The 57,671-nt window shown below is 56.1% G+C and carries 54 protein-coding genes (2 of these 54 running past the window's edge); 21 read left to right on the top strand and 33 right to left on the bottom strand.

The features are described from left to right. Positions 1-46 carry the 3' portion of a hypothetical protein gene (locus FCN51_RS15320; RefSeq protein ID WP_160256283.1) on the top strand. Its footprint begins 389 nt before the window's first position, so 46 of the gene's 435 nt are visible here — the last part of the coding sequence; its start codon lies off the left edge, out of view; its stop codon occupies positions 44-46. 195 nt (positions 47-241) lie between these two features. On the opposite strand, the gene FCN51_RS15325 is transcribed toward FCN51_RS15320, so the two are convergent. Continuing rightward, on the bottom strand, positions 242-781 hold the full coding sequence (locus FCN51_RS15325) for a cupin domain-containing protein (protein ID WP_160256284.1): 540 nt from the start codon (positions 779-781) through the stop codon (positions 242-244). Positions 782-972: 191 nt separating this feature from the next. Continuing rightward, positions 973-1,599: a TetR/AcrR family transcriptional regulator gene (locus tag FCN51_RS15330; protein WP_160256285.1), complete on the bottom strand. Its 627-nt coding sequence runs from the start codon at positions 1,597-1,599 to the stop codon at positions 973-975. A gap of 88 nt (positions 1,600-1,687) precedes the next feature. Between FCN51_RS15330 and FCN51_RS15335 the strand changes: the two genes are divergently transcribed. The 4 genes from FCN51_RS15335 to FCN51_RS15350 all read left to right on the top strand — a co-directional run bounded on the left by FCN51_RS15335 (position 1,688) and on the right by FCN51_RS15350 (position 5,529). After that, positions 1,688-3,106 carry a coniferyl aldehyde dehydrogenase gene (locus FCN51_RS15335; RefSeq protein ID WP_201762615.1) on the top strand — a complete coding sequence of 473 codons (1,419 nt, stop codon included), beginning with the start codon at positions 1,688-1,690 and terminating at the stop codon, positions 3,104-3,106. 160 nt (positions 3,107-3,266) lie between these two features. After that, positions 3,267-4,166 (top strand): delta(1)-pyrroline-2-carboxylate reductase family protein, encoded by a 900-nt coding sequence (locus tag FCN51_RS15340; protein WP_160256286.1) that lies wholly within the window; start codon positions 3,267-3,269, stop codon positions 4,164-4,166. 116 nt (positions 4,167-4,282) lie between these two features. Then, on the top strand, positions 4,283-4,933 hold the full coding sequence (nfsB, locus tag FCN51_RS15345) for an oxygen-insensitive NAD(P)H nitroreductase (RefSeq protein ID WP_160256287.1): 651 nt from the start codon (positions 4,283-4,285) through the stop codon (positions 4,931-4,933). A gap of 242 nt (positions 4,934-5,175) precedes the next feature. Continuing rightward, the gene (locus tag FCN51_RS15350) at positions 5,176-5,529 is read left to right on the top strand and encodes a hypothetical protein (protein ID WP_124305815.1); all 354 of its coding nucleotides are present in this window, start codon (positions 5,176-5,178) and stop codon (positions 5,527-5,529) included. A 10-nt stretch (positions 5,530-5,539) separates the two neighbouring features. Here FCN51_RS15350 and FCN51_RS15355 read toward each other — a convergent pair whose 3' ends face one another. From FCN51_RS15355 to FCN51_RS15375, 5 genes are all read right to left on the bottom strand, one after another. Then, positions 5,540-6,175 carry a LysE family translocator gene (locus tag FCN51_RS15355; protein WP_160256288.1) on the bottom strand — a complete coding sequence of 212 codons (636 nt, stop codon included), beginning with the start codon at positions 6,173-6,175 and terminating at the stop codon, positions 5,540-5,542. 142 nt (positions 6,176-6,317) lie between these two features. Next, positions 6,318-6,899: a DUF4232 domain-containing protein gene (locus FCN51_RS15360; protein WP_160256289.1), complete on the bottom strand. Its 582-nt coding sequence runs from the start codon at positions 6,897-6,899 to the stop codon at positions 6,318-6,320. A 42-nt stretch (positions 6,900-6,941) separates the two neighbouring features. After that, a complete protein-coding gene (locus FCN51_RS15365; protein WP_003628301.1) occupies positions 6,942-7,826 on the bottom strand; it encodes an S-methyl-5'-thioadenosine phosphorylase in 885 nt (294 codons plus the stop codon). Then, complete coding sequence (locus FCN51_RS15370) at positions 7,813-8,604, bottom strand: cytochrome c1 (protein ID WP_160256290.1); 792 nt, start codon at positions 8,602-8,604, stop codon at positions 7,813-7,815. The genes FCN51_RS15365 and FCN51_RS15370 overlap by 14 nt, the downstream gene beginning before the upstream one ends. Further along, complete coding sequence (locus FCN51_RS15375; protein WP_160256291.1) at positions 8,601-9,824, bottom strand: cytochrome b; 1,224 nt, start codon at positions 9,822-9,824, stop codon at positions 8,601-8,603. The genes FCN51_RS15370 and FCN51_RS15375 overlap by 4 nt, the downstream gene beginning before the upstream one ends. A 139-nt stretch (positions 9,825-9,963) precedes the next feature. On the opposite strand from FCN51_RS15375, the gene hemF reads away from it, so the two are divergent. Together hemF and FCN51_RS15385 are read left to right on the top strand one after the other, a co-directional pair. Further along, a complete protein-coding gene (gene hemF / locus FCN51_RS15380) occupies positions 9,964-10,878 on the top strand; it encodes an oxygen-dependent coproporphyrinogen oxidase (RefSeq protein WP_004449018.1) in 915 nt (304 codons plus the stop codon). Positions 10,879-10,888: 10 nt separating this feature from the next. Beyond that, positions 10,889-12,103, top strand: a complete 1,215-nt coding sequence (locus FCN51_RS15385; protein WP_160256292.1) for a hypothetical protein — start codon at positions 10,889-10,891, stop codon at positions 12,101-12,103. Here FCN51_RS15385 and FCN51_RS15390 read toward each other — a convergent pair. From FCN51_RS15390 to FCN51_RS15405, 4 genes are all read right to left on the bottom strand, one after another. Beyond that, a complete protein-coding gene (locus tag FCN51_RS15390) occupies positions 12,083-12,715 on the bottom strand; it encodes a Smr/MutS family protein (RefSeq protein WP_012812692.1) in 633 nt (210 codons plus the stop codon). The two genes, FCN51_RS15385 and FCN51_RS15390, sit on opposite strands and share 21 nt — an antisense overlap. Before the next feature lie 135 nt (positions 12,716-12,850). Continuing rightward, entirely contained in the window at positions 12,851-14,278 is a 1,428-nt protein-coding gene (locus FCN51_RS15395; RefSeq protein ID WP_124295198.1) for a cytochrome-c peroxidase, read from the bottom strand. A gap of 134 nt (positions 14,279-14,412) precedes the next feature. Next, positions 14,413-15,270: a DNA-methyltransferase gene (locus FCN51_RS15400; RefSeq protein WP_012812690.1), complete on the bottom strand. Its 858-nt coding sequence runs from the start codon at positions 15,268-15,270 to the stop codon at positions 14,413-14,415. After that, a complete protein-coding gene (locus FCN51_RS15405) occupies positions 15,267-15,947 on the bottom strand; it encodes a Tim44/TimA family putative adaptor protein (protein ID WP_124295197.1) in 681 nt (226 codons plus the stop codon). The genes FCN51_RS15400 and FCN51_RS15405 overlap by 4 nt, the downstream gene beginning before the upstream one ends. A 46-nt stretch (positions 15,948-15,993) precedes the next feature. Here FCN51_RS15405 and FCN51_RS15410 point away from each other — a divergent pair, with 46 nt between their 5' ends. Together FCN51_RS15410 and secB are read left to right on the top strand one after the other, a co-directional pair. Continuing rightward, a complete protein-coding gene (locus FCN51_RS15410) occupies positions 15,994-16,626 on the top strand; it encodes a histidine phosphatase family protein (protein WP_080587180.1) in 633 nt (210 codons plus the stop codon). Positions 16,627-16,752: 126 nt separating this feature from the next. Next, positions 16,753-17,250: a protein-export chaperone SecB gene (secB, locus tag FCN51_RS15415; protein ID WP_003628317.1), complete on the top strand. Its 498-nt coding sequence runs from the start codon at positions 16,753-16,755 to the stop codon at positions 17,248-17,250. 62 nt (positions 17,251-17,312) lie between these two features. Here secB and FCN51_RS15420 read toward each other — a convergent pair whose 3' ends face one another. Next, positions 17,313-18,041 carry a uroporphyrinogen-III synthase gene (locus tag FCN51_RS15420; RefSeq protein WP_160256293.1) on the bottom strand — a complete coding sequence of 243 codons (729 nt, stop codon included), beginning with the start codon at positions 18,039-18,041 and terminating at the stop codon, positions 17,313-17,315. Positions 18,042-18,050: 9 nt separating this feature from the next. Then, positions 18,051-19,124: a hydroxymethylbilane synthase gene (gene hemC / locus FCN51_RS15425; protein WP_003628319.1), complete on the bottom strand. Its 1,074-nt coding sequence runs from the start codon at positions 19,122-19,124 to the stop codon at positions 18,051-18,053. Between the two features lie 145 nt (positions 19,125-19,269). On the opposite strand from hemC, the gene tsaD reads away from it, so the two are divergent. Together tsaD and FCN51_RS15435 are read left to right on the top strand one after the other, a co-directional pair. Further along, positions 19,270-20,376: a tRNA (adenosine(37)-N6)-threonylcarbamoyltransferase complex transferase subunit TsaD gene (gene tsaD, locus FCN51_RS15430; protein ID WP_160256294.1), complete on the top strand. Its 1,107-nt coding sequence runs from the start codon at positions 19,270-19,272 to the stop codon at positions 20,374-20,376. Next, positions 20,373-21,194 carry a 23S rRNA (adenine(2030)-N(6))-methyltransferase RlmJ gene (locus tag FCN51_RS15435; protein WP_160256295.1) on the top strand — a complete coding sequence of 274 codons (822 nt, stop codon included), beginning with the start codon at positions 20,373-20,375 and terminating at the stop codon, positions 21,192-21,194. Before tsaD ends, FCN51_RS15435 begins: the two co-directional genes overlap by 4 nt. Positions 21,195-21,208: 14 nt before the next feature. Here FCN51_RS15435 and FCN51_RS15440 read toward each other — a convergent pair whose 3' ends face one another. Genes FCN51_RS15440 through FCN51_RS15450 form a run of 3 tightly spaced genes read right to left on the bottom strand, consistent with a single transcriptional unit; the run spans position 21,209 to position 25,737 of the window. Then, on the bottom strand, positions 21,209-21,946 hold the full coding sequence (locus FCN51_RS15440; protein WP_003628324.1) for a MarC family protein: 738 nt from the start codon (positions 21,944-21,946) through the stop codon (positions 21,209-21,211). A gap of 57 nt (positions 21,947-22,003) precedes the next feature. Beyond that, positions 22,004-24,091, bottom strand: coding sequence for a lysylphosphatidylglycerol synthase domain-containing protein (locus tag FCN51_RS15445; RefSeq protein WP_003628326.1), 2,088 nt, complete (start codon positions 24,089-24,091; stop codon positions 22,004-22,006). 20 nt (positions 24,092-24,111) lie between these two features. Then, a complete protein-coding gene (locus FCN51_RS15450; RefSeq protein ID WP_124295192.1) occupies positions 24,112-25,737 on the bottom strand; it encodes a lysine--tRNA ligase in 1,626 nt (541 codons plus the stop codon). A gap of 157 nt (positions 25,738-25,894) precedes the next feature. Here FCN51_RS15450 and FCN51_RS15455 point away from each other — a divergent pair, with 157 nt between their 5' ends. Continuing rightward, positions 25,895-26,650 (top strand): competence/damage-inducible protein A, encoded by a 756-nt coding sequence (locus FCN51_RS15455; protein WP_003628330.1) that lies wholly within the window; start codon positions 25,895-25,897, stop codon positions 26,648-26,650. Positions 26,651-26,706: 56 nt separating this feature from the next. On the opposite strand, the gene FCN51_RS15460 is transcribed toward FCN51_RS15455, so the two are convergent. The 3 genes from FCN51_RS15460 to FCN51_RS15470 all read right to left on the bottom strand — a co-directional run bounded on the left by FCN51_RS15460 (position 26,707) and on the right by FCN51_RS15470 (position 29,000). Continuing rightward, complete coding sequence (locus FCN51_RS15460) at positions 26,707-27,663, bottom strand: acetyl-CoA carboxylase carboxyltransferase subunit alpha (RefSeq protein ID WP_003628331.1); 957 nt, start codon at positions 27,661-27,663, stop codon at positions 26,707-26,709. A gap of 74 nt (positions 27,664-27,737) precedes the next feature. Then, entirely contained in the window at positions 27,738-28,658 is a 921-nt protein-coding gene (locus tag FCN51_RS15465) for a site-specific tyrosine recombinase XerD (protein ID WP_160256296.1), read from the bottom strand. A 3-nt stretch (positions 28,659-28,661) separates the two neighbouring features. Then, positions 28,662-29,000: a hypothetical protein gene (locus FCN51_RS15470; RefSeq protein ID WP_004448996.1), complete on the bottom strand. Its 339-nt coding sequence runs from the start codon at positions 28,998-29,000 to the stop codon at positions 28,662-28,664. 62 nt (positions 29,001-29,062) lie between these two features. Between FCN51_RS15470 and aroB the strand changes: the two genes are divergently transcribed. From aroB to FCN51_RS15500, 6 genes are all read left to right on the top strand, one after another. Beyond that, complete coding sequence (gene aroB, locus FCN51_RS15475) at positions 29,063-30,796, top strand: 3-dehydroquinate synthase (protein WP_012812685.1); 1,734 nt, start codon at positions 29,063-29,065, stop codon at positions 30,794-30,796. 344 nt (positions 30,797-31,140) lie between these two features. After that, positions 31,141-32,268: an OmpA family protein gene (locus tag FCN51_RS15480; protein ID WP_012812684.1), complete on the top strand. Its 1,128-nt coding sequence runs from the start codon at positions 31,141-31,143 to the stop codon at positions 32,266-32,268. Positions 32,269-32,367: 99 nt separating this feature from the next. Then, positions 32,368-32,871, top strand: a complete 504-nt coding sequence (locus tag FCN51_RS15485; protein ID WP_124305800.1) for a GtrA family protein — start codon at positions 32,368-32,370, stop codon at positions 32,869-32,871. A gap of 172 nt (positions 32,872-33,043) precedes the next feature. Then, on the top strand, positions 33,044-35,689 hold the full coding sequence (alaS, locus tag FCN51_RS15490) for an alanine--tRNA ligase (protein ID WP_160257141.1): 2,646 nt from the start codon (positions 33,044-33,046) through the stop codon (positions 35,687-35,689). An 82-nt stretch (positions 35,690-35,771) separates the two neighbouring features. Continuing rightward, complete coding sequence (locus FCN51_RS15495; RefSeq protein WP_003628347.1) at positions 35,772-36,461, top strand: phosphatidylserine decarboxylase; 690 nt, start codon at positions 35,772-35,774, stop codon at positions 36,459-36,461. Positions 36,462-36,473: 12 nt separating this feature from the next. Further along, entirely contained in the window at positions 36,474-37,379 is a 906-nt protein-coding gene (locus FCN51_RS15500) for a CDP-alcohol phosphatidyltransferase family protein (RefSeq protein WP_003628349.1), read from the top strand. Here FCN51_RS15500 and FCN51_RS15505 read toward each other — a convergent pair. Genes FCN51_RS15505 through FCN51_RS15535 form a run of 7 tightly spaced genes read right to left on the bottom strand, consistent with a single transcriptional unit; the run spans position 37,368 to position 44,660 of the window. Then, positions 37,368-37,865 carry an NADH-quinone oxidoreductase subunit B family protein gene (locus tag FCN51_RS15505; RefSeq protein WP_160256297.1) on the bottom strand — a complete coding sequence of 166 codons (498 nt, stop codon included), beginning with the start codon at positions 37,863-37,865 and terminating at the stop codon, positions 37,368-37,370. The two genes, FCN51_RS15500 and FCN51_RS15505, sit on opposite strands and share 12 nt — an antisense overlap. A 35-nt stretch (positions 37,866-37,900) precedes the next feature. Further along, positions 37,901-39,397 (bottom strand): hydrogenase large subunit, encoded by a 1,497-nt coding sequence (locus tag FCN51_RS15510; RefSeq protein ID WP_160256298.1) that lies wholly within the window; start codon positions 39,395-39,397, stop codon positions 37,901-37,903. Position 39,398: 1 nt separating this feature from the next. Then, positions 39,399-40,532, bottom strand: a complete 1,134-nt coding sequence (locus FCN51_RS15515; protein ID WP_003628353.1) for a hypothetical protein — start codon at positions 40,530-40,532, stop codon at positions 39,399-39,401. Further along, complete coding sequence (locus FCN51_RS15520; RefSeq protein ID WP_160256299.1) at positions 40,529-41,119, bottom strand: hypothetical protein; 591 nt, start codon at positions 41,117-41,119, stop codon at positions 40,529-40,531. Before FCN51_RS15520 ends, FCN51_RS15515 begins: the two co-directional genes overlap by 4 nt. Then, the gene (locus FCN51_RS15525; protein ID WP_310257781.1) at positions 41,116-42,132 is read right to left on the bottom strand and encodes a hypothetical protein; all 1,017 of its coding nucleotides are present in this window, start codon (positions 42,130-42,132) and stop codon (positions 41,116-41,118) included. The genes FCN51_RS15520 and FCN51_RS15525 overlap by 4 nt, the downstream gene beginning before the upstream one ends. Continuing rightward, positions 42,129-43,862 (bottom strand): hypothetical protein, encoded by a 1,734-nt coding sequence (locus tag FCN51_RS15530; RefSeq protein ID WP_160256300.1) that lies wholly within the window; start codon positions 43,860-43,862, stop codon positions 42,129-42,131. The genes FCN51_RS15525 and FCN51_RS15530 overlap by 4 nt, the downstream gene beginning before the upstream one ends. Before the next feature lie 24 nt (positions 43,863-43,886). Next, on the bottom strand, positions 43,887-44,660 hold the full coding sequence (locus FCN51_RS15535; protein WP_160256301.1) for a methyltransferase domain-containing protein: 774 nt from the start codon (positions 44,658-44,660) through the stop codon (positions 43,887-43,889). Between the two features lie 82 nt (positions 44,661-44,742). Here FCN51_RS15535 and gloB point away from each other — a divergent pair, with 82 nt between their 5' ends. Next, positions 44,743-45,468 carry a hydroxyacylglutathione hydrolase gene (gene gloB / locus FCN51_RS15540; RefSeq protein ID WP_160256302.1) on the top strand — a complete coding sequence of 242 codons (726 nt, stop codon included), beginning with the start codon at positions 44,743-44,745 and terminating at the stop codon, positions 45,466-45,468. Positions 45,469-45,473: 5 nt separating this feature from the next. Here gloB and FCN51_RS15545 read toward each other — a convergent pair whose 3' ends face one another. Next, positions 45,474-46,556 (bottom strand): DUF2125 domain-containing protein, encoded by a 1,083-nt coding sequence (locus FCN51_RS15545; RefSeq protein WP_160256303.1) that lies wholly within the window; start codon positions 46,554-46,556, stop codon positions 45,474-45,476. A 338-nt stretch (positions 46,557-46,894) separates the two neighbouring features. After that, a complete protein-coding gene (locus FCN51_RS15550; RefSeq protein WP_124295182.1) occupies positions 46,895-47,605 on the bottom strand; it encodes a lysophospholipid acyltransferase family protein in 711 nt (236 codons plus the stop codon). A gap of 181 nt (positions 47,606-47,786) precedes the next feature. Here FCN51_RS15550 and ahcY point away from each other — a divergent pair, with 181 nt between their 5' ends. Further along, positions 47,787-49,076, top strand: a complete 1,290-nt coding sequence (gene ahcY / locus FCN51_RS15555; RefSeq protein WP_003628366.1) for an adenosylhomocysteinase — start codon at positions 47,787-47,789, stop codon at positions 49,074-49,076. Positions 49,077-49,252: 176 nt separating this feature from the next. Next, positions 49,253-49,738, top strand: coding sequence for a DUF3597 domain-containing protein (locus FCN51_RS15560; protein WP_003628367.1), 486 nt, complete (start codon positions 49,253-49,255; stop codon positions 49,736-49,738). A 143-nt stretch (positions 49,739-49,881) separates the two neighbouring features. On the opposite strand, the gene FCN51_RS15565 is transcribed toward FCN51_RS15560, so the two are convergent. The 5 genes from FCN51_RS15565 to zapE form a co-directional block, all read right to left on the bottom strand. Further along, on the bottom strand, positions 49,882-50,916 hold the full coding sequence (locus FCN51_RS15565) for a L,D-transpeptidase (RefSeq protein WP_020944630.1): 1,035 nt from the start codon (positions 50,914-50,916) through the stop codon (positions 49,882-49,884). A 65-nt stretch (positions 50,917-50,981) separates the two neighbouring features. After that, positions 50,982-52,706, bottom strand: a complete 1,725-nt coding sequence (gene lpdA / locus FCN51_RS15570) for a dihydrolipoyl dehydrogenase (protein WP_004448962.1) — start codon at positions 52,704-52,706, stop codon at positions 50,982-50,984. Positions 52,707-52,786: 80 nt separating this feature from the next. Further along, complete coding sequence (odhB, locus tag FCN51_RS15575) at positions 52,787-54,028, bottom strand: 2-oxoglutarate dehydrogenase complex dihydrolipoyllysine-residue succinyltransferase (RefSeq protein ID WP_160256304.1); 1,242 nt, start codon at positions 54,026-54,028, stop codon at positions 52,787-52,789. A gap of 109 nt (positions 54,029-54,137) precedes the next feature. Beyond that, positions 54,138-57,011, bottom strand: coding sequence for a 2-oxoglutarate dehydrogenase E1 component (locus FCN51_RS15580; RefSeq protein WP_003628374.1), 2,874 nt, complete (start codon positions 57,009-57,011; stop codon positions 54,138-54,140). A gap of 209 nt (positions 57,012-57,220) precedes the next feature. After that, positions 57,221-57,671: the 3' end of a cell division protein ZapE gene (gene zapE / locus FCN51_RS15585; protein WP_012812673.1), read on the bottom strand. It continues 899 nt past the right edge of the window; the window shows 451 of its 1,350 coding nt (coding positions 900-1,350); the start codon falls outside the window, past its right edge; it ends in the stop codon at positions 57,221-57,223.

The following is a 57,671-nucleotide window of genomic DNA, read 5'->3' on the forward strand; positions in this document are numbered from 1 at the left end:
TGTCACCCTCCTATCGTGCGAACCGAAGCGGCATCATCGCAAGTGACGATCTTTGCGCCGGGCGATCCGGCCGGAAACATAACGCTCGGCAGGTCTTAATGTGCGGTAACACCGATAACACCAGTAACACCGCAAAAACGATATACTGAATGGTGCTGACGATCATTCACGACACTCCGCTGCCCATGCCTCCATCAGCGGACGTCGCAAATCCAAAATGTGTTCTATACGCCGTGATGTTTTATTTGAAGCGACATGCCTCATCCACTGTAGGCGCTTCTGCCAATTGAATCACCATCAGCGTTACCGGGCCAGCCGTTACATTCCCGCCCAAGTGTCCTTTATGCTTCTGCGCATCAGGAAGTGTTCTTTGATCTTCGCCTAAAGATATATCTCCGGGCCCCATTTCAACACGTGTGCCATCCATTGCCTGAACAAACCATGTGCCTTTCAGTGGAATAATCCACTGCACCTTAGGATCGGTATGCCATGCGCCGTTCCAATGGTCCGGCTGCACTGTTGAAATAATTTGCACCTCTCCTTTGGAAAGCACGTCTGACCACTGAGGAGCCGCAGGCTTGTTCATTGTCTTGAGGCTGTAATGATGAAGTGGGCACTTCGTCATATGGCTTACACCATTATGATCCGCCCAGTTGTGCCAGTAATAGGTGGTGGGCGGTTTTTCTGGCTGATTCTGGTCCGTATCCTGAGCACATACGGTATTTGTACCCATAGACAGAAGGCCAATAAGCACCACTCCGGCAATTACGCGCTGCACCATACTCTTCCTTTGCCTGTGAACGTATAAACACCTTATCCGCCCAATAAGTTTCTTTCGATACAACACGCAAGGTTCCAGACAAGGCAAGACAACCCTACTGGTTCCTAAAGAAAACATCACGATGCAGACTGCAAATTTTTGGAAACTTGCAGCATGTAACGATGCGGCCTCATAAAAACGGCGTAAGGGGACTATGGCTTCTGCTGGTTGCTTACTCCGCAGCACATACCATCCAGCAACACCTCCAGCGCGGCAGGAATTGGGGCTACCCCCACCTTTTCTTCAAGTAATTGATGATTGATTGCCAGCATGGCCAGACCATGCACCTGTGCCCAACTTGCTGCTGCCTGCGCACTCATGGCAATGGGTCGGAAACTGCCATCCCGCTGTCCTTCTTCCAAAAGCCGTAGAAGAAGCCCGAAGGTGTTCATAGCGGCATCATGCAATTGGGAATCTATCGTTTTATCCGCATCGGAACTGAACATCAGGCGGTAAAGACCGGGGTTGTGGATGGCAAAATCAATACAAGCCTGTGCGGCGGCAACGAATTTCTCTCTTACAGAAAACGTATCTGCTGACATGGCCTGCGCCATGCTCTGCCCAAGCTGAACAAAGCCGATGCGCGCCAGTTCACGCAAAAGCGCCTCCTTATCCCGGAAATGCTTGTAGGGGGCCGCGTGGCTAACACCTGTGCGCCGTGCCACTTCCCGCAAAGTGAAGGTCCAGTTCTGGTCTGCTGCCAGCATGGCAAGTGCTGTGTCGATCAGGGCATGGCGTAAATCACCATGATGATAAGGGCGGTTTGCGGTTTCACTCATTCGTGAGGCTCATGTTTACAGAAGAAACTTTCGTTGACACAGGAATGTTATGGTTCATACCATGCCCGCACAAGTTTCTCCTGTAAACATGGAGCGCACAATGCCTGATGTTACTTCTGCCAATCTGCGTGACATTCTCGATCACCAACGCGCCACGTTCCTACGCGCCGGGCCCCCCAGTTTAAAACAGCGGCGTGCTGATCTGCGCCGCCTTAAAGCTGAAATCCTCAAGAGACGCATTGACATCGTGCGTGCTCTGAAAACCGATTTTGGCCAGCGCTCGGAACGGGAAAGCGCCATTGTGGAACTCATCCCGCTTGTGCAGTCGATCAATTATATGATCCGGCATGTCGGGCACTGGATGAAACCGGAATGTCGGCATGTAGCGGCCTATTTCCAGTGCGGAAAGGCATGGGTGGTGCGCCAACCTATCGGGGTTGTAGGCATTATCGCACCGTGGAACTACCCTGTTTCCCTCGCTCTTACGCCACTGGCTACAGCCATTGCGGCGGGCAACCGCGCCATGCTGAAACCATCGGAATTCACACCGGCTACATCGGCAGTGATTGGCGAAATTGTGCAGGCTGTCTTTCCGCCTGATCAGGTATCTGTTGTGACGGGAGATGGCGAAGTGGGTGCCGCATTCTCGGCCCTGCCCTTTGATCATATCCTGTTCACCGGCAGCACGGCAGTTGGAAAGAAAGTGGCTGAAGCCGCAGCGCGCAATCTCACCCCCGTCACCCTCGAACTCGGCGGCAAATCTCCCGTCGTGATCGAGCCCGGTTTTTCCATGCAGCGGGTGGCAGGCCGCGTGGCATTTGGCAAACTCACCAATGCTGGGCAAACCTGCATCGCTCCAGATTATGTGCTGGTGCATGAAAGCCAACAGCAGGCTTTTGCCAAAGCCTATCAGGCAGCCGTAAAAAAGCTGCATCCCGGCGGTTATGTCGGCTCTCCCGATTATACAGCCATCCTTAACCAGCATCATTATACACGGCTCAGCGGTCTGATCCGTGATGCGGAAGAACAAGGCGCGCGGGTTATCCGAATGGGAAGCGATTCCGCAACCGACCATGTGCTTGCGCCTGTTCTGATACTCAACGCTAAACCTGAAATGGCGGTCATGCAGGAAGAAATTTTCGGACCCGTGTTACCTGTGCTGACCTACAAAAATCTTGATGAAGCCATTGCTTTTATCAATGCACGCCCCAGACCTTTGGCTTTGTATTACTTTGGAGAAAAACACGCTGAACAAAACAGGCTTCTGCAACGCACAGTTTCAGGAAACGTAACCATAAACGGCACATTGCTGCATTACGTGCAAGATGCCCTGCCATTTGGCGGCGTGGGAGAAAGTGGCATTGGAGCCTATCATGGAAAAGAAGGCTTTATGGCCCTTACACATGCCCGCGGCATTTACAAACAGGGGCGCTTTAATGCCGCAACGCTGCTTCAGCCTCCATTCAACAAACTGACTGATACCATCACCAATCTGCTTTTGCGATAAGAATACCACGCACAACAAGACCGGGTATTATTCAGCAATTTTCTAAAGTGTTTGCCTTACACTACAATGAAAATCGGCGGTTCCAGCCCTTGACGCTTATTGTACTTCGCAGTGCAATAAGCGCCACGCCCACTAAACTGAACTATGGAACACGCCTTACATGCAATATTACGGTGCGCCAGAAACGCAGGCACTTTTACCATTTCCTGCATTGGTGAACATGCTGGCCCGCACGGTGCGTGATTACGCAAATGGTGGCATTACATGCCCGCCGCGCACGGTTGTTCCCACGCAGGATGGCAATGGCACGCTGATGTGCATGCCAACCGTGGCGGACGATTTGATTGCCACAAAGATACTCACAATTTTTGGCAAAAATGCTGCGCTGCATCTTCCCACCATACAGGGTATGATTACATGCGCCGATGCGCATAATGGGCGCTTCCTTTTCAATCTTGATGGTCCCACCGTAACAATGCGCCGCACATCCGCCATGAGCATGCTGGGTATGCGCACATTTGCACGTGGCGCTGTAAAAAGGGTGTTGATTGTTGGCACAGGCACCCAAGCCCTTGCCCATGTAGAGGCGCTCTCAGCCCTATATCCGGGCATTGAGGTTGCAATCCGTGGCCGCACCCCAGAACGGGCGGAATATTTTTGTAAGCAGCATGCAACAAACCTTCTGACACTGCGCCCGGAAGCCCTCAAAGAAACACCGTTTAACGTTGTTATCACCACCACAGCCAGCACTACGCCCATTTATGATGGCAAAGCCGACCCGCACTGCCTTGTTATTGGCGTAGGCGCTTACCGCCCCGATATGGCAGAAATTGCGCCACAGATTGTACGCGCCAGCCAGCTTTATGTAGATGACCCGATTGGCGCCCCAACCAAAGCCGGTGATATTCTGCAAGCAGGTGTAAACTGGAGCACTGTGCACGCTCTGGCAGAAGCGCTGGAGACACCCGCAGACTCAACGCGCCCCGTGTTCTTTAAATCCGTTGGGTGCGCGGTGTGGGATCTGGCCGCCTGCCGCGTTGCACGCGCCATGCTGCCATAACTGCCTGTGTCTCATATATCTTGGCATAGCATCCATTAACGTAATGCACCGTGACCTTTTGAGGGTACGAAGTTACGCTTGCCATCACCCATTGTATAAAGCTGAGGAGAACAGCCGTGACGCTTCTTGAAACTCTTACCCACCGGCACACGACCAAAGCTTACGATAAAACCCGTAAAATTCCGGCAGATATTTTTGCTCAGTTACGAGAAGCACTGCGCTACAGCCCATCTTCCGTAAACTCTCAGCCGTGGCACTTTTTTGTTGCTGACAATGATGAAGGCAAAGCCCGCATTGCCAAGGCCACCAGCGGCACGTTTGCGTTTAACGCGCCCCGCGTTATGGATGCATCGCATGTTATTGTGCTGAGCTCGCGCACAAGCCTGCCGCCTGCATATCTGGAAAGCATTACCGAACAAGAACAGAAAGACGGCCGCTTTGCGGATGAAGCCACCAAAGTTTCCATTACCAAGGGACGCAATGGTTTTGTGGGGCTGCATGAACAAATGGGCGATGTGACAACCTGGGCACAAAAGCAGACATATATTGCACAAGGTTTTCTGCTGCTTTCAGCCGCACTTCTTGGGGTGGATGCAACCCCCATGGAAGGGTTTGATGCTGCCATTCTGGATAAGGAACTGGGCCTGAAAGAAAAAGGGCTTGCCCCGGCTGTTATTGTCTCGCTCGGCTATCATTCCGATGCAGATTTCAACGCCAAACTGCCCAAGTCTCGTCTGCCAGAAAAAAGCCTGTTCACGCAGCTCTAAAAACCACGGCGGACGGTCTGCTGCATGCAGGCCATCCGCCATTTGTATTTTAGTTTTCTAAGTTAGCCGCACTGCAAACAGAAATTTTTCAAGTATTTTCCAGTAGATATTCAGAAAATACGCCTTTCTAACAGAAACCCGAAACCTCCCTTCCCCTCCGTAGCACGCAACTTCAAGCAGAGCTGTAGCGTTACTTATGCACAATTGCATGATCTCAAGAACATGTAAGGGGAAAACAAGAAATGTGCACAGAGGAACGAAGATACATTTTGATATGGGCATCTGGTGCATTTTTAATGGCACTTTCATTACCCGTAACCTTAATGGTGATTATTAAAGATGCCATGCTGCGTGCCAACATACCGGTGCATGATCCGCACAGTATAAGCTGGTTGAAACCGGTATGGGATGCCCTGCCCGATACCCGATCATGGGCTGTGTACAGCACATCTGCCTTGGTTATGTTCACCCTTGTGGGGTTTGTTATTGGGTGTGCCCTTATGTCTTTTGCGTTCCGGCATTTAATTGCCATGCAGCAGAAAAATAAGGAATCCCGCTTTCAGAAAAACATGCAGAAGCTCCGCAAGTTTTCCTAACTGCACCTCTTCAGCCGCTTATAACAAGCCGAATGGCAAAGATAACAAAAACCAAAGCTGTTAATCCATCCAGAACACGAATAACAACCGGGTTGGCAAGAAAGCGGCTGAAGAAAAGCGCTGTAAAAGCCAGTGTAAAATACCATGTCAGAGTTAATGTAGCCTGCACTACGGTTAACAGCAGTGCATACGTTACGGCATTTACTTCTGGGGGAATAAATTGTGGAAAGGCTGTAAGATCAAACACCCCAACAAGTGGGTTTAGAATTGTGGTGAACATCCCACGCTGAAAGCCCGACCAAAATACCTTGGGAGCCTGATTTTCGGAATCCGTTTCCGTCTCTGGTGTGGAGCGCAGAACATTGACCGCCAACCGAAAAGCCAGAGAGAGCAGATAGCCAGCGCAGGCCCATTCCAGCACCAGATACAATGTGTGAGATGCCGCAATAAGCGCGCTTAACCCAAATGCCGTGCCAATGCCCCACAGGGTCAGGCCCGCAGCAATGCCCAATACCGCACCAATGGCGGTTGTGCGCCCTACACTGATGCTCAGCCGGATAATAAGGGCCGTTTCTGTGCCCGGTGTTAAAACAAGAACACCCCATGCAGCAGCAAACGCCAGCACAGGAAGGAAAACATGCGGCATAACGATCCGGCTCTCCGGTTAAAGGTTTGGAAGCGTCCTAAAGGAGAAAACGGAAAAGGTGAACAGGCTGTAATAAAAAACAGTACACCCCTGATGCCACTGCATTACTCACAGCATTTGGTTTTAAATACGCTTTACCTTGTTAACGCGGTACCGGCTGTAATTGCCCCTGCTCAAACGTAAGCGGTGTTTGGGCTGGCCCGCATAAAGTGCGTGCAGGAAAATCAACGCGCACATCACCCAAAGGAAACGTCAATACAGCACGATTGGGGGAAACACATTGCCCCCCATCATACACATTGCCAGAAACCCAATACATGCTGGCCCGCCACAGTGCATGGGGCTTGAGTATTTTCTGGCTTGGCTGTTGGTGGGGGGAAAGGGGCACTGGCTTGCCTATTGCCAGAACATGATCCTGTGCATCTTCAAGCTGCACATCCGGCAATGCAGGAACAGCACAGCGCGTGGCACTGCGGTTGGCAAGAACAACCCACGCCCCGCTATGGGACATGCCATCAAAAGCACCCTGCCCGTCCTCAAAATGCACAGATAAATCAGCCGGTTTGCAAGACCTTACAGCCCGATGCGCCTGCGCTGCATGCACACCACCCACAAGCAGACACATGATAAGCAAAGGGGCAGACGTGCGGGCTGATTTTACCATGTATCGTATTCTTTCTGTTTTTAAGGCCGGTTTTGCTAACACCCTAAAAACCCAAGGCATGAAGCACTAAAAACCAATACTCCATGCCCTGTTTTTACATTTTTACAGAACGCGGCCTGCAATGCTTTTCAGCTTTGCTACCAGTTCCGGGTCACGCACAGAAGGTGCTGTCATAATAGCGTGTTCCAGTGCATGGTCGCAGCCTGCGCTACAGCTATGGCGCTTGCCACCCAAAGCAGGAATAACAGCTTTAATCAGCGCCTTGGCATTGGCTGAGTTCGCCTGCATGGTTTTTACAACGCTATCTACGGTCACATTGTCATGCTCCGTGTGCCAGCAGTCATAATCTGTCACCATAGCCACCGTGGCGTAACAAATTTCAGCTTCACGCGCCAAGCTGGCTTCTGGCATGTTGGTCATACCAATAACGGAGCAACCCCAGCTCCGGTACAACTCGCTTTCTGCGCGGGTTGAAAACTGCGGGCCTTCCATAACCAGATAGGTGCCGCCACGCACAGCGGTAATACCCAGCTTGTCTGCCTGCGCCTTCAGCACATCGCCCACGCGGTTGCACAGCGGATCTGCCATGGAAATATGCGCAACACAGCCTGTATCAAAAAAGCTTTTGGTGCGTGCAATGGTGCGATCAATAAATTGATCGATCACCACAAAATGCCCCGGTGGCAGTTCTTCTTTCAAAGACCCAACAGCAGAAAGCGAGACAATATCTGTTACGCCAGAAATCTTCATGGCGGCAATATTGGCCCGATAGTTCAGGCGTGAAGGCGGAATAGGGTGCCCGCGGCCGTGGCGCGGCAGAAACACGCAGCGCACGCCATCCAGCCGCCCGAAAAGAAGCTGGTCAGAAGGCAGGCCCCAAGGCGTTTCTACCGTGCGCCATTCCTTTTCTTCCAACCCGTCAATATCATACAGGCCAGACCCGCCTATCAGGCCAATAACGGGTTCCACAGTTTCATTTTCTGACATGCGACCAGAGTCTCCGGTTTAAAATCACAAACAACACGGCAAGAAAGCACAGATACAAGCCTGCACCTATGCCAACACGGCGGCGGGTATCCTGATGCGGTGCAGAAACCCACGCAAGAAAAGTGGTAACATCCCGCGCTTGCTGCGTAACGGTTGCGGGGATGTTATCTGCATATTTTACCGCGCCCTCACGCAAAGGCGGCGGCATGGCGGTGTAATGGCCAATAGCGAAGGAATTGGCAAACCCTTTACCCGGCACACGCACTGCATCGGGCCTATAGCCGGTGAGCAGCGCAAACAGCCTGTCTGCTCCACCAGGGTAAACCTGCACAATGCGCGAAAGATCGGGCGGCACCACCCCCCCATTGGCCGCACGCGCAGCCTCCGGCCCGGAATAGGAGGAAGAAAGTGCATCATCTGGCCGAGCATTACGGTGCTTCAGCCGCCCTTCGGCATCCAGCCCGTCTGCCACCTGCCATGTGGCGGCCACGGCCCCCACTTCTTCCAGCGTCAGCCCCATATCTGTGAGATCGGAAAAACGCACCTCCGACAAACTGTGACAGGAGGCACATATTCCCGCAAACACAGCGTATCCACGCTGAACAGATGGCAAATCAAAATGCCCCAACGGCCCTTTGAAAGACCAGTTCTGCTCTGGCGCTTTAACGGGCTGTGCTTGTGCGGGCTGCGCAATATCTGGCCCTAGCACCATAGCGCCCAAAAGCAGCATCCCTCCGCCGCGTAGCCAAAATGTGGGGCGTATTTTCTGCACTATCATGCCCCCTTCCCCTCAAAACGGGTGCGCAAGGGCAGAAAAATCAGAAAATACAGGTAATAAACCAAACAGGCAGCCTGCCCTGCCATAAGCCACCCACCTTGGGCATGATGCACGCCTGCTGCTGCGGCAGTAACCGCAGCCCCTACGCAGGCCAACAGCGCCCCGGCATCTGCCAGCCGTGCCAAGCCACTATTTGCTATGCGCCTACCTTTATCCAGCCACGGCACAGCAAACAGCACAGCCACTGCACCGCCGGAAACAAGCAGCCCCCAGAATTTGGAAGGCACAACCTGCAACATTCCGTAAAACGGCAGAAAATACCATTCAGGTTCAATATCCGCAGGTGTGTGCAATGGGTTGGCTGGGCGATAATTGGCTGGCTCTGTTATCAGCCCCGGCCAAAAGCACATCACGGCCACAAAACCCAAGGACATAACCAATACGGCCAAAATATCCCGCGTGGTAAAATACGGGTAAAAGGGCAGATATTTCCGGCGTATTTCGAGTTGTACAGAAGGGCTGGAACTGCCCTTTGCATGCACAACAGCAACATGCACCAAAACCAGCCCGATAATCACAAACGCCAGCAGAAAATGCAGAGTGAGCATACGGTGCAATGTAGGTGTGCCCGGGCTTTCACCGCCCAGAAAAACCTGTTCCAGCCCCTGCCCCACAAATGGCACAGCCCCTACAGCCTTGGCGGCCACATCTGCGCCCCAGTAAGACATCTGCCCCCAAGGCAGCACGTATCCTGCAAAGGCTGTAACCATCACCAACACCAGCAAGCCACACCCGCTTAACCACACTCCGCGCCGAGGTGGCAGATAGGTGCGGTAATACAGCCCACGCAATAAATGCGCATACAGGGCCGCCATAAAAAACGAGGCCCCTGTCATATGCATGGCGCGTAGCAGCCAGCCAGAGGGCATACGCCGCTCAATAGCCTCGACTGACCCGAACGCAAGCGAGGCATCTGGTGTGTAAGCCAGTGTAAGGGTTAGCCCCGATAATAGCATGAGCACCAGAACAGCCACCAGCATGGCGCCAATGGTCCACCACCAGTTCAGATCTGCGGGCAAAGGCAGGCGGCCATAATGCCGTGCATACGCCCCCGCCTGCTGTAAAAAGGAATGTGCTTCCTTTTCTGCCTGCTCCGTATGGCGGGCCGGTGTTGCTGCCATCTTGCCCTTTTCTCCCCTTACGCCACTTATAAGGTACATGCTTCTGCCCTGCGCAGAGCTGCTGTTGGTTTAACGATGTTCGGGTTCATCTTGCAATGACGCGCCTAAAAGCGCACCCCTTGAAAGCCTGTAAGCAGATGGCAGCTTCAGGCAAGGACGATGAGGAAAAGACAGTTCAATGACGCCCACCGACACCGCTGATGTTTCTGCCCACCAAGCCCTTAGAGAACCAGCCCGCCAATGGTTTGAAAGCCTGCGTGACAAAATTTGCGCTGCTTTTGAAGCCATTGAGGATGACGCCGTAAAACAGAACAGCCCTGTTCTGCCCGGCCATGAAGCCGCAGGCCGTTTTGAGCGCAAAAGCTGGAACCGCCTGAACGAAGATGGCAGCCCCGGCGGCGGCGGTGTGATGAGCGTGATGCATGGCCGTGTTTTTGAAAAAGTGGGTGTAAACGTTTCCACCGTGCAGGGCACTTTTACACCGGAATTTGCCGCCACCATTCCCGGTGCGGCAGAAGACCCGCATTTTTTTGCCACGGGTATTAGTCTGGTGGCGCATATGTGCAGCCCGTTAGTACCTGCCGCGCATTTCAACACCCGCATGATTATTACCACCAAAGGCTGGTTTGGCGGCGGTGGGGATATTACCCCCATGTTCCCCGAAAGTGCAGAAGCGCAGGATGATGCCGCACGCTTTCATGCCGCCTTTGCGCAGGCCTGCAATGCGCATGATCCGGAATATTATCCACGCTTCAAAGCATGGTGTGACAAGTATTTCTACCTTCCCCACCGTAACGAACCCCGTGGCCTGGGCGGTATTTTTTACGATCGGCTGAACAGTGGTGATGTGCAGGAAGACTTTGCCTTTACAAAAGATGTCGGGCTGGCTTTTCTAAAATCCTACCCCGAAATTATCCGCAGCCGCATGATGGAACCGTGGACGCCAGAGCAGCGCGAAGCCCAGCTTATCCGCCGTGGCCGTTATGTGGAATTTAATCTGCTGCACGACAGAGGCACATTGTTTGGCCTAAAAACCGGTGGCCATACCGAAGCCATTCTGATGAGCATGCCACCCGAAGTAAAATGGCCGTAATAAAACACGCGTGATTCTTGCCTCATATGCGCTTAATATGGGGCGGAAACAGAAAGAGGATCTCCCGCGCTTGCCCCACGCTGATAAGCCCCGGCTTTTTGTGATGCCTGAACGGCAGCTTTCGCGTCGTGTGTTCCTGAACACTCTGCTTGGTGGTGCTGCTGCCATTATGGCAGGTGCGCATACAGCACGTGCGGAGGATTCTCTTGCCACCAGTGCAGATGGCGGATCCGCACTTATTATTGGGGGCACGTCTTCTTCCGAATGTGGGCGCTGGGCCAGCCTGCTGGCACCAGCACTTGAAGAAGAACTGCACCTTAGCCCCCCTTTGCAACTTACCCCTACAACCGGGTGGGATGGCATAACCGGGGCCAATCTGTTTGATACCCAGCAGCAATCTGCTCCCGGCCCTGTTGGCTTAATAGTGCCCGGCACGGCTATTCTTTCCGCCATGCTGGGTGGGCCGCGTATTCATTTTGATTACCGGCGTTGGGCGCCTGTATTTCTGGTGGCACAGCCTAGCGTTGCCGTGGGGCGCGTCAGCCTGCATCAGTCTTTCCGCGCACGTCTGAGCGGGCAGCTTACGCGTGTTGCTGTTTCCAAACTCACCGGACCGGAACTCACCACCGTTCTGGCGCTGGATATGCTGGGCCTGCGCCCACAACCCGTAGCCGGACATGCCTCACCAGAAGCCGCAATGGCTACTTTGCAGGCAGGCCAGACCGATGTGATTCAACTGCCGCTGGATGCCAGCTACCCCAGCCGCATTGCCACATTACAGGCTGCGGGTTTTGCACCCTTGTTTGTCAATAATGCGCGGCCGGATATGCAGGTTCATCAACCCAACTTGCCGCCCGATCTGCTGGCTGTACTACAGCAGGAACACAAATATTCCCAACCTGCGTTTCTGCTACCAGCTTGGGGCGCCATTGCCGCAGCGTGCAGCTTGCATGCAGGGCTTGTGCTGCCTGCCCTTACGCAGCCCGATAGCATTGCCCGCTGGCGCCATGCGGCTGAAGTATGCGCAAACCGTCCGGCCATTCAACAAGCTGCTGCGGCAGAAAATCAGACCATTCTGGCAGGCACGGCAGGCACTCCGTTTTATGAAACGCTCATGCCCGAACCGCATGTGCTAATGGCACTGCGCCGCTGGTTTGCCCAAAGCCTGCCCCGCTGGCGCGATGCCACGCCCCCGGCTCTGCTTTCAACGCCGCCGACGGAGTAATACGCGAACGGACCCTCTGTTCCCTGCATGAGGGTACGTAAGCCCCAGAATACGCCGGCGGATTTCTGGCCTTTCCAGCCAATGGGGCAGTTCGCGCCGCAAAATGCCGCCTTCCTCCCCTGTGCCCAGGCCGGTAATAATTTCCACACAGCGTAGGCCCCGATGGGTAGCCACATCCATAAACTCCATCAGCCGATGGAAGGCTTCCTGCGCCACCATACCGTGCAGATCCAACCGCCGCTCTACCTTAAAGCTGCCTTGGGTAAAGCGCCGCCAACTGTAATCATCCACACCGGGTTGGCGCTTGCCTATAGTTTCTATCGGGCGCGGTGCCTGCTGCACACGCAGGCCCGCAGCAGGGGCACGCGGGGCCATAAAACCATAATTGGCTGCGGCCATACCGCTTTCACCACCGGATGAAGACGCCATAAGCCCACTGGCCTGAGACTTTTTGCCTGCCTTGGCCTGCGCGCGTGGAATAGCCTGTGGCTCTGGCTCATTCTGCGCTGCGGGGGGCACCAGTTCGGCCACATGCAGGGGGGCAACATCCCGCACAACCAGCGCCCATAGCGCCTTTTCCCCCTCCTGCAAGTGCCGCCGACGCCTGTTCACATCACCCTCTACGTTTCATGCCCTAAAACCAAAAATGGCCCGTCAGGCTTGGTTATCACCTGCCTGCGGGCCATCTTTCAAGAAAAGAAAAAAGCAGCCCCCATTTGGAAGGCTGCTTTTCTCACACCAGATTTACTATTTGGCGGCCGGATTGCTGTTGGTCAGCAACTTGCCATCGTAACGCCCTGTCAGCGTTTTCAGGAAGGCCACAATGTCCGCCACATCCTGATCAGAGATGTTCTGATCCGGGGTTTGGTAACGGGCCATTTTGCGCACAGCCTCATCCAGCGTTTTTACGCTGCCATCGTGGAAGTATGGGCCTGTCAGCTCAATATTACGCAGGTTGGGCACCACAAAGCGGTTCATGTCACTCGCTTCATGCGTTACCGCATAACGGCCTTGATCAGCGTCCGTCAGCTTGCCACCACGGTCTTTAAAGTAATCGCCTTCAAGACCCATGATTTCCATGCCGCGTCCACCCACACCAATGCCGGTATGGCAACCTGAGCAACCAATGGCCTTAAAGCGTTCATACCCGCGTTTGGCCTGCTCACTAATGGCATCCGGCTTGCCTTTGAGGTATTCATCAAAAGCGCCATTTGGCGTAGCCAGCGTTTTTTCAAACTCGCCAATAGCCGTGGTGATGGTTTTTTCATCAACCTTGGCATCTGGGCCAAATGCAGCCTGGAACAGCGGTGCGTATTCCGGGTTGGCATTCAGCTTGTTGGCCACTTCCTCCCAGTTATGAGAACCCATTTCCACCGGGTTCATCACAGGGCCAGCGGCCTGTTCTGCCAGCGTGGTGGCGCGGGCGTTCCAGAACTGCGCCATCTTGAAGTAGGCATCATACACTGTAGGCGTGTTGATGGGGCCTTTCTGTCCACCAATACCGGTGGCTGTAACCAGATTATCCACCCCGCCGGTATCCAACCCGTGACAGCTTGCGCAGTTAAGCGTGTTATCGCCCGACAGGCTCTTATCAAAGAACAGCTTGCGCCCTAACGTCCATTTAGCCGGGTCTGCTTCCACGCTTTCTGGCACAGGGCGAATAGGCTCTGCTGCAAACTGCTCTGCCGCACCGGTGTTATTGTAGTTTTTGCGGCGCGTATCCTGCACCCACTTCAACACGGCTTCACGCTCTGCGTTAGACAGATGGGCGTGCCAGTGCATCATCAGGTACAGGTTTGGCGGCATACGGTTTTGCGTAATCACTTCCTCAATGCGGGAAAGCTGCTCTTCCGTAGGGGCTGTACCCTGTTCAAACGCATCCAGCACCGGCTCTACACGGAAATGACGCAGCCCGTTGGCACGGTCTTTTTCCATAAGCGTTTTGGCAACCGGCACGCGGAAGTAAAACGGCAGATCACGCTGTTCGGCATGGCAGTAATCGCACCGTGCCTCACGCAGGGCGTTAAACGCTGCCAACGCCACAGGATCTTTCAGCGTGGGGGAAGATGCTGGTAATTCTGGTGCTGTAATATGGTCAAAATGCTGCAGGTAAGCGACTGTTCCACCATAAGCCAGCAGAGCTGCACCCACTGCTGACACGATTAATCGTTTCAAAACCCGGTCTCCTGATTTCTACGCCTTGATTGAATAGCTTTTATGCGCTGTTACCTGCATTGTGTTTGATACATATCAATATGTCCAAACGATTGTTTTTATTTTAATAATTGAAATTTTCGATGATCAGGCGTTCAGGACGCCAGATCATCTTTCAAACGGGCACGGGCAATGGCCACGTATTCGGGATCCAGTTCCATCCCCAGCCCGTAACAGCCAAGCCTTTGGGCAGCCAACAGCGTGGTGCCCGTACCCATAAATGGGTCAAGCACACGCGCACCCTCACGCCCATGCAGCAGAATGCACTGTTCAGGCAGCGCTACGGGAAATGTGCCGGGATGATCAAACTTTTCTGCCCGCCCCCGCACGGTTTCATACGGAATAAACCATGTATCACCCCGGCAGCGCCTATCCTGCCTGTGGCCACGGCGGGCGATATTAGATTTATCCTTATACGGTACCCCGGCGCGCAGCCGATCAAGCCGCACATCTCCATGCAGTGTGAAGTGAAAAACATGCTCGTGCCCGCGATGCAAAAACCGCTGGCTGTTCATGGGTTTGAAGTGCCCGAAGCTGTCTTCCCCCACGGAAATGGATTTTACCCACGAGATATGGTTTTGCAGCACAAACAGATCACGCAGCCGCACCGCCAGTTCAAACGGTAGCCAAGGCTGTGCGGATGAGCCGGAAATATTCAGGAAGAACGAACCATCATCCTTAAGGATACGCTGCAACTGCTGCGCAACCTCCAGCATCCAGTCCAGATAATCTTCTTCCTCCCGCCTGTCTGGATAACTGCGGTAAGACAGGCCGATATTATAGGGGGGAGACGTAACAACCACATCAACCGATTCTGCCGGCACGCGCTTAAGCGCACGCAGGCAGTCACCCATCACAATTTCCTGCTGCCCAATTTTATAACGGCGGGCGCGAGGCGCTTTGGTGGATGTGGTGTTGGCGCGGGATGCCCCGTTACCTTTGGCAGCTTTCACGCACTACGCGCCGCCGCAAGGCGCCATGTGCTGCCGTTAACATCCAGCAGGCGCTCAAAAGTCCACAGATCAGAAAACTCGGTTACGGCATCCGTGCCTGTTACCGGCTGACCTTCCTTGTTCAGCACAAGGCTGATCTGGTCAGAAACAATGCGCACATCAATGGCTGCTGCCGTGCCTGCTTCCATAGGGGAAATGCGCACGTCCTCAATGGCCAGAGACCGAATGGCTTTTACATCTGTGCGCTGTGTTTCTTCCGCATTGGTGCGGGCTGTAATACCGGCCTCAAACGCAGCCAGCACTGCGGGGGTCAGATACGTTTTCAGCACATCCACATTGCCTTGCGCATAGGCACCCACCACCTGCGCGAATGCAATTTGCGCGCCATTCAAAAACTGCTGGGGTGTGAAGGAAGGATCTTTCTGCCGAATATCTGCCAGCAATGTACCCACACGCGTGCCCGGAGCAGGAATATCAAATTCCGCCGCGGTTTCAGCCTGCTCTGGCTTGCCTTCCACTACTCTGGGCGCTGCATCCGGCCGAACCTGAAGCTTTACCTGTACCGGCTGAATACCCACGCGCTTGCCCAGCACGCTACGCAACCGCAGCACCAGAAATGCTGCAACCAGAGCCAGAAGCACCAGATCGACCGGGAAATGGCCGAGAGAAAAATCCATCTGTCTTACGTCCACCAAAAACCTTGCGCCTGTTCTGCCACAGCACATGAAACAGAACCGGAGAATCGCGTGTTACTTATCACATAGTCACGCGCATGGGGGGATACAATCACCTGCCCTCTTGCTAAAGGGGCATTATGCTTCCTACCTTGCGGGTATCATGATCATCCTGCGACACTGCGAAAGCGAATTCAACCGCCATTACAACCTTCATGGAGGAGACCCCGGGTTGGAAGACCCGCATCTTTCTGCTGAGGGCAAGGCCCACGCGCAGGATCTGGCCCTGAAACTGGCAGATAGGGGAATCCGGCGCATACTGGTTTCTCCGTTCACCCGTGCGCTCCAAACCGCCACACCTCTGGCGCAACGCTTGGGCATTACCCCGCAAATTATGCCGCTTGTGCGCGAACGCGGCATGTATTCATGCGATAAAGGTACACCTGCCTCTGTTCTGGCTTCTGCATGGCCGCATCTGGATTTTGCCCACATAGATGAGCACTGGTGGTCTCCGTTGCCAGAAAGCAGTGCAAGCCTGGAAAGCCGGGCACAACAGTTCCGCCAGATCATGGCGCAGGATGCCAGAGCATCCGAAACGCTTGTGGTTTCCCACTGGTGGTTTTTGCTGAGCCTGACCGGAGAGAGTTTTGAAAATGGAGACTGGCAGCACTTTTCACCCTGAGCACGCATAAAAAGGCGTGCGCACAGCCCAGATACCCTACCAAACGTGCCGCTTGCGGTTGGCGGATGCCTGCGGGCATGCTACCGCGAAGGGTATCCAAAGTTGAAGCTGACGAAAGCAGAACCGATGTCTGAAACAGAACAGAGTGCCCCACCCGCACTGCCGCTTGCCGTTAACCTGCAGTACACCCGCGATCTGTCGTTTGAAGTGCCGGTTGGTGCAGAAATTTTTGCCACCCTGCGCAGCCAGCCCCAGATTGGCGTGAACATTGATGTGCAGGCCAATCGCCTGCAGGACGACCAGATGGTTTACGAGGTTGTTCTGTCCATTAAGGCAGAAGCCAAGGAAGCCCCGGAAAAGGAAGGTGGCCCCGCTGGCCGCACCGTGTTCCTGACCGAGCTGGTTTACGCCGCTGTAGTCACCCTGACCAACCCGCCGCAGGAACTGATCGAACCGATCCTGCTGGTTGAAGTGCCGCGTCTGATCTTCCCCTACGCACGTAACATCATCAGCGATGTGACACGTGATGGTGGCTTCCCGCCCATCGTGCTGCAGCCGATCGACTTTGTGGCTCTGTGGCAGGCACGCCGCGCAGAATTCCCCGAAGCAGCAGGCCACGCATAATCGCGTTGTCCTTGTTGTAAGGGTTATAAAAAGCCTTCGCACTTACGGGTGCGGAGGTTTTTTTATGCGGGATACGTCCCCAAAGCATCCATAACCGCTGCGGCGGATACATGGTCTGCAACGCGTATATTCTGCCAACCGGTCGCACGCAGCACACCGGCCACACGGCCAGATATCACTACCGCACTTGCCTGCGCAGCTAACAGCTTCTGTTCTGCCTCAGGCAAAGCGGCCAACCAGCCTGCCGCACTCTCTGCTGAAAAAAACAGAACCACCGCCACCTTGGCAGCCTGAATGGCTGTGCATGTTTGAGGGTTTATGTGTTGGATCGGTTTGGCTGCATAAACAACCCGGCGCACAACCTTAAACCCCGCCTGCCTGCACCAAGCCGCAAGCTCTACGCCTTGCCCTGCCCCAGAGCATAACAACAGGCTGCCACATTCTGGCTGTTGGTGAGTTTGTAAAAGCGCAACAAGAGCTCGGGCATCACCATCCGCGCTTTTAACGTGCGTAAACCCGGCATCTCGCGCCCGTTGAGCTGTGCGATCCCCTACCGCATAAACCGGTATATCCAGCGATTTGACCTGCTGTGCCGCTGCAACCGCAGCAGAAACAGCCTGCCCACTGGTAAGTAGTATAGCTGCGGGTAATTTTTGCGGCATGCGCAACGTATGCCGCTGCACAACCAGTGCGGGTGAGGCCAATGGCAGCCAGCCTGCATCTGCAACGGCTGCCATTGTTTCACTCAGCCCCGGTTCCGGGCGCGTGACAATCACGCCGCGCGGATGCATGGCCTTACCTCAGTTTTCCTCAAAAATATCAGACGGGCTGTCTTTACGCAGGCTTTCACCCAGTTCCTTACCCAGCCTTGCTGCATCTTCTGGCAAGCCAGTGATGCTACGCTTTAACAGGAAGGATCCATCTTCACGCGCAACAAGGCCCGTAAGGTGCAATTTGGGGTCTTCCCCCGCCACAATGGGAATAAGCTGTGCGTAGCCACCAATAGGCGTGCGGCAGGAGCCATCCAGCTCTGCCAACAGCGAGCGTTCTGCCGTGGCGACGGCACGGGCCTCGTAATCTTCAATCGCAGAGAGCAGTTCGCGCAGTTCAATATCATCTTCGCGCACGGTTACGCCCACAATGCCCTGCCCTGCGGCTGGCACCATAACTGTGGGGTCCAGCACAATGCTGGCACGTTCTGCCATGCCAAGGCGCTTAAGCCCGGCAAGAGCCAACAACGTGGCCTGACACTGATGGGCCGCGAGTTTATCGAGTCGGGTCTGCACGTTGCCGCGCAGCAGGCCAAATTTCAGGTCTGGGCGCACATGCAGCATCTGCGCCTGACGACGCACAGATGCGCAGCCAATAAGCGCACCTTCTGGCAGGGCAGAATACGGATCATCCGGGTCGGACTGCGCAAGGCCGGGGCTGAGGATCAGGGCATCACGCGCATCTTCCCGCTTAAGCGTGCAGGCCAGCACAAGGCCGGGGGGCAGCGTGGTTTCCAGATCCTTGAGGCTGTGCACGGCAAAATCAATCCGCCCATCGGCAAGGGCTTCATGAATTTCCTTTGCAAACAGGCCTTTACCACCAATTTCGGCCAGACGCCGATTTTGCACCTGATCACCCGTGGTGTTAATCTGGTGTTCCTGAAACGCGCCCATATCCCGCAAAACGGGGCAGAAGCGTGTCAGTGTGGTAAGGAAGGCGCGCGTCTGCACCAGCGCGAGGGGCGAACCCCGCGTGCCAACACGCAAAGGCAGGGTGCGGCGCCCAGAATGGCCACTTGCCTTTTTCTGGCGGGCCGCCGCTTCCGCCGCAAGTTCCTGCAACGCAGGAGAAGGGGCGGATGAGGAAGGGTAGGCTGAATCCATAAGAGTGTCTATTACCGGGAGTAGAGAAAGGACAAGAAGTGATGATGCCCGGCTGGTCTGAAAAACTTGCGCGACCGAAAAAACATTCCGCCCCCGTCCATCTATTGCGTTGCCGTAAGGATACGCCGTTTTGCATGATGCGTCCATGAACGAAACCGCACAAAACCGCAGGCCAGATGGCCCAATACTGGCCATTGAATCTTCCTGCGATGAAACCGCATGCGCCATTCTGGCCCCCAATGGCACCGTGCTGGCACAGCGTGTTATTTCTCAGGACGGGCATGCAGATTTTGGCGGTGTGGTGCCCGAAATTGCTGCCCGTGCTCATTTGGCCCTGTTGCCGAATCTGGTTCGGGCCACTTTGCAGGATGCCAACATCGCCCCGGCGACTCTGTCTTTCATTGCCGCCAGCACCGGGCCAGGGCTTATTGGTGGGCTGATTGTGGGCAGCGGTTTTGCCAAAGGGTTGGCATTGGCGCTGGGCATTCCGTTTGTGGCGGTCAACCACGTAGAGGCCCATGCCCTTACGGCGCGCCTGCCCGGCATTGTGCCCGATGGCGCGCCCTTCCCCTATCTGCTGCTGCTGGTTTCTGGCGGCCATTGCCAGTGCATTGCCGTAGAAGGCGTAGGCCATTACCGCAAACTGGGCGGCACAATTGATGATGCCGCAGGTGAAGCCTTTGATAAGGTTGCCAAAATGCTGGGCCTTGGCTGGCCCGGTGGCCCGGAGCTGGAAAAACTGGCGCGTGAGGGCAACCCCAAGGCCATCTCTCTGCCCCGCCCACTTTGGCGACGTGAAGGCTGCGATTTTTCGTTTTCCGGCCTAAAAACCGCCATTTCCCAAAAGCTTGCACCTTTTGGCAAAGACCCCCTGCCCCGCCAATTTGCGGCAGATCTGGCTGCCTCCTTCCAACAGGCTGTGGCCGATGTGGTCACCAACCGTATTGAACACGCACTGGATATGATGCCCGAAGCCAAACTTCTGGTGGCCGCTGGTGGCGTGGCTGCAAATACGGTTTTGCGCACCGCGTTAGAAAAAACAGCCGCACAACGTGGCCTGCGCTTTGCAGCTCCCCCTTTGCGCCTGTGCACGGATAACGCCGTTATGGTGGGGTGGGCAGCCTTGGAAACATGGCGGGAAGCCGCAGAGCGCAATCTGCCCCCCATAAACGATAACGCCTTACGCCCTCGCCCACGCTGGCCACTGGAAGATATGGCCAGCCGCTTTGAAGCAGAAACACCCTCCGCATGAACTATCGCCACGCCTACCACGCCGGCAACTTTGCCGACTGCATGAAGCACGCCCTGCTTGTTACCCTGCTGCAAAGTTTTTTGCGCAAACCCGCACCTTTTATGGTGCTGGACACGCATGCCGGTATCGGCCGGTATGATCTGCACAGCCCTGAAGCCGAAAAAACACAGGAATGGCGGGATGGCATTGGCAAACTGTGGAATGAAGATGCCTCCAGCCCGCTGGCCGATTGGCTGGAACAAGTCAAAAAAGCAGGCGGGCCGGAGTTTTACCCCGGTTCTCCACTGATTATTGCGCAGATGCTGCGGGCGCAGGATGCGTTAACTTGCTGCGAAAAACACCCCGAAGATAAGCGCAGCCTCTACCGGCTTTTTACCAACACTCCCAATGTCACGGTGCATGAGCGCGATGCTTACGAGGCCCTGCGTGCCCTGCTGCCCCCCAAAACCGCCAAGCGCGGGCTAATTCTGATTGATCCGCCATTTGAGGAACCGGGAGAATTCGACCGCCTTGCACAAGCAGTGCAAACCATTCAGGCCCGCTTTGCCAATGCAATTATTGCCATTTGGTACCCCATCAAGCACCGCACGCCGGTTCGGATTTTTCATGAAACGCTTATGGGTACCGGTATCCGCAATATCTGCGTAGCAGAACTGCTTATGCGCCCGCCACACAACCCGGATCAGCTTAACGGCGCAGGTTTGCTTGTTATCCGCCCGCCCTTTGGCTTTGCAGAAAAGGCATGCGTACAGCTTGAACGGCTGCAACACGTGCTGGGCGCGCATGAAAGCTGCGTCACCCAGCTTGTAGAGGAATAACGCCCTTACCGGCGTTATGCGTGTAGTTTTATGGCAAGCAGGTGCCGCCACATATCCGTGGCAAAGCCCTGCACGCCTGCGGCCAAAATCTGCACGCCAATGCACAGCAGCACCAATGCTGCCATACGGCTGACAATACGCGTGCCGGTCACACCCAGCATGGATACCAGCTTATCCGCACCAGAATAGGCCGCCCATACAATAGCCACAACGCACACACCAGCCAACGTAGTGCCAATGGTGTACGCCCAGAAAGGTTCATCTGCCGGGCAGCCAGAACCAAGGGCAATGGCCACGGCAATTGTGCCCGGACCCACCGTAAACGGCATGGCAAGCGGGAAAAACGCAGCATCGGCCCAGTTAGGAGCCATAACCGTACGGCCACCTTGCAGAGCCTGCTTTTCCTTCTGCGCTTCAACCGTTTCCGGGCTTTGCAGCAAATCCCACGCACGCACAGCCACAACCAGCCCACCAGCAACGCGCAGCGCATTTACGGTGATACCGAAAAACGCCAGCACCATACTGCCCAGCCAAAGCGAGGCCATGATGAGGCAGAGAGAATAAAAAGACACCAGCCGCGCCAGTGCCATAATTTCAGTTTGCGAGCGGCCTGCTGTTGCCTGCGCAAAAATAAGCGCAGCCCCAAACGGGTTTACAATGGAAAATAGCGCAGGAAACGCCAGCAGAAACGAGGAAATGGAAGATGTAAATGCTGTTGCCGTTAACAGCATTGCGGGAAAATGAGCTGACATAACCCCTCACCGTTCTGTCCGAGGCATCCGCCCTCTACCCGAGGAAACACCGTTTAATCACGAAAAATCTGATGGCACCAAATTGCCCACACCACCCTTGTACGTTTTAACAAAGCGTGATGCCTGCGCAATATCGTCCGCTGGATAGCAGAAATTAAATCCACTGCCATCATTAAGTGCCCATACACTCAGCCCGATATCATCGTAAATACGCACGAAGTCATCCCCCACATGCCAAAACACGGGTTTTAGCCCTTCCTGCAAGGCCAGATCCCGCATTTTCCAGATGGCAGAAATACTATCTGCTTCCTCCCCTGCCGGGTCTCCAAATGCCACCAGATAGGCATCACGCCGATGCAGCGGCAACATGGCCTCACCGGCTTCACCTGTCACATAGCCATAGGGCTGAAATGCCTGAATATCTGGCAGGGCGTGATCCAGATTTTTGTAGTGGGTGTAGGCATCTTCATCCCACTCCCGCACGGCAATGCGCCCCGGCCACATCAGCCGCGCCACAACAAACAGCGCCAGGCCCACAGAAAGCGCGATTGTCCAGCGCACCGAGCCACGGGCGTGCGTGGCCAGCATCATCTGCCACCAACTACCAGACGTATCATGCCGTGTGGCCAGTGCGATCACACAGCCAAACAGCAGCAGCAAAGAAAGGAGGGTTCCGGTAGAAAGGGGTTCGCTCAAAAGCCGCGCATGCCGGTAATAGCAGGAGCGGAACGGCGCAATAAACAGCGCAGAAAGCCCCAGCATAACCGGCACAAAAAACGTATTGCCGCGCAAGAACGTCAGCACCGTTGCAGTAAGCAGCAGATACAGCGCGCCACGCCATGCCAGCGTAACCCGCTGGGAAAGCCCAATAGCCAAGCTGATAAGCACCACACCCATAAGGGAAAGCACATAGTTGCCGCCCACACGCGCCATTGTCAGCAGGCTTTCTGGCACCATGGCAAATTTGGGCACGGGGTCCAGCATCACCAAACAGATCAGCATAACCCCGCACAGTGAAACCGTGCCTGTTGCCACGGCCACAGAAAAAGCGGCTTCACTTTCCCGCACCACTTGGCTGGGCCTGCGCTGCGCGGGTGCTGGGGCTGTGGCGGCATCCGGGTTATTTTGTATCTTGCGGTTTTTCTTTTCTGCCAGAGCGGCATCACCACGCAAAAACAGCTCGTGTCCGGCAAACATGATCCCCGCCAGAAACAGCGGAATGATGTAATAGAAAAGCCGAAAAATCAGCACCATGCCCAAAATCTGCGGTGCTGGCATATAGGGGCCTAAAGCCAGCAGCATGGCGCCATCAAACACACCAAGGCCACCCGGCACACTGGCCACCAGCCCGGCTGTATAAGACGCAATGTAAATGGCCAGAAACGAGCCAAAATCTACCCCGGCACTGGGGGGAAGCAGCACAAAAGCAATGCTGGCCGTAGCCGCAACTTCTGCCGTGGCCACCAGTGTTTGCATAATGGCCATACGGGGGGATGGCAGTTCCACCACCCATTTGCGGAAACGGAATTCCCGCACCTTAAACGCCAGCCCGATGTAAGCAGCCACACCGCACCACATCAGCGCGCCAATAACCGCCAGCACAGATGCGGGCACGCGGTGGCCAATGCCCGGCAACACCGTGGGTTCCCAGATCAGTACGGCGCCTATCAGCACCGCAGCACCTAACAGATAGGTGGCAGAGCAGAAGGCAATAATCTGGGCTATGGCAAAGGAATTAACGCCCCAGTTGCGGTAAAGCCGATACCGCACCGCCGCGCCAGACACGGCAGAAAACCCCAGATTATGCGAAAGCACGTAGGAACAGAACGCCGCAAAAGCCGCCCGCCGAAACGGCAGCTTACTATACCCCACCTGAATGACGGCCAGCCGATCATAAAAGGACAGGATAAAGTAAGACAGCAGCGTGCAGCCAACCGCCATCCACATCTGCCGGGCCGGAATGGCCTCCATGGCGTGGCGGATGTCTGAAATACGCAGGTGCCGCAGTTCATGCTGCACCACCACAATGGCGGCCACCATAAGCAGCAGGCCAAGAATATGCGGCAGATGCTTGAGCCACTTTTTCCATCCCCCTCCGCCCGGAAGCGAAGAAGGGGGAGCTGGTGGGGGTGGGGTCTGCGTCATGTAACTTGCGGCGCTATGTTTTAAACCTGCGTCTCACGCAGGAGGGCGGTATCTATCAGGGCCACAGTTTCTGCCACGCCATACAGCGCAACAAAGCCACCAAAGCGCGGCCCTTCCTTCTGGCCCAGCAGAACTTCATACAAACAGGTAAACCAGCTACGCAGCGGTTCAAACGCGTGGCGCTTGCCTACTTCGAACACCAGATTCTGTAAGGTAGCGGCATCTGCGGCTTCACCTTCATACCCACGCAGGCATTCTGCCAGATCACTCAGCGCAGCGCGTTCCTGCTCGGTTGGCGCGCGGAAGGTTTTGGCCGGGCGCACAAAATCTGCGTAATACGCTACAGCATGTTTCACCAAGCATGCCAGCATGGGGTGCGTTTCGGGCGAAACGGCGGCATCATACCGGCGGATAAAGCCCCACAGCACTTCTGGCGTTTCTGCATTGGCCACGCTGGCAAGGTTCAGCAGCATGCTAAACGGCACCGGGCTGCCTGCATCTTCGGGAATATGGCCCTTATGGATAAACCATGCCGGGTTGGCGCGCAGGTCATTCCCCTTGGGGTTTTCGGCCTGCAACACCTTGGCCTTATCAACATGTGTCAGATATTCATCCGCCGTTTTGGGGATGACATCAAAATACAACCGCTTGGCGCGCTGCGGCTGGTTGAACATGAACTGTCCAAGGCTTTCCGGCGGGGCGTAACGCAGCCATTCTTCAACAGAAAGCCCGTTACCCTTGGATTTGGAAATCTTCTGGCCTTTTTCATCCAGAAACAGCTCATATGTCAGCCCGGCTGGCGGTGTGCCGCCCAAAATCTTGCAGATACGGCCAGAAAGCCGCACGCTGTCTATCAGGTCCTTACCAGACATTTCATAATCAACGCCCAGCGCATACCAGCGCATGGCCCAGTCGGCCTTCCACTGCATTTTGGCGTGGCCACCGGTTACGGGTGTTTCAAACACCTCACCGTTGGAAGGGTCTGTCCAGCGCACAGTGCCGGCTGCGGCATCTATGGCGTCCATCTTTACCTGCATAACTTCACCCGTACGGGGATGAAGCGGCAGAACGGGAGAATAAGTGGCGCGCCGGTCTGCCCCCAAGGTGGGCAGGATAACCTTTAGAATTTCATCATGCACTTCCAGCACGCGGCGGAGTGCGGCATCAAACCGGCCAGAGGTGTAATACTGGGTGGAAGACGCAAATTCGTATTCAAAGCCGAAGCTGTCCAAAAACGCGCACAGGCGGGCGTTGTTATGTGCGGCAAACGATTCGTGCGTGCCGAACGGGTCTGGCACGCGGGAAAGTGGCTGACCGATATATTTTTCCAGCATGTCGCGCTGGGGCACGTTATCGGGCACCTTGCGCAGGGCATCCATATCATCGGAAAAAGCCAGCAGGCGCGAGGGGCGGCCTGTCAGGGCTGTATAGGCCTGCCGCACCCAAGATGTGCGGGCAACCTCACCAAACGTGCCAATATGCGGCAGGCCGGAAGGGCCATAGCCCGTTTCCAGCAGCGCCGGGCGTGCATCGTCCTCACCGTTGGCGGTGCTGCGCACACCAACATGATCGGCTAGTTTACGCGCCTCCTCAAAAGGCCAGGCACGTGGAAGATCGGAAACGGGAGCGGATCGGCTTTCTGACATGGCGGGAAGCTATGAACTGGACACGCTGCGGTCAATCCAAAAACGCGCAGCACAGGATGGATAGAGGCAAATTTTACCAATCATTGACGTTAGCACCCCTGCGTTTCATGCTTTATACTTAAATCAAGAAGGCTTCAGCAAAGGACAGGCCCAACCCATGCGCCGCACCTCCGCCCTTATTCTTATTGGCAACGAAATCCTTTCCGGCCGCACAAAAGATGAAAACATCCAGTTTCTGGCCCTCCGCTTAGGTGAACTGGGGATTCCTCTGCGCGAAATCCGTGTGATTCCGGACATTCGGGAAACCATCATCAACACCGTGACAGAAATGCGCGCGAAGTATGATGAGGTCTTTACCACCGGCGGCATTGGCCCCACGCATGATGACATCACAGCCCCCTGTGTTGCCGAAGCTTTTGGTGTGCCATGGGAGATTCACCCGCCTACCTTCAAACTGCTGGAAACCTATTTTGGGCCGGAAGAATTTAACGCCGCCCGCCAGCGCATGGCCAAGCTGCCGCAAGGTGCCACACCTATTGTAAACCCGGTTTCACTGGCTCCGGGCTTTAGCATTGGCAATGTGCACGTTATGGCCGGTGTGCCCCGCATTATGCGCGGCATGTTTGATAGCCTTGCCCCCAGCCTGCAAAAGGGTGCGCCAGTTTTTTCTCGCACATGGCACACCACATCGCTTTTTGAAGGCACATTGGCTGACGGGCTAGAGGATATTCAGAATCGCTTTCCGGATCTGGATATCGGCTCCTACCCTTTCCATCGTGAAGATGGCCGCCGTGGCGTAGCCCTTGTTGCTAAAGGGCAGAACCGGGCCGAGGTAGAAGAAGCGGCCAGCGCTATCCATGATCTTATCAAAACAAAAGGCGGCATCCCCATAGAAGGAGAGCCGCCTGTCTAACGCCTTACGTACCTCTCCGCCGGTTTTGCGCCCGCGGGGAGGTAACAATGCGTATATTAGCTTAGGGCTTCGCGCCCCATTGCCAGAAACTTTTCACGCCGCAGTTCTTTCAGGCGTGCCGGAGCAATTGGCAGAAGTGTTTTAAGTTCTTCTGTCAACGCAGTGCGAACAGATTCGATCGCCACAGTTGGCTCACGCTGTGCACCACCTACGGGTTCGGGAATAATCCGGTCAATCAGGCCTAGCTTCTGCAAATCCTGCGCCGTCAGCCGCAGTGTTTCTGCTGCCGTGCTGGCCTGCTTGGGATCACGCCACAAAATAGAGGCGCAGGCTTCGGGCGAGATAACGGAGTAGATGGCGTTTTCCAGCATCATCACCCGGTCACCAGCACCCAGCGCTACGGCACCACCAGAACCACCTTCACCAATTACAGTGGCAACAAGCGGCACAGGCACTTCAAAACAGGTGGCAATAGAACGGGCAATGGCTTCGGCCTGCCCGCGCTGTTCGGCATCAATACCGGGCCATGCGCCTGCGGTATCAATAAATGTCAGAATCGGCATGTTAAAGTGCCCGGCCATGCGCATCAGCCGTTGCGCCTTGCGGTAGCCTTCTGGCCGCGCCATGCCAAAATTATGCTGGAGCCGGGTTTCAAGGTCTGAACCGCGTTCAGTCCCGATCACCATAACCGGTGTGCCGTCAAAACGGCCCATGCCACCAATAACAGCTTTATCATCTGCAAACAGACGATCCCCCGCCAGCGGCGTAAAGTCTGTTATCAGCGCATTCACATAGTCCTGCGTGTGCGGACGCTGCGCATGGCGGGCCACCTGCACCTTCTGCCACGGCGTAAGCTTGGCATAGATGGCACGCAGGTGCTTTTCCGCCTTTTCAGAAAGACGGGCCGTTTCTTCTTCTATGTTGACCCCGTTGGGGTCAGTCATTTGCCGCAGTTCGTCGATCTTGTTTTCAAGTTCGGCGACGGGCTTTTCGAAATCCAGGAACTGACGCATGCAGAAGCCGATAGCACAATGACGTGTAAAACCAAGTCACTTCATGCAACCAAACATATCTGAATGTCGATTTTTCACTTGGTGTGGACAGAATCCGCCGCCAGAGGGTGATGCGCCTGCACGGCCTTTTGCAGGCGTTCTGTCTGCACATGAGTGTAAATCTGGGTGGTGGCGATGTCTGCATGCCCCAGCAACATCTGCAAGGCCCGCAAATCTGCCCCATGCGCCAGCAAATGCGTAGCAAAGGAATGGCGCAGCACGTGGGGGGAAAGACGCGCCGGATCAATTTCCGCCCGTATGGCCACTGTGTGCAGAATCCGGTCAAACGCCTGCCGTGTCATGGGTTTTGCTGGGTCACGACCGGGAAAAAGGAATGGACTTTCCAAATGCGCGTCCACTTCCAGCAAAGCCTGCGCCGCTTCCCGCGCACTGCCTGAAAGTGGCACCAAACGTTCACGCCCGCCTTTGCCGCGCACCATAATCATGCGTTGGTCACCGGCTATGGCTTTGCGTGGCAGAGCCAATAATTCGGAAATACGCAGGCCAGAGGCATACAGCAGTTCCAACGCTGCCTTGGCCAAAATGCCGCGTCGTTTTTTGGCCAAGGATGCTCCTGCGGGTTCTGCACAGGCATTCAGCAGCGCAAGCACTTCCGATTCGGATAAAAAACGCGGCAAAGGTGTGCGGGGTTTGGGGCTATCCAGATGCGCTGCCGGGTTATCCGCACGCATCCCTTCACGCAGCAGGAACAGGTAAAACTGCCGGATGCAGGACAAGCGCCGCGCCACCGTGCGCCGCGCCTGCCCGCTGCCTACCAAGGCAGCCATCCAGTTTTGCAAACCCTCGGTTGTGGCCGTTTGCAGGGTTTGCCCCTCCCGCGCCAGACTTTCAGCGCAGGAGGTCAGGTCTGCTTCATACGCAGCTAGCGTATTGGGGGCGGCTGCGCGCTCGGCAGCCAGCATCTCCAGAAAAAGATCAACACCCCCGCTTAGCATGGCTTACGGATGCGCAGGTGCTGCCGGAGCCGGAGCTGCAACCGGCGGCGGAGGTGCCACGGGTGCTGGTGGTGCAACAGCTGCTGGCGGGGCCGGCGGCGCGGCAGGCGTAATGGTGGGCTGTGCCGGAGCCGCAGGCACAACAGCAGAAACCACCGGAGCCGGAGGGGCTGCAGGCACCGCCACACTTGGCGCAGCGGCAGATGTAGCCGGGGCAGCCAGTGGCAGATCACGATGCACTGGCTGGGGGACAGGTGGATGTGCGCTTAGGCCCAGCGCGGCAAAACCGCCCAGAACAACCGCAAACACTGCGGCGGCAACAATCAGAACCGTGCGGTTCATGCAGCTTGGCTCCCTTAACTGATATAGGTGTGTTCTGTCTGCTGTATGTTAAGCTGTGTTCCATGTCATCACGTATCTCTTCTCCCCACTCCGAAACAACGGACCCACCACCCATTCCGCTTGATCTGGAACGGGTCAGCCGTAGCCACGGCTCTGGCATCATTCCCTTTGGCCGCAGCATTGTGCTTGTGGGCCTTATGGGGGCAGGAAAAACCACCATTGGCCGCCCCCTTGCCACTCGGCTGGGACTGCCATTTGTTGATGCCGATGTAGAAATAGAACGCGCAGCGGGCTGTTCCATTGCAGATGTTTTTCGCCTGTATGGTGAAGCCGCCTTTCGTGATGGAGAGCGGCGGGTGATTCGCAGGTTGCTGGAAGGCCCACCTATGGTGCTGGCTACTGGCGGCGGTGCGTTTATGGATTCCACCACCCGCGCCCTGGTGCGTGAGCGTGCAGTTTCCATCTGGCTGCGTTGCCCCCTGCCCGTGCTGGTGCGCCGCGTAAGCGGGCGCACGCACCGCCCGCTGCTGAACACGACATCCCCGCGTGAAGTGCTGGAAAACCTTATGGCCATCCGCCATCCGGTTTATGCCGAAGCGGATATTATTGTTGATTGTGGAGACAACAACGTGGAGCACACAACCACGCGCGTTATGGAAGCCCTCGCCCTTTCGCGCCGTCCGCTAAGGTTACCTGTTACCTTGGCGCATACATCTTATGATGTAGTGATCGGCACGAATCTGATCAGCCGCGCAGGTGCCTTGCTGGCCCCGGTGCTGCCCCAGAAAAACGTGGTCATCATTACGGATGAAAACGTGGCCCCGCGCTACTTGCATCAGTTGGAAACCGCTTTGGCGGAAACCGGCATTACATCTCGCAGCCTGCGCGTGCCGCCGGGGGAACAGACCAAGTGTCTGGAGATGTACCAGAAGCTGACAGACAACATTCTGGAGCACGGCATAGAACGCCGCACCAGCATTATTGCACTGGGCGGCGGCGTGGTGGGAGATCTGGCCGGATTCGTGGCCGCCACCACATTGCGTGGGCTGCCCTTTGTGCAGATTCCCACCACATTGCTTTCTCAAGTCGATTCTTCCGTGGGCGGCAAAACGGGCATCAACACCCGTTGGGGCAAGAATCTGTTGGGGGCATTCCATCAGCCACTTTGCGTGCTGGCAGATGTTTCCACCCTTGCTACCTTGCCGCGCCGTGAGCTGGTGGCCGGTTATGCCGAAATCGTGAAATCCGGCTTAATTGGTGATGAAGCCCTGTTTACGTGGTGCGAAGAAAACGGCGCAGCCGTGCTGGATCAGGACCCGGAAGCGCTGGCAATGGCTGTACAGCAGGCCTGTGCCTTCAAGGCCCGCGTTGTGGCAGCCGATGAACGCGAGCAGCAGAAAAGCAATGGCCGCGCCCTGCTCAATCTGGGCCACACATTTGGCCATGCTCTGGAAGCCGAACTGGGTTATGATGGCCGCCTTTTGCATGGTGAGGCCGTTTCTATCGGCCTGAATCTGGCCTTTGCGCTTTCCGTCCGTCTGGGTCTGTGCCCACGCGCAGACATGGAGCGTGTGAATCGCCATCTGGAAGCCTTGGGTATGCCCGCACATATCCGGGACCTGCCCCACACCTTCCGCACGCAGGATCTGATGGCCCACATGCAGCGTGATAAAAAGATGCAGGATGGGCGCCTATCCTTTGTGCTGGCGCACGGAATCGGCCAGGCATTCACCACGCGGGATGTGCCTGCAACAGCCGTAAAAGAGGTGCTGGAAGCAGACGGAAGCGTGGCTTAAAAGCAGCTACACCACACCGCTGTAAGTTATCGGGTTGTAAATGTGTCACCTTGCCGCAATTCCGCCTTAATCAGACGAGAATGAGGGCGAGATACATGCTTTTGCAACATGTTATGGAAAGGGCCAGAAACCGTGGAAATACTTTTGCGTCAGAAACATATTCGTCCCACGAAATGAACTGTTGCAAATACAACACGGTTATGGCTTGTAATCACTAAGAGTATGAAGCTTCGGGTTCCTATTTTGGAACTGATCGTTTTATACGGCTTTAGGCATCTAGCTGGACCTGCCCGCTGAAATGGTTGGTGGGTTAGTCGAACAGATGAAATATTGAGGACCAAAAAATGCGTCTCCGCACGGCGTTACTTGCAACGACACTGATGGCAGCGGCTCCGGCGGCCGCATCTGCCACCACGATTACAGGCCCGTATGTAAACGTGGCCGGTGGTTATAACCTGGTTCAGAATCAGCACGCTCACCTCAACGGTGCAAACGCTGCTGGTGCCCCTCCGGGTGGAACCTCCTCTCAGCTGCGCCACAACACCGGCTTCACCGGTTTTGGTGCGTTCGGTTGGGGCTTCGGCAACGGCCTGCGCGCTGAAGTTGAAGGCGTTTACAACTACTCCAACATTGACCACCGTCCGGGCACATCCGTTCCTGGCCATACCCGTGGTTCCGACCAGTCCTACGGCGGTTTCGTGAACGTGCTGTATGATATCGATCTGAAGCAGTTCGGTATTGATGCACCTGTGACCCCGTTTGTTGGTGTTGGTGCCGGTTACCTGTGGCAGCACTACAACCCGATCGACACCCACTATGCTAACGGTTCCCACACCCGCATCGGTGGCACGAACGGTGGCTTCGCTTACCAGGGTATCGTCGGTGCCGCTTATGACACGGGCATCCCGGGCTTCCAGGTGACCACGGAATACCGCATGATCGGTCAGCCGGGTTCCTTCATGGACGGTGCGTTCCACTACTCCGGTTCCAAGGGCACCGGCGGTAACGTGAACTTCGATCACCGCTTCAACCACCAGTTCATTCTGGGCCTGCGTTATGCGTTCGATACAGCTCCGCCGCCGCCGCCGCCGGCTCCGGTTGTTGCTGCTCCGGCTCCGCTGCCGGCTCGCTCCTACCTGGTGTTCTTCGATTGGGATAAGTCTGTCCTGACCGCTCGCGCTCGCCAGATCGTGGCAGAAGCTGCTCAGGCTTCCACCCACGTTCAGACAACCCGCATCGAAGTTAACGGTTACACCGATAACTCCGCTGCTCACCCCGGCCCGCGCGGTGAAAAGTACAACCTGGGTCTGTCCCTGCGTCGTGCTGACAGCGTGAAGGCAGAACTGATCCGTGACGGCGTTCCGGCTTCCGCCATTGACGTGCACGGTTACGGTGAAGCTCACCCGCTGGTTCCGACCGGCCCGAACACTCGCGAACCGCAGAACCGTCGCGTGGAAATCATCCTCCACTAATCGGCCTGCTTCCGGTTTTCGGAAAAAAGAAAGGGGTGCCTTCGGGCACCTCTTTTTTTATGTCTGCTTTTTCTGCATTCCAGTTTAAAGCTTTATGCCATGAGCAATGCATCCCCCTCTCCTTCTGCCGCCACAACCAAGCTTATCCGCCTGATAAAGTTTGGCATGGTGGGCAGCCTTGGTTTTTTGTGGGATTCCGGCACCGTTTACGCATTGCGTCCGCTCATTGGGCTTACGGCTGCAACGTTGGTAGCCTATTTTGTGGCAGCCACGCTTAACTGGGTTTTTAACCGAATCTGGACATTCAAAGGCGCAGGCCATCATGAGCACCCTGTGTTGCAGTGGCTCAGATTCCTAAGCGCCAACAGCCTTGGTTTTTTCCTCAACCGCGGCACTGTTTACCTGCTTTTCTATGTTTTCCCGTTTTGCATGCAGCATCCCATTATTGCGCTGGCCGCAGGGGCCGGGGCCGGTATGCTGGCCAATTTCAGTATGAGCCAGAAAATTGTCTTTCGGGAAAAACCGCCAGCTTCTGCGCTGGAATTGGCTGAAATGTCAGTTGAAATTTCACCCCCAACCCCACATCAAACATCCGATACATAATTTGGCCATATCACCGGCCATTCTCTGCCCTCTTTCAGATCAGCGCAGTGTGCGCTACATCAGGAGCACAGGTTAAGAGAACCTTGCCGTTTTCATCTGGCCGTGAGGCCCCTTTCCGCAAGTGTGGAAGCATCACGTGCCCAACCAGTTTCAGGATCGTCTGCCTCACGCCATGCTGACAACAAACGAAATTCGCACCGCTTTTCTGGAGTATTTTGCCAGCAACGGTCACCAGATTGTACCTTCATCGTCTCTGGTTCCCAAGAACGACCCCACCCTGCTGTTTACCAACGCGGGTATGGTGCAGTTCAAGAACGTGTTTACCGGCCAGGAAACGCGCCCCTATTCTCGCGCAACCACTGCGCAGAAGGTTGTGCGCGCCGGCGGCAAGCATAACGATCTGGACAATGTGGGCTATACAGCACGGCACCACACGTTTTTTGAAATGATGGGCAATTTCTCCTTCGGTGATTACTTCAAACCCGAAGCGATTGAATTTGCGTGGAATCTGGTCACCAAGGGCTTCAACCTGCCCAAAGACAAGCTTCTGGTCACTGTATTTGCAGAAGATGAAGACGCCGCAGGCCTGTGGCGCTCCATTGCCGGGCTGGATGACAGCCGCATTATCCGCATTCCTACATCAGATAACTTCTGGCGTATGGGCGATACCGGCCCTTGCGGCCCTTGCTCGGAAATCTTTTTCGATCACGGCCCGGATGTTCCCGGTGGCCCGCCCGGCTCCCCCGATGAAGATGGGGATCGGTTTGTCGAAATCTGGAACCTTGTGTTCATGCAGTATTTCGAAGACCCACCGGGCACACGCTCCCCGCTGCCGCGTCCCTCTATTGATACAGGGCTGGGGCTGGAACGCTTTGCCGCCATCATGCAGGGCAAGCGCGATAACTACGATACAGATACGTTTGTCGCCCTTATTCAGGCTTCGGCAGATCTCACACATCAGGCGGTTGATGGCCCATTCAAGGCCAGCCACCGCGTTGTGGCCGACCATCTGCGCTCTACCGCCTTCCTGATTGCCGATGGCGTGCTGCCCTCCAAGGATGGCCGTGGTTATGTGCTGCGCCGTATCATGCGCCGCGCCATGCGCCACCTGCACATGATGGGCACCACAGAACCCACGTTCTACAAGCTCCTGCCGGCTCTCATCCAGCAGATGGGCGGTGCGTATCCTGAACTGGTGCATGGTGAAGCCCTGATCCGTGAAACCATGCGCGGTGAGGAAGAACGCTTTAAAGCCATGCTGGATCGTGGCCTGCACCTGCTGGAAGAAGAAAAATCTCATCTGGCCAGTGGCGCATCCCTGCCGGGTGATGTGGCCTTCCGCCTGTATGATACGTTTGGCTTCCCCCTTGATCTGACGCAGGATGCCCTGCGTGGTTCCGGCCACGATGTGGACGTTAAGGGCTTTGAAGAAGCCATGGCTGTGCAGCGCCAACGCGCCCGCGCAGCATGGACAGGCTCTGGCGATATAGCCGTAGAAACCATCTGGTTTGAAGCGCGTGACAAGTTCGGGGCTTCCGAATTTCTGGGCTACAACACGGAACAGGCGGATGGTGAAGTTCAGGCCGTTATTGCTGGCAATGAATTCCTGAAAGAAGCCCCGGTGGGTTCTGAAGTAGCTGTGCTGCTGAACCAGACACCCTTCTATGGTGAAAGTGGTGGTCAGGCTGGTGATACCGGCTTCCTGACGGCCTCTGGCGTTAAAGTGGCCGTTACGGATACGCAGAAAAAAGCTGGGGATCTGATCGTGCATTACGGCACGGTTACGGAAGGCACATTGCGCCCCGGCATGGCTGTAACTGCCACGGTGGACCATGACCGCCGCAGCGCCATTCGCGCCCATCACTCCGCTACCCACCTGCTGCACGAAGCCCTGCGCCGCCACTTGGGTGCGCACGTGGCCCAGAAGGGCAGCCTGAACACCGCCGAACGCCTGCGCTTTGACGTAAGCCAGCCCCGCCCGATTACGGATGAGGAACTGGCAGCCATTGAAGCCGAAGTAAACAACCGTATCCGCGATAACTCGCAGGTTGTCACACGTTCCATGACACCGGATGAAGCCATTGCCGAAGGGGCTACCGCCCTGTTTGGTGAAAAATACGGTGATGAAGTGCGCGTGGTTTCCATGGGCGCTGGGGCCGACAACAAAAGCCCGTGGTCTATGGAACTGTGCGGCGGCACGCATGTAAACCGCACAGGGGATATCGGGCAGTTCCGCATTGTTTCAGAAAGCGGTGTTTCCGCTGGCGTGCGGCGTATTGAAGCCGTGGCTGGTAAAGCTGCGCAGGACCTGACTATTTCTAACGAACAGCGCCTGACCCAGATGGCCGCCATGATGAAGGTTTCTGTGGCCGATGCGCCAGAACGTCTGGCCGCTGTGCTGGAAGAACGCCGCCAGATGGAAAAACAGATTGCCCATCTGCAGCGCCAACTGGCCACCGGTAATGTTGCTGCGGCTGGTGTAGACAAAATTGGTGCGGCGCGTCTGGCCACCCGCAATGTGGGTGAAACGCCCCCGCGTGAACTCAAAGGGCTGGCCGAAACCATTCTCAAGCAGGGCAATGCCGATGTGGTGGTGCTGATTTCCACCGCAGATGGCAAAGGCAGTGTTGTGGCCGCCGTTGGTCCGGAAATGGTGGAAAAAGTAGATGCCGTAGCCCTTGTGCGTGCTGCCAGTGCTGCCATGGGCGGCAAAGGTGGTGGCGGGCGGCGCGATATGGCGCAGGCTGGCGGCCCGGATGCTCAGGCGGCCGATGCCGCTTTTGCCGCCGTGCGTGAAGCCCTGAAGACCATGGCCTGAAACATCGGCCAGACGGGAAGGAACTCCTTGGTGCCTTCCCGTTTTCTTTCCTTCATGTTGGCTTTCGCGTAAGGATTACTCCATGTCGCTACTTGCTTCGCTAAAACTTGTTGTTGCGCGCCCACACCGGGAAGCGCGCCCTTTCCTTCTGGCATCTGGTGCCACGGCTGCTTTGGCCTACTGGGCTGGCCGTAAACTGCGCTGCCCGGTATTGCGCAACGTGGGCCATGCCAGCGCAGGCTTTTTTGGCTTCTGCCTGTATTTCTTCCGTGATCCGGAACGCGTCACCCCCGCGCGTAACGATGTGGCTGTGGCCCCGGCTGATGGACACATTGTTTCTATCGAAAAAGTAGCCCCGCCAGCAGAGCTGGATATGGGCACAGCACCGGTATGGCGCATTGCCACCTTCCTTTCCGTGCTGGATGTGCATGTTAACCGCATGCCTGCCGCTGGCACAGTTACGCGGGTGGCCTATCACCCCGGCCTGTTCCTGAACGCCAGCCTGGACAAGGCTTCCGAACAGAATGAACGCAATGCCCTCAGCCTTACCCTGCCCGATGGCCGTATGATGGCTGTGGTGCAGATTGCCGGGCTGGTGGCACGCCGCATTGTCTGCTCCGTAAAGGAAGGCGACAAGGTGGAAGCTGGTGAGCGCTTTGGCATTATCCGCTTTGGCTCCCGCACTGATCTGTATCTGCCGCCGGGTGTGGAACCTCTGGTTTCTGTCGGGCAGACAATGGTAGGCGGTGAAACCGTCATGGCGCGGTTGTAAAACAGAGCAATCGTGACACAACCTTCCTCATCTCCTTCTGCTCCTGCGCAGCAGACTTCCGAAACACCGCGCCGTCGTCGCCGTTTGCGGCGGCGGGTCCGCAGCAAAATACGTGGGCCATCCTTTAACCGGCTCATTCCCAATATTCTCACCATGTTGGGGCTTTGCGGTGGCCTTATGGGCATGCGTTTTGCGGTGGACGGGCGTTTTCAGGCCGCTGCCGTGGCCTTGCTGATTTCCGCTTTTATTGATGGGCTGGATGGCCGCATTGCCCGGCTGCTACGCGGTTCCACCCGCTTTGGCGCTGAGTTTGACAGCCTGTCGGACTTTTTGTGCTTTGGGGTGGCGCCTTCCTTCCTGCTGTACTTCTGGGCATTGAAGGATGGCGGGCGGTATGCCTTTTTGCCGTGCATTATGTTTACCGTATGCATGGCGCTCCGGCTGGCGCGCTTTAACGCCAATCTGGATGGTGAGCATCATCAGCCCAAATATGCCAGCAACTTCTTTACCGGCGTGCCCGCACCCGCAGGTGCCGGGCTGGCTCTTTTCCCGCTCTTTTTGGGGCTGGAAGCACAAAAGCTGGGGATAGACTGGCTTTATCGGCTAACACGTCTGCCGTGGATTCCCACGCTCACCTTGGCAAGCACAGGGCTGCTGCTGGTTTCTACTTTGCCGGTCTGGTCGTTCAAAAACTTCAAGGTGCCTGCCCAGTATGTTCTGCCCCTTATGCTGGGCACAGGGCTGTATGCTGTAGTGCTGGTGGCAGACCCGTGGGCCGCTTTGGCCGCTGCGGGCGTGATTTACGTTTTTCTTCTGCCCCTTAGCCGCCTGAGCTTTCTACGGCTTAAAAAAGCGGCAGAAGATCTGCAAACCGATGAAGACGACATAGAAGAAACCCCAGCACCTTCACACGGCTGAGGTTTCAGTTTCCTTTGGGGGTACGGCCTGTTTGCCAAACAGAGAACACAGGCCGTTTAAAACATCCTGAGGCGCAGGCGGGCAGCCGGGTATTTTCAAATCTATGGAAACCCGGCGCTCCAGCCCACCCAATACCGTATAATTTTCAGGAAACACGCCGCCATCCAAGGCGCAGCTTCCTACGGCAATCAGCCCTTTGGGGGTTGGCATGGCCTGCCATGCAGCTTCCAGCACCGGGGCCATGGCACGGGTAAGCGCGCCCGTTATCAGCAACACATCGGCATTGCGGGGCGATGTTACAAAGCCAAAACCTGCGCCTTCCATATCGTATGGCGCATATCGCAGGGCCTGAAGTTCCATTCCGCAGCCGCCACAGCCGCCTGTATCAACATGGAACAGAAGCAGCGGCCAGCGTGGGCCTACGGGCTTCATGCGCCGCATGTCCTGCCTGAAGGCTGCATCAAATACCGCGCGTATCAGCCCCATGTGTTTTTGCCTTTCATTCCGCCCGCCTGCACTGCTTACTGATCCAGCGCTGCTGCGTTGATATCCAATGATCGTGCAAGCAAGGCAACATCATCTGGCTGATGGCCCGGCAATATGGCCTCAAACGTCAACAAAGCGGCAGAAGATGGATTGCGGGCAAACACCTGTTCCACCCGGCCCTCTTTTAGGCGTACCCAGTACAGAATACCGCCCCACGGGCCTTCCACCATGCCTGTGCCTTCACTATCCTGCATGGAAAGCTGCACACTGCCACCTGCTGTAAGCCCGATGCGGGATGCCACTTCATCCAGCATGCGCAGGCTTTCGCCCACTTCTTCCAGCAAAAGCATGGCGCGGTCTTCCGCCGTGCCGTCCTGCCTGCCAGAGGTAAAACGCCATATGCCTTCATAACCCGGCATCATGCGGCGGCCATCACAATCCCACCCGGCGGCACGTGCTGTGGGGCCATCCAGCCCCACACGCTCCAGCAAATCTGCCGTAACCTTACCCATGCCTGCCAACTGCATGGAAAGGCCCGGATATTCCTGCCACAAGGCCAGCAAGGCCGGATAGTCACGCTCTGCCACTTCACACAGGCGGCCACACATATCACCCATTTGCGTCGCATGACGCAGGGAGAGGCCACCGGGCGCGCAGACATCCATCAACAGGCGTGAACCGGTAATGGGCGCGGCTTCCTGTATCAGTTTTTCACGTAACCCCATGCAGCCAGAGGCCACCAACCGCGCCCCAACCAGACGCGCCATATCCGCCAGCAGAAAAAGATGGTGACAAATACGTTCCAGTTCCAACAAGGCAACACGTAGCAGACGGATTTCCGGGCCTACCTGCTCCTTGCATGCATCTTCCACAGCCAAGCAAAACGCCACCTGATGCGCTACAGATTGCCCAGCCGCCACACGTGCGCTGAGTTTGCAGGCATCTTCCACACGGCTATTGCGCCAGCGCAGTTCCATGCCTCTATGCGCATAACCGGTTACGGTTTCCGCTGCGCGAATACGCCCTTCTTGCATGGCCAGCGCCACATGCAAGGGTGGTTCCATACCGCCTGTGGCTGGGCCCCAGCCATCTGCCATATCACCCTCTTGGTGCATATGCTCAGCGGGCTGGAAATGGATAAGCCCTTTTTGCCCACCCCCTGCACCCGGATGCTCCGCCAAAGGTGTTGAGGATGACCATACATCATGGTCCAGCAAGGGCCTTACATCGGTTGCCCACATGCCCTCTGCGCCATACAGATCATAAATGCGGCGTTCATACAGGCAGGAAATATCTCTTGCGGGGGAAAGTGCGGGGTATCGGCCATCTTCCAGCGCCAACGTGGCCGCCAATGGCTGACCATCTGGCAGAAACAGTGCGTGCACATCTGTGCCATCGCACCACAGCCCTACAAATGGCAGATCATCATGCTTGAGCGCATCTACCAGATCACGCCATGCCATTTCTTGCAGCCTAAAACGCCACGGAGTTTCCGTTTCTTCACCCGCCCAGATATGAGAAGCTGCATTCATATCAGAAAGCTCCCAGCATCATGGCCAGTGGCACCAGCAGGCCCGTTGCTGTCAGCACGGAGCAGGCCACACGCCCGGCGGCATCCTGTGGCCAGAAGTGATGCGTAATATCCCGCGCAGGCACAGCCCGCGTAACCGCCGCCAGAATGCCCGCAACCGTAAGCAGCGCCAACGGCCATGACCAATCGCTCATCATGGAAAGCAGAAGCAGGCACCCCACAAACGGTGCGCCGGGTGGAAAACATGCCAAGGTGTTAACGGCCCAGCCACGGCCCGCACGCCCACCACCAGCAAGGCACCAGCCGCATAAAAACAGCAAAGCCGCCACATCGGCCTGAATACCAACGGCTATTAGCGCCAGTGCGGATGGAAAGGTGCGGAACAGCCTTTGCCTGTCTGGAAAGCGCCCAGCACAGGCGGTAAGCCACACAGAAAGCAGGCCACACAGCACAAGAGCTGTTTCAAACGCCTCGCCCCCATGCGTGCGCAGGCGCATGGCCAGCAGCAAAGCCGCCCCTGCAAAAGGCAGAAACAGGAAGGTATCGTTTTCATCCTGCCAGAATTGCCCAAACGGAGAAAGGCCGGTAAGCACAACCAAACCACAGGCCATCAGCAAGCCAGAAACAACGGTGTTAGCTGGCAATAGCAGGCCGGAAAGCACCAAAAACGTGCCAACCGAGCCATTGCGAATAAGCCCCCACCCCATTCTGGCCTGCCCAGCCGGGCGGGTAAAAACAAACACGCCCCATGCCAGAGCGGCTTCCAGAATACCCAAGCCCACAGCAGGGTCTGGCGCAATACAGGCAAGCCCCGCCAAAGCAGTGGAAACATGCGGCAGGCTACGCACCAGCCTGTCATGCAGGATGCCGTTTTCAAGCACCATCAATAGCAGGCCAAAAGCCAGCATCACACGCCCGGCACGCTGTACGGGGTCATCATCCCACCCAGCGGCCACTGCGCCCGATGCGGGAAACACAAAAACTGCCAGCGCCAGAACGCAGCCTATGGCGGACATCCATATTGCCAGCTCACGGCTGCGCGCCACAGGCACCGCACATACGGCTGCTGCCCCCAAAAAGGGCCACACAAATGCCAGTGCCGCCAGAAACATGCCTGCCCCTGCTGTGCCTGTCATGCTGCATCTCCGTTCTTTTCTGAAGAGTCGGGAGAAGATTTTTTACGTGCAGAAGGTGGGCGCAACGGCACCACGCGCGGCATAATACGGTGGATGCACATGCCCCCAAGCACAGCCACAACAGCACCGGCCAGCCCAGCTACACCCACCACAGAGGGCTGAGACGCCTGCACGCCGCACAACAGCACCCCCTCAACACAGGTAAGCAACCCGGCCCACTGCCACACCATGCTTTGCCGGCAGATAACAGAAACCAGACCAGCCACAACCACGCATAAACTGGCAGGAAACACCGCAACACCTGCGCGCGTGCAGGCCAAAAGCAGCAACACCATCAGCCCCAGTGCAAAAAACGGTATGGCACTTCCCGTACGTTCCCGCGCGGCATCATGCTGATAGCGCAGCAAAAACAAAATCGGCCCGATGGCAAACACCACGGCCATAGCCGCCCCGGCCTGTTGCAAAGGCGTATGCCCATCCACCAACATGGCGGCGGCTGCAACCAAGCCCAGCAAAGGCAAAAACCCGATACCGCGCGCCACAACGCACAGTGCCAGCAAGGGCATGAGAATGGCGGCCAGTGTCATGAAGGTTCTCCTTCTGGCGCTGGCTCTGTGGAATAGCCTTGGGTGTTTTCATCCTCCACGTTGTGGTTTTCCGGCTCCGCAGGTGGAGCAGCAACGTGAGAAGACGTGACCTGCCACGCCAGAACGCCCAGCAGAAAAATGGCTCCCAGCCGCACCCGTGCCCTGCGCCCTGCTGGCAGCAACGCCATACGCAACACGGCCAGCATAAGGGATGCCACAAGCAGCTTGAACATCCATAGGCCCAAGCCTTCCACACATTGGGTCAGCCAGTTTTCCGCCCCGCTTTCTCCCGGCATGGCCAAGCTGCCTGCCCATGCCACATCTGCCGCCAGCGTAACCCAGCACATCTGCATGCAATCTGCGGCCAAAAGCCACATGGCTCTATCCGGGCCAGAAAGTGTGGCAGAGGCTGTTTGCTCATCCTGCCTTGCCAAGGCTGTTGCCAGAAACAGCGCCACACCTGCCAGAACGTAAGGCGCACCTTCCGTAATGGGAGAAAGCACATGCAGCCTGCCCAGAAAGGCCACCAGATCATGCGCTCCGGTTAGCAACAGCACGGGGGTTAATACGGGCAATAGCAACGCATCTGCCACAATGGCCGCGCACCCTTGTTGTGCGGCAGAGGCCTCCTGCACAGCCTGAGGCAGATCCAGCAAAACACCTACGGCCACCAGAATGGTGCACACAAGCAGCATACCCGGCGCAGGAAAGCCCGGCATAGTGAGTGTAAATACAGGCACCAGCCCACAGGCCAACACCGCCAGCACCAACGCCAAGGCACAAAAAACGCCATTCAGCCCATCTTGCCGCCCGTATAGTGAAGGACGGCGAAACTGATGCCAGATTTCCTGCCATCTCCCCCCTGCGGGAAAGCGCGGTTCACCTACCAATCGACCGGCAAGACGATGCACCCACCCAGCAAACCACGGCGCCACCAGCACCATAAGGGCCGCCTGAATAGCCAGAGCCGCAACGCAGCCAAACGCCCAGCCCCATGTCAAATCCTGCTTCATTTTCCTACAAACAGCCCCACCAGCAGGCCACCACCCAAAAGCAGCAGAATCAGCACAAGGCCCTGTGTTTCACACCATTCGGCCCCTCGAAACAACCAGCGCCTGCCATAGCGCAGGGCCACGCGGCCACGGCGGGCCAGCCTTCTGTCCTTTCGGGTTTCTGTTGCAAGCCCAAAAAGCGCCATGCAGGCGGGCCATAAAGGGGCAGTACCTTCGTAAGAAACCGTATGGCCTTCAGCAGGCTGGATGATAGGAGCACCTTGGCGCCACACTGGCACTGGCTTGATAACACGCCCAAAAGGCAGAAAGCCCAGCAGCCGCACCAACAGGGCAGCAGCGGCCAAAGCCGCGCCCAATGCCAACAGTGTAAAAACAGGCGTAAAGCTGGCCCCTCCGCCTTCCAGCCAGATTGTGGCAATGCGGTTCCACTTGAGCGGCGGCACAACAGGCCCGACCACCAGATGATCTGCCAGCGAAAGCCATACCCCCGGCAACAGCACAAGCAACAGGGCCGCTCCGGCACATATCCAGCTTGGCCACACAAACTCAGCCGCCACAGGGGCCTGATGTGGCTGAAAAACGGTGGAAGGAAACAGTAGCGCGGCACCAGCCCGCAGCAACCCTGCCCCCATAAGCACCATAATGCTGCCCAGCAGCGTAAGCAGCAGCATTATGGTTAATGCGCCCACGGGTTGCGCCACGGCAATGGCATCATACGCGCCAACAAGCAGGCTCCATAAAACGGCAAACCCGCCAAATGGCGGCATAATGGAAAACAGCATTAACAAGCCCGCAACCAGCACATGCCCAGAAAGAGAGGCAATACGGCGCTTGGGTTCTGCCTGCTGCCATTGGGCCAGCCATAGCAAACCAATAAGGGCCAGCATGGGCGCGCCCATACCCAGAATAATGGCCATACGGAATGTTTCCATACCACCAAAGCTGGAAACCAGAGCCAGCGCAACAGCCACCACCAATATGCCATACCACGCAGCACACAGGCCGGATGCAATACGTGCCAGCCCCTTATCCCGCATGGCTTGCAGAGTGCCTGTTGCCGCCACCAAACATCCGCTCGCCACCAGCATGACCTGCGGCAGCACGGAAAGTTCGCCCACCTCTGCCAACAGACGGCCCAGCAAAAACAGCCCCACCATGCCGGGCAACACAGCCGTAGGCCCTTTTTGCACAGAAACCGCCCAGCCCATCAGCAGCACTGTCAGGCACAAAAGCGGTACGCAAAACGGGCTATCAGCGGGAATACAGGCTGGCAGCACGGCAAATGGCAGGCACACACTGCGCCACCCACCTGCGGCCAGAAGCACCAATGCAGTGCCGGTAAGCAACCCGAAAACAAGAGGCGAAAGGGCCAGAAAGCCCACACCCACAAACACGCAGGCCAGTGCCGCGGCACCGCTACCGGCTACGCCACCGGCAAATGCCAGCAAAACAAGCATGGGCAAGGCCGGACCATCCAGCCCGAAAACCGGAAACCAGCTGAGCTCCCCCTCCAGCTTGCACGCAGCCCCCACAATGGCCAGCACGCCAGAAAGCGCCCACAGGCCACCCATAATTTCTGCCCGCCAAACCGCAGCGCCGCGCAGAAGCCTGTCTGGCAGCACTGCAAAAACGCCCAGCGCAGCAAATATTGCCAGCAAACTGCAAAGAACAAAGGAGGTGAAAATGGAACCCGGCCCCAACCTGCTATGAAATCCGGCGGATAACACCATGACAGCCGGTTAATGACAATCTATTCAGCGCCGCGAAATGCGCGAAACGTATTTTCTGTCCTGTATCGCCTTTGCGGTGCCCCTTACCGGCAACAGAGAGCGGGAGAGCCAACGCTGCCGCAGCCTTACTGGGAGAGAGAGTGCTGAATACTCATCCCGCACCGCTTCCACCAGTATCAAGCTACCGGCGCCGGGGCATAGCACCTTGCCCGCAATATCCATTTTTCGCCCGTTATGGCGCATCCAGCGCATGGCACCCGTGGGCAGAAAAAGGGCTTCATCCCACTGTTCTGGCTTGAGCATGGCCGCAGCCAGCATTTGCCTGAGACATCGACGCGAAAAAGCCGCATCGTGCCTAAATGGCGTGCCCCGCAACCGCGCCCGGCCACCAAAACGGCTGGGCACAATTAACAGCAGCCTGCCATCATGTTTCATCACCTGCCCGGCAGCCCGCAGAACAGACACCGATTGTTTGCGATCATCCAGTGCGTGCACCATTAGCACGCGGTCAAACTGCTCGGGTTGAAACGGCAGGCTGTGCATATCCACCACACAGCTTCTGCCTAAAGGAGGTGCCGCGCCCCATTGCGGCGCATTGCCCGCAACCAAACAGGCTGGTGTGTTTTTACCGCTCTCCAGCTTTTCCAGATACGCAGCGGCATGCCCCAAACCCAGCACGGCGTGCTGCTGCCCCAGATCTGGCCAGAACCAGCGCAGGCGTTCACCAACCAGAGCCAGAAAACACTGGCCTCTTGCTGTTGTGTAAAAACTGCTTTCCGGCGGCATGACATCGAGCATTCTGCATGTCTATCATACGGTTTGTGACCCCGTCATGATTTGCCTTCCCTATTCCCAAACTTTCACAGCAGGAGTTTTCCCCATGCCTTTGGATGTTCAGGCCATTCCCGTTCTATCCGACAATTACGCGTGGTTTCTGCGTGATACGGAAACAGGCGCCACCGCAGTAGTAGACCCCGGAGAGGCCACACCCGTTGCCGACTTTATTGAAAAGGAAGGCGGACGGCTGGATCTGATTTTGCTCACGCACCATCATCATGACCACACCGGTGGCGCAGAAGCGCTACGCCAGCGCTATCATGCGCGTGTGGCTGGCCCTGCCGCCGAACAACAACGTATGCCGCCACTGGATATTACACTGCATGACCAAGACAGCATTGCCGTAGGGGCATGCACAGGCACTGTTATTGCTGTTCCGGGCCATACGCTGGGACATATTTGCTATGACTTCCCCAACCCGCCCTCTCTATTTTGTGGAGATACGCTGTTCAGCCTTGGCTGTGGCCGACTGTTTGAGGGCACTGCCGAACAGATGTTTGAAAGCCTGCACAAGCTGGATGCTCTGCCAGATGCAACGCGCGTGTATTGCGGGCACGAATACACGTTGGGCAACAGCGCCTTTGCCCTGCATGCAGAGCCACATAATGCGGCCCTGAAGGAACGTGTGACCGAAGTGCGCCGCCTGCGAGCGGAAAACAAACCCACCGTGCCTTCCACATTGGGGATGGAACGCGCCACCAACCCCTTTTTACGCGCGCAGAACGTGCAAGCCTTTGCCCAACTGCGCCGCGAAAAAGATACATTCTGACCTCTTCAGTTTGCAGGGGCGTGCCCGGCTTGTGCTGCGGTTTCCTGCGCGGCATGCCGCGCCGCCTGAAAAACAGGTTGCAAGGCAGAAACGGGCAGTGTTCCCAACTGCATGGTGCCGTTACGCAACATAAGTGGCATTTGCAGGTTGCCCGGCTGCTCCCGCGTAACACGCGCCAACATAGTGGCCATGCCCGTGGCCTCCTGCGCGGAGAGTGTGCCTTCACGCCGCAAATTTTCTAAAAAGGGCTGCCAGTTTGCAACGCTCAGCCAGAAATCACCCGTGGGGTGTAAAAGTTCTCCGCCGCGCACCTGCCCTGTCATGTTCAGGTTAAGGTCTCGCCAGTGGGCTGTAAAACGCTGCACCAACACATCAGGCCATGCAGCCGCACCACTGGATGGAAAAATGCTTTCGCGCACATTTGTGGTCGGCCCCGGTATAGCAATAGCAGCCTGCACATGCTCCAGCACTGTTTGCCACCCCGTTATGCCCCACCGTTGAGCCTTAACAAAAACGGCAGCCGTGCTTTGTTCCTGCGTGGCCCGCATGTTCCAGAAGGCTTTGCCACGCACATTTTGCAGAACCATATCTCCCATATGGCTGGCACCGGCAGGAAACAGCACATGCAGGAACGGTGCCTGAAAAACGGCATGGCCTGCCGCCTTTCTGCTTAACGGAAGATCAAGCTCTATGGGGTCTCCCTCCATACGCAGCACAACGGGAGCATCTTCCCCTTCCTGCTCATTATGGAGGGTTTCCATCACCATTGGGCTAATCAGCCGCACATGCACGAAAAAGGGCCGCCAGAACGCGGTATCTGCCGTAACGCGGGCCGCCGCATAAATGATCTGAAAAGCAGAAGACCGCGCAGCTAATAACGGCGTGCACACCATGCGCATATTTTGCGTATCCAACTGCGCATACCAAGGCCATCCATTTACCGCGCCGGATGAGTAATGTGCCTGACACCCCGATGGCATGTTATCTGCCTGCTTTTGCAGATACTGCGCACTTGCCCACCAATAGCCACTTAAAACCAGAAAGCAGCCGCCAGCCCCCACTGCAACACTAAGAAGCTTTTTTTTCATTCACACCCTTTTCCTGAACATTCATGGCAGTTTTCTACAGAGTCCCGCCTTTTATCCACAGGCAAGGGTGCTTCGCCCTTATTGTGTCACATTCACACAAATTTGGAGGGAAAACCTGATGCTGTTTTTTACGGGAAAACACCGCCCCCCTAAAAAGCCCTTGATATGAAAGACAAAAAGACGACAGTTTTGTCTTTCACAAAAAATTTACAAAGTATTCGTTTTGCATTTAACAGATGTTTACAGAAAAACCGCCCCGATTACTGATGTGATCGCACATATGGTCAAAAGAAATTCCACAAAGTTATCCACATGCTTTGGGGGTTTATCCCCCGTCATCAGGCTATGGGCTGGAATGTTTTTTCCTGTTCACGCCATCCTGCTTCAATATCCGCCAACAGGGCGGCGCGCTTGGCTGGGCCTACGGCTGGGCCAATGGCAATGTGCAAAACGCCAGAGCGCTTGAAAAACGCATTGCGCCCCCAGAACAGGCCAGAATTGGTGGCAACCGGAATAACCGGCAGCTTGGCGTGGTTGGCCATAGCGGCAATGCCCGGCTTAAGCGCCACGTGCTCACCCGGTGCCGTGCGTGTGCCTTCAGGAAAAATAATAATCTGCCGGTTTGCCTTCAGCGCTTTGTCTGTTTCCTGCAACAACATACGCATGGCCTTGGCCCCTGCTGCACGCTCAATGGGCATCATACCAGTTAAAACCAGCATAGGGCCAAGCAAGGGAATACGCCGCAATTCACCCTTCATGACATAACAGGGGCGGGGCAGCAGCAACATCCATACCAGCGTATCAAAAGCGGATTGATGTTGAGAGGCAATAAGCGCCGGACCATTGGCAGGCAGATGCTCCAGCCCCGTAATTTCCACCTTTACGCCGCAGATACTGCGAAACAGCGCCAGAACAAGCCGAGACCACAATTTTGCATAAGGCAGCGCCAGCCCATGCGCAAACCAGCGGATGGGAAAAGCCCCAACGCCCATAAGCAGCGTAAGCAGAAAAGCCAGAACGTTAAACAGAACGGAACGAAGCACAGACATTCAAAAAACCCGGCGTAGCCTCAAAGATCATTCAGGACATGTTGCATCTGGACACCAGAAAAAAAGCCCATATGCAAGCGGCAAGCATGCAGGGGCTGCATCTGCCATGCCGGTTTCGGCTGGCATCCACCTGCCCCACGCTGTATAGAAAAGCCCGATCTGCACAGGAAGACAGGATAACATGAGCGATTACAAGGTTAAGGATCTCTCTCTCGCTGAGTGGGGCCGCAAGGAAATTTCCATTGCCGAAGGCGAAATGCCCGGCCTGATGGCCCTGCGCGAGGAATACGGCCAGAGCAAGCCGCTGAAAGGCGCACGCATTGCCGGCTGCCTGCACATGACCATCCAGACCGCCGTGCTGATTGAAACACTGGTGGCCCTTGGCGCCACGGTCCGTTGGTCATCTTGCAACATCTTCTCTACGCAGGACCACGCTGCGGCTGCCATTGCTGCTGCGGGCATTCCCGTATTTGCATGGAAAGGCCTGTCGGAAGAAGAATTCTGGTGGTGCATTGAACAGACAGTGAAGGGCCCCGATGGCTGGACCCCGAACATGATTCTGGATGACGGCGGTGATCTGACCGTGCTGATGCACGACAAATACCCCGAACTGCTGGCCAACGTGAAAGGCCTTTCTGAAGAAACCACAACAGGTGTGCACCGCCTGTGGGAAATGCAGAAAAAAGGCACGCTGAAGGTTCCGGCCATTAACGTGAACGACAGCGTTACCAAATCCAAATTCGATAACCTGTATGGCTGCCGCGAAAGCCTGGTGGACGCAATCCGCCGTGGCACAGACGTGATGATGGCTGGCAAGGTTGCCGTTGTTGCCGGTTATGGTGATGTGGGTAAAGGTTCTGCTGCTTCCCTGCGCAATGCAGGCTGCCGCGTTCTGGTTACGGAAGTAGACCCTATCTGCGCCCTTCAGGCTGCCATGGAAGGCTACGAAGTGGTGACGATGGAAGAAGGTGCACCCCGTGGTGACATCTTTGTCACCGCCACCGGCAACGTGGACGTGATTACGCTTGACCACATGCGCGCCATGAAAAACCGCGCCATTGTGTGCAACATCGGGCACTTTGATTCTGAAATCCAGATCAACGCGCTGCGTAACTTCACGTGGGACAACATCAAGCCGCAGGTGGACGAAGTTGTGTTCCCCGATGGCAAGCGCCTGATTGTGCTGTCCGAAGGCCGTTTGGTGAACCTTGGCAACGCCACGGGCCACCCCTCCTTCGTGATGTCCGCTTCCTTCACCAACCAGACACTGGCCCAGATTGAACTGTGGACAGCCCCGGAAGGTAAATACGAAGCCAAAGTGTACACCCTGCCCAAAAAGCTGGATGAAAAAGTTGCTGCCCTGCATCTGGCCAAGGTTGGCGCACACCTGAGCAAGCTGAACAAAGAGCAGGCTGAATATATTGGCGTGCACGTTAACGGCCCGTTCAAGCACCACGACTACCGCTACTGATTTTTTAAATCGGTGCACAAAAAGGGGTATGGGCTGCCAGTTGGCCCATACCCCTTTTTTTATATTCTGCCTGCTTTGCCTGTGCGGCAGAGGCTGCCTTTTTCCGGCCATGTCTTGTAAAAAAACTTAATATTCAGAAAGCATTAAGCGCTCTATGCAACAAGCAATGCTGCTGTATGCTTAGGGGTATTGCATGGCTTGCCTTTAAGCATTCTGCTTCTTGTATTGTAAAAGTCATGCTGGCTCTTGCGAAAGGATTTCTGAACATGAGCATTTTTGGCTCCATTCTCTCCGCCATTTTCCATCATGCCAAGGCTGCCACGCCAGACACCACATCCCCTGCTAATGCTGGCGCACAGCCTTCTGCTGCTGCCGCTGCGGCTCCGGGCACCATTCCGCCTGCTGGCACGCCGGTAAATGTTGATGCCGTGCTGGCCGATATGGCTGCAAAAAATGGCCAGAACCTGAACTGGCAGGAGTCCATTGTGGATCTGCTGAAGCTTCTGGGCCTCGACAGCTCCCTGGATGCCCGCAAGAAACTGGCTGGCGAACTGGGCTATACGGGTGACACGAACGACAGCGCCACCATGAACGTATGGCTGATTAAAGAAGTGCGCCAGAAACTGGCCGAAAACGGCGGCAAAGTGCCTGCTGGCCTGTAATATCTGGTAAGAAAAACCAGTTTTACCGGTTAAAACAAAAGGCGTGCTGCTTACGGGCGGCACGCCTTTTTGTTGCGGCATAAGGCAGGCACAGGCGGCGTTTGGTTTCAGCCGCTAAACATTACGCCCTGCCCGCCCTTTAATTACCCACGCGCAGCTAATTTGGATGGGCCTGCATTTTCCTTAAGTGCTGCGGTTTTATCTGAATCCGGGTGATAATCAGCCGAATCCACCACCACTACGGCGACGCCAGAAATAGCGGTGGGTTTTCTATCTGGCCGCAACAGGGCTTTAAAACGCATATCCACGGCAGCCCATTGCTCATATTCCGCATCTATCAGGCCGTGCTTATCAATAAACACGTTTAACGATGCCGGAATACGAATGCAGCCTTCAGATGCCGTATGGCCGAGCCGTTGTTCCAGATAAACGGGATCTGTTGCGTGCATTTCCAGCCGGATCTGGCCTTTTTCCCGGCTGGGTAGCCAGCCTTTTTCGGCCCACTGCCAGCCAAAATCCCACACCCGCATGCCCTTGATACCGTTACCGCGAATACCATTTTCATTTTTGGTGCCAAGCGCGCGGTAGCCAAGCCGATCAGCCGTGTTGGTGAACACCCCGGTGGGCGTAATGTAATAATACTTGCGCCCCGTAGTGCCTGTAGAAACCTTGGTGCTACCAATAACCTGCCAGTCTGGATCATTCGGCAAGGCCAGAATCAGGCACAGGCGCTGCACCGAAGGATTACGATCCACCACTACCAGCACCTGAGGCCGATCAATAACGTATCCGGCCTGCTCCAACTGCTGGCGGGCCAATGCAATCCATGCGGTTTTACGTGCGGTTGAAACTTTAAGGGCTACGGGCACTTCATGCCGGAAATCCCGCGTAAGGCCATCAGCTTCCTTACGGGCTTCTTCATTATCCACCACAGGCATTGGGGGAAGCTGCGCGGCTTCCTCTGGCGGTGGTGTGTAAGGCACATGGCCATCCGGCGCTTCCTGCGTGGGGGCCGGAGTTTGCGCGCCATCACCCTGTATGGATGATTTTTCTGGCCGGGATTCTTCGGTTTGAGAGGCCGCATCTGGCGCAGGCGTTTGGGCCGCAGCAAGCCCGCCCGGTGCCAAAAGCAGGCTACCAGCCATTGCCCATACAGTTGGATGCCTTGGCACGAACATGCCACCTCTCTCCCATCTTCTGAATAGGAGAGAGTATGGCACCACTTTCAGTTAGAAGGAAACTTTCAGATGTTGATCGCGCGGTTGTCAGCACCCAGCGCGGCTTCCTTCACGGCTTCACTCAGGGTTGGATGTGCGTGGCACACGCGGCCGATATCTTCGGCAGAGGCCCCAAATTCAATGGCCATTGTGGCTTCGGCAATTAGTTCGCCAGCACATGGGCCAATAATGTGCACACCCAGAACACGGTCTGTCTGCTTATCTGCCAGCACCTTTACAAAGCCATCCGTCATGCCCAAAGCGCGGGCACGGCCATTGGCCATGAAGGGGAACTTGCCGATTTTGTAAGCCACGCCCTTGTCTTTAAGCTGCTCTTCCGTAAAGCCAACGGAAGCAACTTCCGGCCATGTGTAAATCACACCCGGAATGGCATCGTAATTCACATGCCCAGCCTGACCAGCCAGCAGTTCTGCCAAGGCCACGCCTTCTTCTTCTGCCTTATGGGCCAGCATAGGGCCTGCAATCACATCGCCAATGGCGTAAATGCCCGGCACGCTGGTGGTGTAATGGGCATCCACCTCAACACGGCCACGCTTATCCAGCGCAATACCGGCTTCTTCCAGACCCATGTTCTTGCTGGCAGCCGTGCGGCCTACAGCAACCAGAACCACATCGGCCTCAAGTGTTTCGGCAGCACCACCGGCTGAAGGTTCAACCGTCAGCACCACGCCTTTTTTGGTTTTTTCGGCTTTGGTGACCTTATGGCCCAGCTTCATCTTGAAGCCCTGCTTCACCAGCAGTTTCTGGAACTGCGAGGCCACTTCGTTATCCGTACCCGGCACCAGACGATCAAGGAATTCAACAACGGTTACGTCGGCACCCAGACGGCCCCATACACTGCCAAGTTCCAGACCAATTACGCCGCCACCAATCACCACAAGGCGCTTGGGCACTTCGGAAAGTTCCAGTGCACCGGTAGAGGTGACAATAACTTTCTCATCTATTTCAATGCCCGGCAGGTTGGCACTGTTGCTGCCGCTGGCAATAACAATGTGCTTGGCAGTTACCGGCTTGCCATCCACGCTCAGGCGGCCTGTGCCTTCCACCTTGCCGTGGCCTTTCAGCCAGGTGATGCCATTCTTCTTGAACAGATATTCAACGCCCTTCACGTTGGCGCCCACAATATCTGCCTTACGGGCCTGCATACGGGCCAGATCCAGCTTTACGCTATCAATCACCACACCATGCGCGGCAAAATCGTGCCCGGCTGCATGATAATTTTCGGAAGACTGAAGCAGCGCCTTGGACGGAATACAACCCACATTCAGGCAGGTGCCACCAAGTGTTGCACGCTGTTCAACACATGCCACTTTAAAGCCAAGCTGTGCAGCACGAATGGCGCACACATACCCACCCGGGCCAGCACCAATCACCACCACATCGTAATCTGTTTCTGCCGGAGCCTGCTGTGCTGGTGCGGCTGCGGCGGCTGGTTTGGCTTCTTCTGCCTTGGCAGCAGGTGCAGCTTTTGCAGCGGGGGCAGAACCAGCGGCACCGGCTTCCAGCGTAGCCAGCACAGCGCCAACTTCTACTTCATCACCTTCTTTAACGGCATGATTTTCAAGCCGGCCAGATGCCGGAGCAGGCACTTCCACGCTTACTTTATCTGTTTCCAGCTCAACAACTGGTTCATCTACCTTTACAGCTTCACCCGGCTGCTTCAGCCACTTCCCCACCGTGGCGGTCGTAACGCTTTCTCCAAGTGTGGGAACTTTAATTTCAATAGGCATGGGTCTCGTCTCGCTCACGTAGGGATATGCAGAAAAATTGGCCGAAGGGGCACGTATTCACCCCTTCGGCAACCGCGCTATCAGACTTCAATCAGAAGGCGGCGGGGGTCTTCCACGTTCTGCTTCACCCGCACAAGGAAGCTGACGGCTTCCTTGCCATCTACAATGCGGTGATCATAAGAAAGGGCAATATACATCATCGGGCGGATCACCACCTGCCCGTTCACTGCCACCGGGCGTTCCTGAATGGAGTGCATGCCCAGAATACCGGACTGAGGTGCATTCAGGATGGGGGTAGACAGCAGAGAACCGTAAATACCGCCATTGGTGATGGAGAAGGTGCCGCCAGAAAGCTGATCCAGCTTCAACGTGCCTTCACGCGCTGCCTTGCCAAAACCTGCAATGGTTTTTTCAATTTCGGCATAGCTCATCTTATCGGCATCACGGATAACCGGCACCACCAGCCCGTTTGGCCCACCCACGGCAATGCCGAGGTTTACGAAATCACGGTAGATGACATCATCACCGTCAATTTCTGCGTTAATGGCCGGGAACTCTTTCAGGGCAGCCACAACAGCGCGGGAGAAGATGGACATATAGCCCAGCTTGACACCGTGCTTTTTAACAAACGAGTCCTGATATTCGGCACGCAGCGCCATGGCGCCGGACATGTCGATTTCATTAAACGTTGTCAGCATGGCCGCCGTGTTCTGTGCTTCCTTCAGGCGGCGAGCAATGGTGCGGCGCAGGCGCGTCATCTTCACGCGTTCTTCACGCGGGTCATCATTACGCGGCGGCTTGGGGGCTGCGGCTGGTGTTGCAGCCTGCGGGTTGGCCAAAAAGCCCAGCACATCCCCTTTGGTAATGCGGCCACCAAGGCCGGTGCCTGCAAGCTGCTGTGCGCTCAGGCCGTTTTCAGCCATCATCTTGCGGGCTGCGGGCAGAGCAGCACCGGCATCTACTGCCGGAGCCGGGGCTGCGGCCTTAGGTGCTGGTGCGGCTGCTTTTGCCGGAGCGGCAGCCGTTACGGGTTCTGCTTTCTTTTCCGGGGCAGCGGCTTTTGCGGCTGGTGCAGTACCGGCCTTGGCGGGTTCCAGCGTGGTCAGCAATGCGCCCACTTCTACTTCCTGGTCTTCCTTGGCAGCCTGTGGGCCCAGAATACCAGCCTGCGGCGCAGAAACTTCCACGCTCACTTTATCGGTTTCCAGCTCAACAATCGGTTCATCTGCCTGCACCGCTTCGCCCGGCTGCTTCAGCCACTTGGCCACGGTTGCTGTGGTTACGCTTTCACCCAGTGTCGGCACCTTGATCTCGACAGACATCCTGTTCCCCATCTTCTTTTAAATCCCCGGTGCCACTTTAACTTTTGGCAGTGGCACCGGGGTGCGCCCGTATTTGCGGGCTATTTTCTTCAATTCAGCCTAATCCGGTTCAGCCAGACTTTTTCAGCCCCAATGCGCGTTCAACCAGATCCGCCTGCTCTGCCGCATGAATACGGGCAAGGCCGGTGGCCGGGCTGGCTGCTGCGGCGCGGCCCACATATTGCGGGCGGCCTGCCTTATGGCCTGCGGCAGCAAGGGCTGCTTCAATCCGCCTGTCTGCAAAATGCCATGCACCGCCGTTTTCCGTTTCTTCCTGACACCAGACAATGTCTGCTTCAGGATAGCGCTTAAGTTCGGCGGCAAGGGCTGCTTCCGGGAAGGGGTAGAGTTGTTCCAGACGCAGGATGGCAACATCCTTGATGCCTTTTTCCCGGCGTTCGGCCAGCAGATCGTAATAGACCTTGCCAGAACAGATCACCACGCGGCGCACCTTGTTATCGGCGCCCAGATCATCAATTTCGCCAATCACGGGTTTAAAGCGTGTGCCCGGACCAAAATCTGCCAGAGCGGAAACCGCAAGTTTGTGCCGCAGCAGAGACTTGGGCTCCATCAGGATCATCGGCTTGCGGTAATCCAGCTTGAGCTGGCGGCGCAGGGCGTGGAAGTAGTTTGCGGGCGTGGTGATGTTGCAAACAAACATGTTATTTTCAGCACAAAGCTGAAGATAACGTTCCAGACGGGCAGAAGAATGTTCCGGCCCCTGCCCTTCGTAACCATGCGGCAGCAGCATGACCAAACCGGACATACGCAGCCACTTGGTTTCACCCGAGGCAATGAACTGATCGATAATCACCTGCGCACAGTTGGCAAAATCACCAAACTGGGCTTCCCACAGCACCAGCGTTTGCGGGTTGCGCACGGAATATCCGTATTCAAACCCAACCACGCCGTATTCTGAAAGAAGCGAGTTCCAGATTTCGATTTTCGCCTGCTTGTCCTGAATATGGTTCAGCGGCGTAAACGGTGTCTGGTTAACCTGATCCGTCCATACGGCATGACGCTGGCTGAACGTGCCACGCTGGCAATCTTCGCCGGAAAGACGCACACGGTGGCCATCCAGCAACAGGGAGCCAAAGCCCAGAGCCTCACCGGTTGCCCAGTCAAACCCTTCACCCGTGCTGAACATGTTTGCCTTGGCCTTGAGCTGGCGGGCAATTTTGGAATTCAGGTTGAAGCCTTCTGGCACTTTTGTAATGGCTTCGCCAATTTTGCGCAGCGCATCCAGTGCAACACCGGTTTCGGGGAAGGCGCGTTCCGGATCATGCCCAGCAGCCACCAAGCCTTTCCAGCCACCTTCCAGCCAGTCTGCCTTGTTCACCTTGTAAGACTGGGCAGCTTTGTAATCTTCATCCAGCTTGGCGTGGAAGGCATCCCACTGGGCCTTCACTTCGTCATCCGTCACAACACCTGCTTTTACAAGGCGTTTTGCATAAAGCGTGTGCGGCGTATCATGCGCGGCAATGGCTTTATACATGACCGGCTGAGTGAAAACTGGCTCATCCGTTTCGTTATGCCCGTGGCGACGGTAGCAGACGATATCCAGCACAATGTCACTGGCAAAAGCCTGACGGTAATCCGCAGCAAGGCGAGAGACGTAAATCACCGCCTCGGCATCATCACCGTTTACATGCAGCACGGGAGCTTCAATGGATTTTGCAACATCGGTGCCGTAAATGCCCGAATGCCCACATTCCGGATTGGTGGTAAAGCCAATCTGGTTGTTCACTACCATATGGATGGTGCCACCCGTGCGGTAGCCCGGCAGTTGGGACATGGCGAAGGTTTCGTAAACAATGCCCTGCCCGGCAAACGCGGCATCACCGTGGATGATAACGCCAAGGCTGGACAGGCGTTTTTCCGTATCACCCGCATCATCCTGAATGGCACGCACCTTGCCGCACACAACCGGATCCACTGCTTCCAGATGAGAAGGGTTGGGCTGGAGCGAGATATGCACCGCCTTGCCTGCCACATCCACATCTGTGGAGGAGCCAAGGTGGTATTTAACGTCACCCGAACCTTCAACATTGTCTGGTTTGAAGGAACCACCGGCAAATTCGTTAAAGATGGCCACGTAAGGCTTGCGCACCACGTTAACCAGCGTGTTCAAACGGCCACGATGCGCCATGCCGATGGCAACGGATGTCACCCCCTGGCTGGCACAGGAATCAATAATGGCGTGCAGGGAAGGAATGGAGATTTCGCCCCCTTCCAAACCAAAACGCTTCGCACCCACATAGCGCTTCTGGCAGAAAGCCTCAAAACCTTCGGCTTCTGTCAGGTTGGCCAAGATAACCTTCTGCTCTTCCACTGTTACGTGGGCGCGCCAGTTATCGCCTTCCAGCCGCTTGCGCAGCCATTCGCGCTGTTCGTGGTTACGGGCATACATGTATTCCGCGCCAATGCTTTCGCAATACACAGAGCGGAGTGCCGCAATAACCTCGGAAACCTTGGCCGTGTTCTTGCCCTTGAGCAGCGGATCAAGCAGTGACCCAATGAACACTTCGCGGTTCAAGTCTTTTTCACCAAAACCATATGTGGCGGGGTCCAGCTCCTCGGTTTTATGAGGTACCTTCAGGCCCAGCGGATCAAGCGAGGCTTCCAGATGGCCGTATTCACGATACGCACGGATCAGCCGGGCAATGGCCAGACTATCCTGCGCGGCCAACCCACCAGCCGGGCCACCTTTTCCTTTCGGAGCAGGTGCGGGTTCATCCCCCGTGATAATGGAAGGGCGTGGTGCCCAAGAGGCTCCAACGGCATCCTTCAGCACTGCGGCTTCATCATCGCCCAATGAGCTGAACAGAATATCGAAGGACGGATCCACACTTTTGGGATCTTTTGCCCACTGGGCATACAGATCCGCAAGGTAAGCGATATTGGCACCGTTAAGAGCGGTTGCCAGTACGTCCGAAACCGCCATCTCACATTCCTCCTTGCCACGGGGCACATACGCGCCGTTGGCCAGATATTGCGTCGTTCTCCACCGTAAACCGGACCATTTTTTCTTCACTCCGCCCCATAGCGCGGAGCGTCCCCTGTGTCCTTTTTGCCGGAAAGCCATCCCGCTTCCGGCTTGTTCTGTATCAAAGAGCTAGACCGCGTGTGTGGCGGGAACAAGGGCGTGGGATGTCACGCTCTAGAGAGGCTGTGGGCCTGTTGCGCAGCCTGCGCTCCATGCTCCAGCCAGCTTTCACTTCCCATCTCAGCGAGACGTGATGCCGTGCGTGCAAACGCATCTGCGCCATCCCCATCTGTAAACAGCTGGTCGGGCTGTGCATCAGCCGAGGCAAACAGCAGATTTCCGTTGTCGTACAAGGCATCTATGAGCGTGATGAAACGCCGGGCAAGGTTGGCATCATCCTGCCCCATGCTTGGAATGTTATCGACAATGACCACCGGAAAGCGTTTGGCAAGCGCCAGATAATCATTCGGCCCACGCGGCTTGCCACACAAAGAGTTGAAATCAAACCGGCACACTGGGCCTGCCGCCTGATCGACCTCAAACACCCGGCCGCTGAACTTCAGGTCCACCGGGCCAGCCTTTTCATCCCCTGCATAGCGGGCAAAAATTCTGTCCAGC

Source organism: Acetobacter pasteurianus (assembly GCF_009914215.2).
In the GTDB taxonomy this organism is placed as follows: Bacteria; Pseudomonadota; Alphaproteobacteria; order Acetobacterales; family Acetobacteraceae; genus Acetobacter; species Acetobacter pasteurianus.

Bases quoted from the DNA above. Each gene is read 5' to 3' on its own strand.
- FCN51_RS15325 (WP_160256284.1), bottom strand. From the start codon at position 781: ATGGTGCAGCGCGTAATTGCCGGAGTGGTGCTTATTGGCCTTCTGTCT.
- FCN51_RS15330 (WP_160256285.1), bottom strand. From the start codon at position 1,599: ATGAGTGAAACCGCAAACCGCCCTTATCATCATGGTGATTTACGCCAT.
- FCN51_RS15335 (WP_201762615.1), top strand. From the start codon at position 1,688: ATGGAGCGCACAATGCCTGATGTTACTTCTGCCAATCTGCGTGACATT.
- FCN51_RS15340 (WP_160256286.1), top strand. From the start codon at position 3,267: ATGCAATATTACGGTGCGCCAGAAACGCAGGCACTTTTACCATTTCCT.
- FCN51_RS15350 (WP_124305815.1), top strand. From the start codon at position 5,176: ATGTGCACAGAGGAACGAAGATACATTTTGATATGGGCATCTGGTGCA.
- FCN51_RS15355 (WP_160256288.1), bottom strand. From the start codon at position 6,175: ATGCCGCATGTTTTCCTTCCTGTGCTGGCGTTTGCTGCTGCATGGGGT.
- FCN51_RS15360 (WP_160256289.1), bottom strand. From the start codon at position 6,899: ATGCCTTGGGTTTTTAGGGTGTTAGCAAAACCGGCCTTAAAAACAGAA.
- FCN51_RS15365 (WP_003628301.1), bottom strand. From the start codon at position 7,826: ATGTCAGAAAATGAAACTGTGGAACCCGTTATTGGCCTGATAGGCGGG.
- FCN51_RS15370 (WP_160256290.1), bottom strand. From the start codon at position 8,604: ATGATAGTGCAGAAAATACGCCCCACATTTTGGCTACGCGGCGGAGGG.
- FCN51_RS15375 (WP_160256291.1), bottom strand. From the start codon at position 9,824: ATGTACCTTATAAGTGGCGTAAGGGGAGAAAAGGGCAAGATGGCAGCA.
- hemF (WP_004449018.1), top strand. From the start codon at position 9,964: ATGACGCCCACCGACACCGCTGATGTTTCTGCCCACCAAGCCCTTAGA.
- FCN51_RS15405 (WP_124295197.1), bottom strand. From the start codon at position 15,947: ATGGATTTTTCTCTCGGCCATTTCCCGGTCGATCTGGTGCTTCTGGCT.
- FCN51_RS15410 (WP_080587180.1), top strand. From the start codon at position 15,994: ATGAAACAGAACCGGAGAATCGCGTGTTACTTATCACATAGTCACGCG.
- secB (WP_003628317.1), top strand. From the start codon at position 16,753: ATGTCTGAAACAGAACAGAGTGCCCCACCCGCACTGCCGCTTGCCGTT.
- FCN51_RS15420 (WP_160256293.1), bottom strand. From the start codon at position 18,041: ATGCATCCGCGCGGCGTGATTGTCACGCGCCCGGAACCGGGGCTGAGT.
- hemC (WP_003628319.1), bottom strand. From the start codon at position 19,124: ATGGATTCAGCCTACCCTTCCTCATCCGCCCCTTCTCCTGCGTTGCAG.
- tsaD (WP_160256294.1), top strand. From the start codon at position 19,270: ATGAACGAAACCGCACAAAACCGCAGGCCAGATGGCCCAATACTGGCC.
- FCN51_RS15435 (WP_160256295.1), top strand. From the start codon at position 20,373: ATGAACTATCGCCACGCCTACCACGCCGGCAACTTTGCCGACTGCATG.
- FCN51_RS15440 (WP_003628324.1), bottom strand. From the start codon at position 21,946: ATGTCAGCTCATTTTCCCGCAATGCTGTTAACGGCAACAGCATTTACA.
- FCN51_RS15445 (WP_003628326.1), bottom strand. From the start codon at position 24,091: ATGACGCAGACCCCACCCCCACCAGCTCCCCCTTCTTCGCTTCCGGGC.
- FCN51_RS15450 (WP_124295192.1), bottom strand. From the start codon at position 25,737: ATGTCAGAAAGCCGATCCGCTCCCGTTTCCGATCTTCCACGTGCCTGG.
- FCN51_RS15455 (WP_003628330.1), top strand. From the start codon at position 25,895: ATGCGCCGCACCTCCGCCCTTATTCTTATTGGCAACGAAATCCTTTCC.
- FCN51_RS15460 (WP_003628331.1), bottom strand. From the start codon at position 27,663: ATGCGTCAGTTCCTGGATTTCGAAAAGCCCGTCGCCGAACTTGAAAAC.
- FCN51_RS15465 (WP_160256296.1), bottom strand. From the start codon at position 28,658: ATGCTAAGCGGGGGTGTTGATCTTTTTCTGGAGATGCTGGCTGCCGAG.
- FCN51_RS15470 (WP_004448996.1), bottom strand. From the start codon at position 29,000: ATGAACCGCACGGTTCTGATTGTTGCCGCCGCAGTGTTTGCGGTTGTT.
- aroB (WP_012812685.1), top strand. From the start codon at position 29,063: ATGTCATCACGTATCTCTTCTCCCCACTCCGAAACAACGGACCCACCA.
- FCN51_RS15480 (WP_012812684.1), top strand. From the start codon at position 31,141: ATGCGTCTCCGCACGGCGTTACTTGCAACGACACTGATGGCAGCGGCT.
- FCN51_RS15485 (WP_124305800.1), top strand. From the start codon at position 32,368: ATGAGCAATGCATCCCCCTCTCCTTCTGCCGCCACAACCAAGCTTATC.
- alaS (WP_160257141.1), top strand. From the start codon at position 33,044: ATGCTGACAACAAACGAAATTCGCACCGCTTTTCTGGAGTATTTTGCC.
- FCN51_RS15495 (WP_003628347.1), top strand. From the start codon at position 35,772: ATGTCGCTACTTGCTTCGCTAAAACTTGTTGTTGCGCGCCCACACCGG.
- FCN51_RS15505 (WP_160256297.1), bottom strand. From the start codon at position 37,865: ATGGGGCTGATACGCGCGGTATTTGATGCAGCCTTCAGGCAGGACATG.
- FCN51_RS15510 (WP_160256298.1), bottom strand. From the start codon at position 39,397: ATGAATGCAGCTTCTCATATCTGGGCGGGTGAAGAAACGGAAACTCCG.
- FCN51_RS15515 (WP_003628353.1), bottom strand. From the start codon at position 40,532: ATGACAGGCACAGCAGGGGCAGGCATGTTTCTGGCGGCACTGGCATTT.
- FCN51_RS15520 (WP_160256299.1), bottom strand. From the start codon at position 41,119: ATGACACTGGCCGCCATTCTCATGCCCTTGCTGGCACTGTGCGTTGTG.
- FCN51_RS15525 (WP_310257781.1), bottom strand. From the start codon at position 42,132: ATGAAGCAGGATTTGACATGGGGCTGGGCGTTTGGCTGCGTTGCGGCT.
- FCN51_RS15530 (WP_160256300.1), bottom strand. From the start codon at position 43,862: ATGGTGTTATCCGCCGGATTTCATAGCAGGTTGGGGCCGGGTTCCATT.
- FCN51_RS15535 (WP_160256301.1), bottom strand. From the start codon at position 44,660: ATGCTCGATGTCATGCCGCCGGAAAGCAGTTTTTACACAACAGCAAGA.
- gloB (WP_160256302.1), top strand. From the start codon at position 44,743: ATGCCTTTGGATGTTCAGGCCATTCCCGTTCTATCCGACAATTACGCG.
- FCN51_RS15545 (WP_160256303.1), bottom strand. From the start codon at position 46,556: ATGAAAAAAAAGCTTCTTAGTGTTGCAGTGGGGGCTGGCGGCTGCTTT.
- FCN51_RS15550 (WP_124295182.1), bottom strand. From the start codon at position 47,605: ATGTCTGTGCTTCGTTCCGTTCTGTTTAACGTTCTGGCTTTTCTGCTT.
- ahcY (WP_003628366.1), top strand. From the start codon at position 47,787: ATGAGCGATTACAAGGTTAAGGATCTCTCTCTCGCTGAGTGGGGCCGC.
- FCN51_RS15560 (WP_003628367.1), top strand. From the start codon at position 49,253: ATGCTTAGGGGTATTGCATGGCTTGCCTTTAAGCATTCTGCTTCTTGT.
- FCN51_RS15565 (WP_020944630.1), bottom strand. From the start codon at position 50,916: ATGTTCGTGCCAAGGCATCCAACTGTATGGGCAATGGCTGGTAGCCTG.
- lpdA (WP_004448962.1), bottom strand. From the start codon at position 52,706: ATGCCTATTGAAATTAAAGTTCCCACACTTGGAGAAAGCGTTACGACC.
- odhB (WP_160256304.1), bottom strand. From the start codon at position 54,028: ATGTCTGTCGAGATCAAGGTGCCGACACTGGGTGAAAGCGTAACCACA.
- FCN51_RS15580 (WP_003628374.1), bottom strand. From the start codon at position 57,011: ATGGCGGTTTCGGACGTACTGGCAACCGCTCTTAACGGTGCCAATATC.